61 protein-coding genes and 1 pseudogene (3 of these 62 only partly in view) are annotated in these 53,607 nt (G+C 60.4%); 23 read left to right on the forward strand and 39 right to left on the reverse strand.

Going from position 1 to position 53,607, the window contains the following annotated elements; translation table 11 throughout:
- Positions 1–2 carry a 2-nt sliver of a heavy metal sensor histidine kinase gene (locus OQ248_RS22725; RefSeq protein WP_265814084.1) on the reverse strand. 1,414 nt of this gene lie to the left of the window's left edge, so a 2-nt sliver of its 1,416-nt coding sequence is all that appears in the window; the start codon is cut by the window's left edge — 2 of its three bases fall inside, at positions 1–2; its stop codon lies beyond the left edge, outside the window.
- Positions 1–670, reverse strand: partial view of a heavy metal response regulator transcription factor gene (locus tag OQ248_RS22730; protein WP_265814085.1) — the 5' portion only. The gene continues 2 nt to the left of window position 1, outside the view; the window shows 670 of its 672 coding nt (coding positions 1–670); the start codon lies at positions 668–670; only part of the stop codon is in view: it crosses the left edge, with 1 base visible at position 1. Before OQ248_RS22730 ends, OQ248_RS22725 begins: the two co-directional genes overlap by 4 nt.
- A gap of 19 nt (positions 671–689) precedes the next feature.
- The gene (locus OQ248_RS22735; RefSeq protein ID WP_248740846.1) at positions 690–941 is read right to left on the reverse strand and encodes a DUF2790 domain-containing protein; all 252 of its coding nucleotides are present in this window, start codon (positions 939–941) and stop codon (positions 690–692) included.
- Between the two features lie 167 nt (positions 942–1,108).
- A complete protein-coding gene (locus OQ248_RS22740) occupies positions 1,109–1,822 on the reverse strand; it encodes a murein L,D-transpeptidase catalytic domain family protein (RefSeq protein ID WP_085711462.1) in 714 nt (237 codons plus the stop codon).
- Between the two features lie 152 nt (positions 1,823–1,974).
- Between OQ248_RS22740 and OQ248_RS22745 the strand changes: the two genes are divergently transcribed.
- Entirely contained in the window at positions 1,975–3,579 is a 1,605-nt protein-coding gene (locus OQ248_RS22745) for a L,D-transpeptidase family protein (protein WP_265814086.1), read from the forward strand.
- A 3-nt stretch (positions 3,580–3,582) separates the two neighbouring features.
- On the opposite strand, the gene OQ248_RS22750 is transcribed toward OQ248_RS22745, so the two are convergent.
- Positions 3,583–4,098 carry a DoxX family protein gene (locus OQ248_RS22750; RefSeq protein WP_265814087.1) on the reverse strand — a complete coding sequence of 172 codons (516 nt, stop codon included), beginning with the start codon at positions 4,096–4,098 and terminating at the stop codon, positions 3,583–3,585.
- 58 nt (positions 4,099–4,156) lie between these two features.
- Complete coding sequence (locus tag OQ248_RS22755; RefSeq protein ID WP_114883783.1) at positions 4,157–4,360, reverse strand: hypothetical protein; 204 nt, start codon at positions 4,358–4,360, stop codon at positions 4,157–4,159.
- Positions 4,361–4,601: 241 nt separating this feature from the next.
- Between OQ248_RS22755 and glsB the strand changes: the two genes are divergently transcribed.
- Together glsB and OQ248_RS22765 are read left to right on the forward strand one after the other, a co-directional pair.
- A complete protein-coding gene (gene glsB / locus OQ248_RS22760) occupies positions 4,602–5,510 on the forward strand; it encodes a glutaminase B (protein WP_085711458.1) in 909 nt (302 codons plus the stop codon).
- 69 nt (positions 5,511–5,579) lie between these two features.
- Positions 5,580–7,082, forward strand: a complete 1,503-nt coding sequence (locus OQ248_RS22765) for an aldehyde dehydrogenase family protein (RefSeq protein WP_265814088.1) — start codon at positions 5,580–5,582, stop codon at positions 7,080–7,082.
- 47 nt (positions 7,083–7,129) lie between these two features.
- Here the strand turns inward: OQ248_RS22765 and OQ248_RS22770 are convergent, their stop codons facing one another.
- The 4 genes from OQ248_RS22770 to cynS form a co-directional block, all read right to left on the reverse strand.
- A complete protein-coding gene (locus tag OQ248_RS22770; RefSeq protein WP_265814089.1) occupies positions 7,130–7,903 on the reverse strand; it encodes an alpha/beta hydrolase in 774 nt (257 codons plus the stop codon).
- 171 nt (positions 7,904–8,074) lie between these two features.
- Entirely contained in the window at positions 8,075–8,734 is a 660-nt protein-coding gene (locus tag OQ248_RS22775; protein WP_119427328.1) for a carbonic anhydrase, read from the reverse strand.
- 12 nt (positions 8,735–8,746) lie between these two features.
- Positions 8,747–8,983, reverse strand: coding sequence for a DUF2790 domain-containing protein (locus OQ248_RS22780; protein WP_265814090.1), 237 nt, complete (start codon positions 8,981–8,983; stop codon positions 8,747–8,749).
- An 83-nt stretch (positions 8,984–9,066) separates the two neighbouring features.
- The gene (gene cynS, locus OQ248_RS22785; protein WP_265814091.1) at positions 9,067–9,531 is read right to left on the reverse strand and encodes a cyanase; all 465 of its coding nucleotides are present in this window, start codon (positions 9,529–9,531) and stop codon (positions 9,067–9,069) included.
- Positions 9,532–9,651: 120 nt separating this feature from the next.
- On the opposite strand from cynS, the gene cynR reads away from it, so the two are divergent.
- Positions 9,652–10,539: a transcriptional regulator CynR gene (gene cynR, locus OQ248_RS22790; RefSeq protein WP_265814092.1), complete on the forward strand. Its 888-nt coding sequence runs from the start codon at positions 9,652–9,654 to the stop codon at positions 10,537–10,539.
- Positions 10,540–10,811: 272 nt separating this feature from the next.
- On the opposite strand, the gene OQ248_RS22795 is transcribed toward cynR, so the two are convergent.
- Positions 10,812–11,141 carry a hypothetical protein gene (locus tag OQ248_RS22795; protein WP_047293552.1) on the reverse strand — a complete coding sequence of 110 codons (330 nt, stop codon included), beginning with the start codon at positions 11,139–11,141 and terminating at the stop codon, positions 10,812–10,814.
- 127 nt (positions 11,142–11,268) lie between these two features.
- Here OQ248_RS22795 and OQ248_RS22800 point away from each other — a divergent pair, with 127 nt between their 5' ends.
- The gene (locus OQ248_RS22800) at positions 11,269–11,640 is read left to right on the forward strand and encodes a hypothetical protein (RefSeq protein ID WP_248742013.1); all 372 of its coding nucleotides are present in this window, start codon (positions 11,269–11,271) and stop codon (positions 11,638–11,640) included.
- A gap of 12 nt (positions 11,641–11,652) precedes the next feature.
- Here the strand turns inward: OQ248_RS22800 and OQ248_RS22805 are convergent, their stop codons facing one another.
- On the reverse strand, positions 11,653–12,156 hold the full coding sequence (locus tag OQ248_RS22805) for a GNAT family N-acetyltransferase (RefSeq protein ID WP_265814093.1): 504 nt from the start codon (positions 12,154–12,156) through the stop codon (positions 11,653–11,655).
- Between the two features lie 47 nt (positions 12,157–12,203).
- Entirely contained in the window at positions 12,204–14,147 is a 1,944-nt protein-coding gene (locus OQ248_RS22810; protein WP_265815127.1) for a DNA topoisomerase III, read from the reverse strand.
- 278 nt (positions 14,148–14,425) lie between these two features.
- On the opposite strand from OQ248_RS22810, the gene OQ248_RS22815 reads away from it, so the two are divergent.
- Positions 14,426–15,832 carry a serralysin family metalloprotease gene (locus tag OQ248_RS22815; RefSeq protein ID WP_265814094.1) on the forward strand — a complete coding sequence of 469 codons (1,407 nt, stop codon included), beginning with the start codon at positions 14,426–14,428 and terminating at the stop codon, positions 15,830–15,832.
- Positions 15,833–15,984: 152 nt separating this feature from the next.
- On the forward strand, positions 15,985–16,353 hold the full coding sequence (locus OQ248_RS22820; RefSeq protein WP_248740855.1) for a DUF427 domain-containing protein: 369 nt from the start codon (positions 15,985–15,987) through the stop codon (positions 16,351–16,353).
- Between the two features lie 48 nt (positions 16,354–16,401).
- Here OQ248_RS22820 and OQ248_RS22825 read toward each other — a convergent pair whose 3' ends face one another.
- Together OQ248_RS22825 and OQ248_RS22830 are read right to left on the reverse strand one after the other, a co-directional pair.
- Positions 16,402–18,024: an MFS transporter gene (locus OQ248_RS22825; protein ID WP_085711441.1), complete on the reverse strand. Its 1,623-nt coding sequence runs from the start codon at positions 18,022–18,024 to the stop codon at positions 16,402–16,404.
- A gap of 130 nt (positions 18,025–18,154) precedes the next feature.
- Entirely contained in the window at positions 18,155–19,825 is a 1,671-nt protein-coding gene (locus OQ248_RS22830) for a GMC family oxidoreductase N-terminal domain-containing protein (protein WP_265814095.1), read from the reverse strand.
- Between the two features lie 133 nt (positions 19,826–19,958).
- Between OQ248_RS22830 and OQ248_RS22835 the strand changes: the two genes are divergently transcribed.
- A complete protein-coding gene (locus OQ248_RS22835) occupies positions 19,959–20,846 on the forward strand; it encodes a LysR family transcriptional regulator (RefSeq protein WP_265814096.1) in 888 nt (295 codons plus the stop codon).
- A gap of 18 nt (positions 20,847–20,864) precedes the next feature.
- On the opposite strand, the gene OQ248_RS22840 is transcribed toward OQ248_RS22835, so the two are convergent.
- Entirely contained in the window at positions 20,865–21,269 is a 405-nt protein-coding gene (locus tag OQ248_RS22840) for a carbohydrate-binding module family 20 domain-containing protein (protein ID WP_265814097.1), read from the reverse strand.
- Positions 21,270–21,523: 254 nt separating this feature from the next.
- Here OQ248_RS22840 and OQ248_RS22845 point away from each other — a divergent pair, with 254 nt between their 5' ends.
- Positions 21,524–22,759 (forward strand): MFS transporter, encoded by a 1,236-nt coding sequence (locus tag OQ248_RS22845; protein WP_265814098.1) that lies wholly within the window; start codon positions 21,524–21,526, stop codon positions 22,757–22,759.
- Here the strand turns inward: OQ248_RS22845 and OQ248_RS29045 are convergent.
- The 3 genes and pseudogenes from OQ248_RS29045 to OQ248_RS22855 form a co-directional block, all read right to left on the reverse strand.
- Positions 22,732–22,858: pseudogene (locus OQ248_RS29045) on the reverse strand (organic hydroperoxide resistance protein); the annotation flags it as partial. The gene OQ248_RS22845 and the pseudogene OQ248_RS29045 sit on opposite strands and share 28 nt — an antisense overlap.
- 27 nt (positions 22,859–22,885) lie before the next feature.
- Positions 22,886–23,287 carry an AraC family transcriptional regulator gene (locus OQ248_RS22850; RefSeq protein ID WP_265814099.1) on the reverse strand — a complete coding sequence of 134 codons (402 nt, stop codon included), beginning with the start codon at positions 23,285–23,287 and terminating at the stop codon, positions 22,886–22,888.
- Positions 23,288–23,393: 106 nt separating this feature from the next.
- Complete coding sequence (locus tag OQ248_RS22855; protein ID WP_085711437.1) at positions 23,394–24,080, reverse strand: hydrolase; 687 nt, start codon at positions 24,078–24,080, stop codon at positions 23,394–23,396.
- 217 nt (positions 24,081–24,297) lie between these two features.
- On the opposite strand from OQ248_RS22855, the gene OQ248_RS22860 reads away from it, so the two are divergent.
- Positions 24,298–24,759, forward strand: coding sequence for a Rid family hydrolase (locus tag OQ248_RS22860; RefSeq protein ID WP_114883753.1), 462 nt, complete (start codon positions 24,298–24,300; stop codon positions 24,757–24,759).
- Between the two features lie 20 nt (positions 24,760–24,779).
- Here OQ248_RS22860 and OQ248_RS22865 read toward each other — a convergent pair whose 3' ends face one another.
- Entirely contained in the window at positions 24,780–25,748 is a 969-nt protein-coding gene (locus OQ248_RS22865) for a LysR family transcriptional regulator (RefSeq protein ID WP_265815128.1), read from the reverse strand.
- A 285-nt stretch (positions 25,749–26,033) separates the two neighbouring features.
- Between OQ248_RS22865 and OQ248_RS22870 the strand changes: the two genes are divergently transcribed.
- On the forward strand, positions 26,034–26,303 hold the full coding sequence (locus OQ248_RS22870; RefSeq protein ID WP_265814100.1) for a hypothetical protein: 270 nt from the start codon (positions 26,034–26,036) through the stop codon (positions 26,301–26,303).
- An 81-nt stretch (positions 26,304–26,384) separates the two neighbouring features.
- Here the strand turns inward: OQ248_RS22870 and OQ248_RS22875 are convergent, their stop codons facing one another.
- Positions 26,385–26,963, reverse strand: a complete 579-nt coding sequence (locus OQ248_RS22875) for a DUF4337 domain-containing protein (protein ID WP_265814101.1) — start codon at positions 26,961–26,963, stop codon at positions 26,385–26,387.
- A 514-nt stretch (positions 26,964–27,477) separates the two neighbouring features.
- Between OQ248_RS22875 and OQ248_RS22880 the strand changes: the two genes are divergently transcribed.
- Positions 27,478–27,840, forward strand: coding sequence for a hypothetical protein (locus OQ248_RS22880; protein WP_192551939.1), 363 nt, complete (start codon positions 27,478–27,480; stop codon positions 27,838–27,840).
- Positions 27,841–27,907: 67 nt separating this feature from the next.
- Here OQ248_RS22880 and OQ248_RS22885 read toward each other — a convergent pair whose 3' ends face one another.
- Positions 27,908–28,267 carry a hypothetical protein gene (locus OQ248_RS22885; RefSeq protein WP_134826536.1) on the reverse strand — a complete coding sequence of 120 codons (360 nt, stop codon included), beginning with the start codon at positions 28,265–28,267 and terminating at the stop codon, positions 27,908–27,910.
- 400 nt (positions 28,268–28,667) lie between these two features.
- Between OQ248_RS22885 and OQ248_RS22890 the strand changes: the two genes are divergently transcribed.
- A complete protein-coding gene (locus tag OQ248_RS22890; protein WP_265814102.1) occupies positions 28,668–29,609 on the forward strand; it encodes a DUF4157 domain-containing protein in 942 nt (313 codons plus the stop codon).
- A gap of 242 nt (positions 29,610–29,851) precedes the next feature.
- Here the strand turns inward: OQ248_RS22890 and OQ248_RS22895 are convergent, their stop codons facing one another.
- From OQ248_RS22895 to OQ248_RS22910, 4 genes are all read right to left on the reverse strand, one after another.
- A complete protein-coding gene (locus tag OQ248_RS22895) occupies positions 29,852–30,232 on the reverse strand; it encodes a GFA family protein (protein WP_265814103.1) in 381 nt (126 codons plus the stop codon).
- Between the two features lie 136 nt (positions 30,233–30,368).
- A complete protein-coding gene (locus tag OQ248_RS22900) occupies positions 30,369–30,809 on the reverse strand; it encodes a DUF3916 domain-containing protein (protein ID WP_265814104.1) in 441 nt (146 codons plus the stop codon).
- Between the two features lie 104 nt (positions 30,810–30,913).
- On the reverse strand, positions 30,914–32,020 hold the full coding sequence (locus tag OQ248_RS22905) for a DNA alkylation repair protein (protein WP_265814105.1): 1,107 nt from the start codon (positions 32,018–32,020) through the stop codon (positions 30,914–30,916).
- A gap of 2 nt (positions 32,021–32,022) precedes the next feature.
- Positions 32,023–32,628 carry a glutathione S-transferase gene (locus OQ248_RS22910; protein WP_265814106.1) on the reverse strand — a complete coding sequence of 202 codons (606 nt, stop codon included), beginning with the start codon at positions 32,626–32,628 and terminating at the stop codon, positions 32,023–32,025.
- 411 nt (positions 32,629–33,039) lie between these two features.
- Between OQ248_RS22910 and OQ248_RS22915 the strand changes: the two genes are divergently transcribed.
- The 3 genes from OQ248_RS22915 to OQ248_RS22925 all read left to right on the forward strand — a co-directional run bounded on the left by OQ248_RS22915 (position 33,040) and on the right by OQ248_RS22925 (position 35,596).
- The gene (locus OQ248_RS22915) at positions 33,040–33,444 is read left to right on the forward strand and encodes a TraR/DksA C4-type zinc finger protein (RefSeq protein ID WP_007935965.1); all 405 of its coding nucleotides are present in this window, start codon (positions 33,040–33,042) and stop codon (positions 33,442–33,444) included.
- 228 nt (positions 33,445–33,672) lie between these two features.
- Complete coding sequence (locus OQ248_RS22920; protein WP_265814107.1) at positions 33,673–35,277, forward strand: methyl-accepting chemotaxis protein; 1,605 nt, start codon at positions 33,673–33,675, stop codon at positions 35,275–35,277.
- A gap of 115 nt (positions 35,278–35,392) precedes the next feature.
- Entirely contained in the window at positions 35,393–35,596 is a 204-nt protein-coding gene (locus OQ248_RS22925) for a hypothetical protein (RefSeq protein ID WP_265814108.1), read from the forward strand.
- 6 nt (positions 35,597–35,602) lie between these two features.
- Here OQ248_RS22925 and OQ248_RS22930 read toward each other — a convergent pair whose 3' ends face one another.
- Entirely contained in the window at positions 35,603–35,851 is a 249-nt protein-coding gene (locus OQ248_RS22930; protein WP_265814109.1) for a hypothetical protein, read from the reverse strand.
- A 406-nt stretch (positions 35,852–36,257) separates the two neighbouring features.
- On the opposite strand from OQ248_RS22930, the gene OQ248_RS22935 reads away from it, so the two are divergent.
- The 3 genes from OQ248_RS22935 (at position 36,258) to OQ248_RS22945 (ending at position 38,072) form a co-directional block, all read left to right on the forward strand.
- Positions 36,258–36,728 carry a hypothetical protein gene (locus tag OQ248_RS22935; RefSeq protein ID WP_085711422.1) on the forward strand — a complete coding sequence of 157 codons (471 nt, stop codon included), beginning with the start codon at positions 36,258–36,260 and terminating at the stop codon, positions 36,726–36,728.
- Between the two features lie 5 nt (positions 36,729–36,733).
- Positions 36,734–36,931, forward strand: a complete 198-nt coding sequence (locus OQ248_RS22940; RefSeq protein WP_119427404.1) for a hypothetical protein — start codon at positions 36,734–36,736, stop codon at positions 36,929–36,931.
- Between the two features lie 127 nt (positions 36,932–37,058).
- Entirely contained in the window at positions 37,059–38,072 is a 1,014-nt protein-coding gene (locus OQ248_RS22945) for an ABC transporter substrate-binding protein (protein WP_265814111.1), read from the forward strand.
- 37 nt (positions 38,073–38,109) lie between these two features.
- On the opposite strand, the gene OQ248_RS22950 is transcribed toward OQ248_RS22945, so the two are convergent.
- Both OQ248_RS22950 and OQ248_RS22955 read right to left on the reverse strand, forming a co-directional pair.
- Positions 38,110–40,242: a TonB-dependent receptor gene (locus OQ248_RS22950; protein ID WP_265814112.1), complete on the reverse strand. Its 2,133-nt coding sequence runs from the start codon at positions 40,240–40,242 to the stop codon at positions 38,110–38,112.
- A gap of 93 nt (positions 40,243–40,335) precedes the next feature.
- Complete coding sequence (locus OQ248_RS22955) at positions 40,336–40,722, reverse strand: DUF2946 domain-containing protein (RefSeq protein ID WP_119427354.1); 387 nt, start codon at positions 40,720–40,722, stop codon at positions 40,336–40,338.
- Between the two features lie 94 nt (positions 40,723–40,816).
- On the opposite strand from OQ248_RS22955, the gene OQ248_RS22960 reads away from it, so the two are divergent.
- Positions 40,817–41,257: a DUF3995 domain-containing protein gene (locus OQ248_RS22960; RefSeq protein WP_265814113.1), complete on the forward strand. Its 441-nt coding sequence runs from the start codon at positions 40,817–40,819 to the stop codon at positions 41,255–41,257.
- Here the strand turns inward: OQ248_RS22960 and OQ248_RS22965 are convergent.
- From OQ248_RS22965 to OQ248_RS22995, 7 genes are all read right to left on the reverse strand, one after another.
- Complete coding sequence (locus OQ248_RS22965) at positions 41,254–41,616, reverse strand: Na+/H+ antiporter subunit G (RefSeq protein ID WP_265814114.1); 363 nt, start codon at positions 41,614–41,616, stop codon at positions 41,254–41,256. The genes OQ248_RS22960 and OQ248_RS22965 overlap by 4 nt on opposite strands.
- Positions 41,613–41,891: a K+/H+ antiporter subunit F gene (locus tag OQ248_RS22970; RefSeq protein WP_007910754.1), complete on the reverse strand. Its 279-nt coding sequence runs from the start codon at positions 41,889–41,891 to the stop codon at positions 41,613–41,615. The genes OQ248_RS22965 and OQ248_RS22970 overlap by 4 nt, the downstream gene beginning before the upstream one ends.
- Positions 41,888–42,376, reverse strand: a complete 489-nt coding sequence (locus OQ248_RS22975; protein WP_265814115.1) for a Na+/H+ antiporter subunit E — start codon at positions 42,374–42,376, stop codon at positions 41,888–41,890. Before OQ248_RS22975 ends, OQ248_RS22970 begins: the two co-directional genes overlap by 4 nt.
- Positions 42,373–44,052 (reverse strand): monovalent cation/H+ antiporter subunit D, encoded by a 1,680-nt coding sequence (locus OQ248_RS22980; protein WP_265814116.1) that lies wholly within the window; start codon positions 44,050–44,052, stop codon positions 42,373–42,375. The genes OQ248_RS22975 and OQ248_RS22980 overlap by 4 nt, the downstream gene beginning before the upstream one ends.
- Positions 44,049–44,393, reverse strand: coding sequence for a Na+/H+ antiporter subunit C (locus OQ248_RS22985; protein ID WP_003192163.1), 345 nt, complete (start codon positions 44,391–44,393; stop codon positions 44,049–44,051). Before OQ248_RS22985 ends, OQ248_RS22980 begins: the two co-directional genes overlap by 4 nt.
- Positions 44,393–47,293, reverse strand: a complete 2,901-nt coding sequence (locus OQ248_RS22990; protein WP_114883724.1) for a monovalent cation/H+ antiporter subunit A — start codon at positions 47,291–47,293, stop codon at positions 44,393–44,395. Before OQ248_RS22990 ends, OQ248_RS22985 begins: the two co-directional genes overlap by 1 nt.
- 106 nt (positions 47,294–47,399) lie before the next feature.
- On the reverse strand, positions 47,400–48,338 hold the full coding sequence (locus tag OQ248_RS22995) for a DMT family transporter (protein ID WP_114883722.1): 939 nt from the start codon (positions 48,336–48,338) through the stop codon (positions 47,400–47,402).
- 85 nt (positions 48,339–48,423) lie between these two features.
- Between OQ248_RS22995 and OQ248_RS23000 the strand changes: the two genes are divergently transcribed.
- The 3 genes from OQ248_RS23000 (at position 48,424) to OQ248_RS23010 (ending at position 52,084) form a co-directional block, all read left to right on the forward strand.
- Positions 48,424–48,987: an XRE family transcriptional regulator gene (locus OQ248_RS23000; RefSeq protein ID WP_085711410.1), complete on the forward strand. Its 564-nt coding sequence runs from the start codon at positions 48,424–48,426 to the stop codon at positions 48,985–48,987.
- A gap of 215 nt (positions 48,988–49,202) precedes the next feature.
- Positions 49,203–50,606: an LLM class flavin-dependent oxidoreductase gene (locus OQ248_RS23005; RefSeq protein WP_265814117.1), complete on the forward strand. Its 1,404-nt coding sequence runs from the start codon at positions 49,203–49,205 to the stop codon at positions 50,604–50,606.
- Positions 50,607–50,665: 59 nt separating this feature from the next.
- The gene (locus OQ248_RS23010) at positions 50,666–52,084 is read left to right on the forward strand and encodes an FAD/NAD(P)-binding protein (protein WP_265814118.1); all 1,419 of its coding nucleotides are present in this window, start codon (positions 50,666–50,668) and stop codon (positions 52,082–52,084) included.
- On the opposite strand, the gene OQ248_RS23015 is transcribed toward OQ248_RS23010, so the two are convergent.
- The 3 genes from OQ248_RS23015 to ppnN all read right to left on the reverse strand — a co-directional run.
- Positions 52,078–52,287, reverse strand: a complete 210-nt coding sequence (locus tag OQ248_RS23015) for a hypothetical protein (protein ID WP_265814119.1) — start codon at positions 52,285–52,287, stop codon at positions 52,078–52,080. The genes OQ248_RS23010 and OQ248_RS23015 overlap by 7 nt on opposite strands.
- Before the next feature lie 108 nt (positions 52,288–52,395).
- Positions 52,396–53,130, reverse strand: coding sequence for a transporter substrate-binding domain-containing protein (locus tag OQ248_RS23020; protein ID WP_265814120.1), 735 nt, complete (start codon positions 53,128–53,130; stop codon positions 52,396–52,398).
- Positions 53,131–53,293: 163 nt separating this feature from the next.
- Positions 53,294–53,607: the final stretch of a nucleotide 5'-monophosphate nucleosidase PpnN gene (gene ppnN, locus OQ248_RS23025; RefSeq protein ID WP_085711405.1), read on the reverse strand. It continues 1,060 nt past the right edge of the window; 314 of the gene's 1,374 nt are visible here — the last part of the coding sequence; its start codon lies off the right edge, out of view — the gene reads right to left on this strand; the stop codon is at positions 53,294–53,296.

The raw sequence follows: 53,607 nt of genomic DNA on the forward strand, positions 1-53,607 counted from the left end.
ATGGCTGGGTATCGAAGCGGTAGCCGATGCCGCGCACGCTGTGGATCAGCTTGAGCGGGAACGGATCGTCGATCTTCGCCCGCAGGCGGCGCACGGCGACATCGACCACATTGGTGTCGCTGTCGAAATTCATGTCCCACACCCGGGAGGCGATCAGCGAGCGCGACAGCACTTGCCCTTCGTGGGTGGCGAACAGTTGCAGCAGCGCGAATTCCTTGTTGGTCAGAGTGATCCGGCTGCCGGCGCGGGTGATCCGGCGCTTGAGCACGTCGATCTGCAGATCGGCCACCTGCAATTGCTCTTCTTCATGGATCGGCCCGCGCCGGGTCAGGGTACGCAGGCGCGCCACCAGTTCGGCGAAGGAAAACGGCTTGATCAGGTAGTCGTCGGCGCCCAGCTCCAGGCCCTTGACCCGGTCGGCGATGTCGTCCCGGGCGGTGAGGAACAGCACCGGCGTGTCGGCTTCCTTGCGCAGCCGGCGCAGAACTTCCCAGCCATCCATTTTCGGCATCATCACGTCCAGCACGATCACGTCGAAGCCGTGTTCCAGCGCCAGGTGCAGACCGTCGGCGCCGTCCCGGGCCAGGCTCACGTTGTAACCCAGTTCCTGCAAGCCGTTGAGCAGGTAATTGCCGGCCTTGGGTTCGTCTTCGACGACAAGGATATTCATGGGCACTGCGCCTCACTGGTCAGTTGGTGCAACCGCTGCCTTGCACTTGGTAGTCCAGCACATGTTCGCGGCCCTGGTGGTCGAGGTAGTTCAGTCGTGCGGGAATGACGCCGCAAGCCTGGGAAATATCGGTGCTGGAGAGGACTTTGTCGACATCCAGGTGCACGTAGAAACCGTTGGTATCGTGAATGACCGTGCGTTCGGGCATTTCGGCGGCGAACACGGAGCCGGTGGCGAGGAGGGCAGTGAAGGCCAGGATCAGGGTTTTCATGATGAGTCACTCGTGTCGGTGAAGTGGATCGGCAGGTGTGCCGGAACAACTTCAGGCTACCGGGCGATCCGCTCGGCAAACCGACAACTCCATGACAAAGTTGTAATGAAACCCTGAAAACAAAAATCCCCTGTAAGAACAGGGGATTGTTTGGACAGCAGCTGTTTTCAACTGCCATGGGTACTGAGAATGCTCGCAATCTGCTGTGGCTGGCAGTTGAGGTACGGCGAGGACTTCAGCCAGTGCTGGTCCGGGTACCAGGAAAACATGTACTGGCCGTCCTTCAGGCTGTCGATCACCCGTCTGGCGACTTGCGGACGCACCGCCGGGCAACCCTGACTGCGGCCCAGCCGGCCCGTACGTTTGCTCCAGAACAGATTCACGTAGTCGGCGGCGTGGATCACGATGGCGCGGTCGCGGGCCATGTCGTTGACGCCCGGCTCCAGGCCGTCCATGCGCAGCGAATAGCCGTGGGTGCCTTCGTAACTTTCCTGGGTGCGGAACAGGCCGAGGCTGGACTGGAAGCTGCCTTCACGGTTGGAGAACCGGGTGGCGAAGTTGTCCCCGGATTTCGAGCCGTGGGCGACCAGGTCGCGCAGGATCAGTTTTTTCTGTGTCAGGTCGAAGATCCACAGGCGTCGCTCGGTGGACGGTTGCGAATAATCGATGATCGCCAGGTGACGGGACTGCTTCGCGCCGTTGTTGATCGCGCATTGCATGGCGTTCAGGGCACCTTTCAGCGCCTGGGGATTGAGTTCCGGAGCGGCGTGGGCGAGGCTGTTGTAAAGAACCGGCGAAGCGGTGCCGGCGGCAAAAACCTGACTGGTCCCCAGCCCCAGGGCAGCGGCAGTCAGCAGAAGTCGGCGCAAAAACGTCAACATTTAAAGTGAATCCTCACTGGCTACATGGTTGGCACTTTGGCTCCTGACGTCCAGTCGTCCCGGGCAGGCCCGCGAATCGGACCTGACTGTATCACCGCACCTGATGTAAGGTTGACCGTCAATCAAGACGGCCACGGATTGGAGTAAAGCAGTTGTTCAAAAAGTACGCATGCTACTTGAGCATTTGTCTGCTCGCTGCGCCGTTTGTCGTTTGTGCCGAAGAGCCGTTGCCGGCGCTCCCGACACTGCCGGCGGAGGTGCCCCTGGAGCCGCAAAGTCCGTTGCAGGCCGTGCTGATCGGCCTGCCGCAGGCTTGCCCGGCGATTGCCGCCCGTCTCAGTGGCCCGGCCCTGGAACAGTTGCAGGCGTTCTACCGGCAGCAGGACTGGATGCCGGTGTGGGCAGCGGCCGGGCAATTGCCGGCCTTGCATGCGCAGTTGCAGCTGCTGGCCGACGACGGCCTCAATCCGAAACGCTATCCGGTCGCCGATACGGCTCCGCAGGATGGCGAACTGTGCGCCGACATCGACATCAGCCGCAATTACCTGCAGGCCTTGCAGGACCTGCATTACGGTCGTCTGCTGCAATCGCATTTCGAACCGTTGTGGCATTCCGACGATACGCCCCGCGACCGTCAGGCGGAGCTGCTCGCCATCGCCGTGCCGGGCATGCATGACGTTGCCGCCGCCTTCGATCTGGCCCGCCCGCGCCTTGCGCAGTACCAGAACCTGCGCCATCTCTACGCCGCGCAACGCCTGCAGGCCTTGCCGCACTGGCAATCGGTGGGCAACGGGCCGTTGCTGCGCCCGGACATGGAAGACAAACGCGTGCCGGAGCTGGCGCGGCGACTGTACAGCGAAGGTTATCTGAGCAGTGTGGTCGGCACGCCGGACAACGCTTATCACGGTGTTTTGGTCGAAGCCGTGAAAAGCTTCCAGGCCAACCATTCGTTGCAGGCTGACGGTGTGGTCGGGCCGGGGACGATTGCCGAAATGAACATCAGCCCGCTGACCCGTCGCGAGCAACTGCGGGTCAACCTTGAGCGGTTCCGCTGGCTGGCCCAGGACATGGAGCCCGATGGTTTGCTGGTCAACGTCGCCGCTGCCGAACTGACCCTGTACCAGGGCGGTCTGCCGGTGTGGCAGACCCGCACCCAGGTCGGTCGCGCCGAACGCCAGACACCGCTGCTCAAATCCCGGGTCACGCGCCTGACGCTGAACCCCACCTGGACCGTGCCGCCGACCATCTGGAAAGAAGACAAGCTGCCGGAAATCCGCAAGGACCAGACCTTCCTCAGCCGTCAGAATCTGCAAGTGCTCGACGCCAACGGCCAGCCGCTGGCCGCTGCCGACATCGACTGGGACAACCCCGGCAACATCCTCCTGCGTCAGGATGCCGGGCCGCGCAACCCGCTGGGGCAGATGGTCATCCGCTTCCCCAACCCGTTCTCGGTGTACCTGCACGACACACCGAGCAAGGCACTGTTCGACAAGGGACCACGGGCGTTCAGTTCCGGTTGTGTACGGGTCGAGCACCCGATGAAATTGCGCGACTTCCTGCTCAGCCCGGCGGAACGAGCGCGCACCGACACCTTGCTCGCCACCGGCACCACCCATGAGTTCCGCCTGAGCAATCCGGTGCCGATCCTCATGACGTACTGGACGGCACAGGTCGACGGGCAGGGCCGCGTGCTCTATGCGCCGGATATCTACAGTCGTGACAGCGCGCTGCTCGCGGGACTTGACCGGGCGCATTGATCCTCAATGGCTGGCGCGTTTCCAGAAAAAACGCGCCAGCCATGCATCCACGCTCAACTTGCCAGCCCCGGCGAACACCAGCGGCACCAGCGCAGCCAGGTAAATCGCCGGCAGCTTGAAGTTGCCGAAGCCCTTGTTGGTGATCGCATAACCCTGGGCCAGTTCGCTCAAGGACGACCAGTCTGCCGGCCAGTGCACGGCGGCGGTGGCGACCACCGTCACCACGATCAGCGAAATCGCCGAGATCCGCGTGCCGAGTCCGATCAGGATGGCCAGCGCGCAGATCAGCTCGGCCCACATCGACAGCTCCCAGTTCAGCGTCGCCGGCAAGTGATCGAAGGGAAACGGGAAACGCTCCTGAATGTCTTCGAACCAGTTCTGGCCGTTGAATTTCTCCAGGCCCGATTCGAAGAACTCCCAGGCGATGAACAGGCGCAGGGTCAGCGGTGCCAGCCACAGGCCGGCGCGGTCGAGGTTCAGGTGCAAGCCTTTGACGGCGGTCGAAAGAGCAGTGGTCATGGTGCGACTCCATTCAATTCAGTGGAAAACGGGGCACCGGCGTGCCCCGTGCAGAGGGTTATTCGCCGGCGCCGCACTTGCCTTCGCCGCATTTGCCTTCCGAGGTTTTTTCCGGGGTGTCCGCCTGCGCCTGGGTCTGGCTGTAGCCGTGATCCAGTTGCTTGACACTGAAGGCCTCGGAAGCCGAAGCCGCGTTGGACAGGGCCAGGCCACCAGCCAGCAGCAGGCCGAGGGTCAGGGAGGTTTTCGAGCGCTTGGTCATGGTGAATCTCCGATAAGAAATGTGAGTTCAAAGGCTTGATCGGGGCTGCCGATCGACAGGTTCATTTGAACGTCGGGCTGTATCGGGGATGTGTCGTCAGCGGGGGGATTTGTGCTCGTGGTGTGTCCGGGCCTGCGCCGTATACAGTGCGATACACGAACACGGTGTGATTCGGCCGGCGGGCGCAGCGTCTAGCCACCGTGTCCCCGCAATCCCATGGGGCGAGACTTCGAGACCCGGCATGCAAGCGCTGTTGAACGAGATCCTTGACGCTGTCCGGCCCCTGATCGGGCAGGGCAAGGTGGCTGACTACATTCCCGCCCTCGGCACCGTGCCGCCCGATCAACTGGGCATCGCCGTGTACGGCAACGACGGCGAAATGTATTGCGCCGGCGATGCCGAGACGCTGTTCTCGGTGCAGAGTATTTCCAAGGTGTTCAGCCTGGTGCAGGCCATCGAACACTCCGGCGAGGCAATATGGGAACGCCTGGGCCACGAGCCGTCCGGCCAGCCGTTCAACTCGCTGGTGCAGCTGGAATTCGAACGCGGTCGCCCGCGCAATCCGTTCATCAATGCCGGGGCACTGGTGATCTGCGACATCAACCAGTCGCGCTTCGCGGCGCCGGCCTTGTCGATGCGCGATTTCGTACGACGGCTGTCGGGCAATCCTCAGGTAATGGTCGACGGCAAGGTCGCCGATTCCGAATACCAGCACCGCGCACGCAACGCGGCGATGGCCTACCTGATGCAATCCTTCGGCAATTTCCACAACGACGTCGAAGCAGTGTTGCGCAGCTACTTCAGTCACTGCGCGTTGCGCATGAGCTGCATCGATCTGGCCCGGGCGTTCTGCTTCCTGGCCAACGACGGCTATTGCAAGCACAGCGGCGAACAGATCCTCACCCGCCGCCAGACCCAGCAAGTCAACTCGATCATGGCCACCAGTGGCCTGTACGACGAGGCTGGCAACTTCGCCTACCGCGTCGGTTTGCCGGGCAAGAGTGGCGTCGGTGGCGGCATCGTCGCGGTGGTGCCGGGGCAATTCACGGTGTGCGTGTGGTCGCCGGAACTCAACGCGGCGGGCAACTCGCTGGCGGGCATGGCGGCGCTGGAAATGCTCAGCTCGCGGATCGGCTGGTCGGTGTTCTGAGCCTGTGTTGCTTTGAGGGTGGGCAAGCTATACATTTTCCGGCCGCCCTCAATATGGTGAATCTGCTCCATGTCTCTTGCGCTCGAACGTCTCGTCGCTGGCACGCCCATCCCTTTCGCCGGTAACCGCGTCACCGTGGTCAGCCCCGAACTGGCCGAGCGTTTCCGACCCGGCGACCACCTGTTGGTGGAGCAGGTGAGCGGTGAGCTGTTGCTGATTCCGGTGGTGGATCAGCAGGCCGCTTCGGTGGCGATCGAGCGTGCAGCGGCAGCGTTTACTGCGTTGTCCGCTGTGCCGGATGAGGCCATCAGCCGCTTCTTCGATCTGTTCGCTCAACGGCTGGAAAACCCGGACGCCTGGGCATTGATCGAAACCGCCAACCTCGCCGACATCGAACGGGCCAAGACACGCGGTCGGTCCACCACCCGTTTGCTCGCCGACGAACGCATGCGCCGCGACATGATCGCCGGCCTGCGCGCATGGCGTGATGCGCCGGCCACTCGCGGCAAAGTAATCAGCAGCGTCGAACATGACGGCTGGAAGGTCGAGCAAGTGGTGTCGCCGCTGGGCATCGTCGCGTTTGTGTTCGAAGGCCGGCCGAACGTCTTCGCCGACGCCGCTGGCGTACTGCGGACCGGCAACACCGCCGTGCTGCGCATAGGCAGCGATGCATTGGGCACCGCGCAAGCCATCGTCACCCACGCCCTGAACCCGGCACTGGCCGATGCCGGCCTGCCGGCGGGTGCGGTGTCGCTGGTCGAGAGCGTCAACCACGCCGCCGGTTGGGCGATGTTCGCCGACCGGCGTCTGTCGCTGGCCGTGGCCCGTGGTTCGGGCCGTGCAGTCAGCCAGTTGGGCAGCATCGCCCAGCAGGCCGGCACCGCCGTCAGCCTCCACGGCACCGGTGGCGCGTGGTTGATCGCCGATCGCGATGCCGACGCCAAACGCTTTGCCGCCGTGGTGCGTAACTCGCTGGATCGCAAGGTCTGCAACACCCTCAATGTCTGCCTGATCCAGCGCGAGCGTGCCGCCGAACTGGTGCCGTTGTTCCTCGATGCCTTGCAGCAGGCCGGCACCGCACGCGGTCAGGGCTGCAAGTTGCACATTGTCGAAGGCAGTGAAGGTTATCTGCCGAGCGACTGGCAGAACGCGACGGTCGAGGTCTATCGCGCCGAGGGTTATCAGACCGAAGCCCTGGCCGAGCCGCTGCCCGAAGCCCAGCTGGGCCGCGAGTGGGAGTGGGAAGAGACCCCGGAAACCAGCCTGATGATCGTCGACGATCTGGATCAGGCCATCGCACTGTTCAACCGCTACAGCCCGCAGTTCACCGTGTCGCTGATCAGCGAGGATGCGGTGGTTCAGGAGCGTTTCTACAGCGCGGTCAACGCGCCGTTCGTGGGCAACGGCATTACCCGTTGGGTCGATGGCCAGTACGCGCTGAACAAGCCGGAGCTGGGGCTTTCGAACTGGGAGAGCGGTCGCCTGTTCGCTCGCAGCGCGATTCTTTCGGGTGACGGTGTGTTCACCGTCCGCAGCCGCATGACGCAAATCGATCTGGGCGTAAAACGCTAAAACCAAAACGCCGCGCCTGTCGCAATGACAGGCGCGGCGTTTTCGTATCACTTGGCGGTGGCGGCGGATTCGATCAGGCTGGCCACGGCTTTCGGATTCGACACCATCACTACATGGGATGCGCCCTTGACCACCACGGTCTTTTTCGCGTGCGCCCGTTCGGCCATGAACGCCATGGCTTGCGGCGGGATGTTCTTGTCCTTGTCGCCGTATACGAACCACGACGGAATCGATTTCCATGCCGGCTCGCTGGCGGCCTCGTTCAGCGCCGCTTCGGTGACCGGACGCTGGGTGGCGGCCATCAGTTTCGCGTCGGCGTTCGGTACATCGGCGGCGAACTGGTCGTGGAACTTGTCCTGCTGGATATACAGATCCTTGCCGCCGTCCTTCAGGGCAACGGGCGGCGCGAGGGTCGGGCCGAGGGTGCTGCCGGGGAATTTGCCGGCCAGCCCGGCCACGGTTTCACCTGCTTCGGGCGCCAGTGCCGCGACATACACCAGTGCCTTGACGTTGGCGTTGCCGTACGCGGCTTCACTGATCACCGGCCCGCCATAGGAGTGACCGACCAGCACCACCGGTGACTTGATTCCGGCCAATACATCGGCGACCGATTGCGCATCACCCTTGAGCGTACGCAGCGGGTTGGCCGCCGCGATCACCGGATAACCGTCCTTTTCCAGAATTTTCACCACACCGTTCCAGCTGCTGGAATCGGCGAAGGCACCGTGCACCAGCACCACGGTGGGTTTCTCGGCGGCCATTGCCGAGGTAGCGCCGGCCATGGCGGCGGTAAGGGCCAGTCCTGCAAACAGCTTGTTCATCGGGTGTTCCTTGTGTCGGGAGGAGGGATGCAGCGTTCGGGCTTATTCAAAGCGTCGGCTGTATCGGGGATGTGTCCGCCTCCCGGCGCGGGTGCATGGAACTGTGTCTGGCAGGGCGCTGGCTACACGCTGATACAAAGCAAACGCCCCGGCAGGTGCGGGGCGCTCGGTTCAGGCGGCATTGACCGTTTGGCCATGCACTGCGCAGGTCGACGGTTGCTCGGCCAGCGAGACGAAGGTGCGACGGTCGGCGGTGAGGGCATCGATGGAGCCGGTCTCGATGTCGTAGACCCAGCCGTGCAGGTTCAGCAGGCCTTTCTCCTGGGCCAGGCGCACGCTCGGATGAGTCTGAATGTTCGCCAGTTGCGCGATCACGTTCTCGCGCACCATCGAACTGAGCTTGGCGGCGTCATTGGCGTGTGGCCGTGATTCGTTGACCACTTTCGCCGACTCGGCGTGTTGCAGCCAGCCGCTGACGGCGGGCAGGTGATCCATGCATTTGCACTGGGCGATGGCGGTCATGGCGCCGCAATCGGAGTGGCCGCAGATCACGATGTCGGTGACGCCGAGCACGGCGACCGCGTATTCCACCGTTGCCGAAACCCCGCCCGGATGCGGGCTGTAGGACGGTACGATATTGCCGGCGTTGCGGATCACGAACAGTTCGCCGGGCTCCTGTTGGGTCAGCAGCTCGGGCACGACACGGCTGTCGGAACAGGTGATGAACAAGGTGCCCGGGGTCTGGGTCGTGGCGAGGTATTTGAACAGCTCGGTGCGTTGCGGAAACGCTTCGCTCTGGAACTTCAGGAAGCCTTCGATCAGGTTTTTCATGGTGTAGTCCTCTCAGTTCGAACAGCCAGTACCGAATTCGCTGTATTGAAGAATGTGTTTTGCGCCGTGGCTGTCGAGGTAGGTCATCTCGACCGGCACTACGCCGCAGATGTCGGCCACCGGTGTGATGCTCACGACTTGCGCGATGTCCAGTTGCATGCCGTAGCGATAGGCGACGGCCTCTTCATCAGCCCGGGCCTGGGCGGCGAGGCCGGCGAGCAGGACCAGGGACAGCAGAATTTTTTGCATGGGGCAGCCTCCAGACAGATGTGGTGACGACGTGGCAATTCAGGTTGGGAAGGGCCCGCACGCGGGGTGCGGGCCCGGAGGGATCAGAACGGACGCAGCGGGAGGAACTTGCCGTCGAGGGTGACCACGGCGCGGGAACCGCCTTCAGGGTCTTCGACTTTCTTGATGTCGAGCTTGAAGTTGATGGCGCTGATGATGCCGTCGCCGAACTGCTCGTGAACCAGTGCCTTCAGGGTGGTGCCGTAGATCTGGATCATCTCGTGGAAGCGGTAGATGGTCGGGTCGGTCGGTACACCGTCGAGGCTGCCGCGCAGCGGGATGATTTGCAGGGCGGCGATGTCTTCGGCGCTCAGTTCCAGCTTGTCACCGACCACTTCGGCGGCGGCTTTTGGCAGCGGGTGCTGGCCGAGGAGGGCGGCGGTGACGTAGGCCAGGCTCAGGCCGGTGCCGTCGGCCAGGTCCTGCCACGACAGGTTTTTCTGGGCCTTGGCATCCAGGGCGCGGGTGGTCAGGGCGATGCGGCTGTCGTTGTAGGCTTGGGATTGCATGGTGCTTCTCCTTTCGGGGTTGGCTTGCTGTGTGGGATTCATCTTCTGCCGATTGATCCATAGCGTCCAAGACCGATATACAATGCAAAGCATAAGCACTGCCTATAGATGGAGAGCCCCATGCTGCTGCGACATTTGCGATACCTGCTGGCCGTGGCCGATCACGGCGGCTTTACCCGGGCGGCCGAGGCGCTGCACGTGTCGCAGCCGACCCTGTCGCAACAGATCCGCCAACTGGAGGAAAGCCTCGGTGTGGATCTGTTTGATCGCACCTCGCGTTCGGTCAAACCCACTGATGCCGGGCAGGCTTACATCGAATGTGCGCGGCGGGTGCTGGTGGAACTGGAGGCGGGCAAGCGTGCGTTGCATGACGTGAGGGATCTGTCCCGAGGCTCGCTGCGCCTGGCCATGACCCCGACGTTCATGGCGTATCTGGTGGGGCCGTTGGTACGGGATTTCGTGGCGCGGTATCCGGGGATTCACCTGGAGATTTTCGAGCTGTCGATGGATGACATCGAGGCGGGGCTGGCGGATGACTCGCTGGATATCGCGATTGCCTTTACCCCGGTGCGCAGCCCGGACATTGAATGCATTCCGGCGTTTGTCGAGACGCTGGGGGTGATGGTCGGGCGGGAGCATCCGTTGTATGACAGCTCATTGGTTCTGCGCCCCAATGACATTGCGCAACTTGACTTCGCACTGTTGGCGCCGGGTTACATCACCCGGGTGTCCGTCGATGAGTACTTTCGCCAACACGGCATCACGCCCAAGGTGCAGATCGAGGTGAATTCGGTGAGTACCTTGCTCGAAGTGATCCGGCATGCGCCGTTGGCGACCATGTTGCCGGAGGCGATAGCCACCGAGGATCGGGCGTTGCGCCGGTTGCGTGTGGAGAGTGAGGCGCCGCAGCGAGGGGCGGCGTTGTTGCGGCGCAAGAACAATTATCACAGTGCGGCGGCGGTGGCGTTCATGAATCTCGCGCTAGGCCTGGGAAGCCCCTCACCCTAACCCTCTCCCAGGGGAGAGGGGACTGACCGAGGTGAATGTTAGAGATTCATCGACCTGAAAAATTGAGTCGTACTCAGGATTTGAAGCGACCTCCGATCTGCTCCCTTTCCCCCTCGCCCCCTTGGGGGCGGTCCGACGATTCGGGAGGGCTGGGCGGGCGGCGTTCCGATGAGGGGGTAGGTTCTTGACCACAAAAAATAACTAAAGCCAGACACAAAAAAAGGGCCTGCTCCTTATAGGAAGCAGGCCCTTTTGTTTATTGAAGTTGCAACTTAGCAGAACCGATCAATCACCCGGACTTCGTTCTTGTTCTGCATCGAGTCCCACGCCTGTTTCAGCGTTTGCAGAACATTACCGATGAAGTCCTTGTCGGCCGCGGCTTTTTTGCCGACATAACCGTGGCCGCGGCGGTACATCTTCAGGCGGGCCAGCAGGTTCTGGTTGTTCCGGTCGAACTCTTCTTCACCAGCATGGGGCGACAGGCAGTCGATATGGACCTGACCCGACTTGCTGATCCACAGAATATGGCTGTCGTGGCTGTCTTTTTGCGCAGCGAACATACGAGCCAGTTCTTCGATAGTAGGTTGATTGTTCAGATTCATGATATTGCCCCTTGACCAGTCTGGTGATCTTTCAAAGTTGATTCGCTAATACAGGTAGCCCATCGGTTAGTTGATCCCTGGCACCGAAACCAGGACGTCAGCGGTCGCCCGTGTGAAGTACGGGGTCATGCGTCTGTTGCATGTAGTCGTGTTGAATAACTGCTACGCAATAGCGTCACAACGAGGAGAAGCAGCGAAAACCGGGAGGCTCCTTGACGACGTTTTCAGGGTCGACCACAAGCGTCTTGAGAATTTTCGCCAGCGCTTCTCGTCCTTGTACTGGACGTTCAGGCCAGGTCAGCTTCTTCAATCTGCCTTGTGGGCAGCGTGTATCCGGAAAAAACAGCTCGGCGGTCAGACGAGCTTGCTCAAGCGTGTTGCCAGTGCTCCCGATCGGGGAGACGTCTGCATCATGCAAAAGCCAAACGACGCCGTCAACGGTTTTGTAGTGATTATTTTTGGTCACTACATATTGTCGGACAAAGTCATTCTGGAATGAGAAAAGGATCGTTCAGGCAGCGTGGGAAGGGCTGCGCAGGCAGTAGAGGGTGCAGGGGTAACCGTCCACGGTTTTCTGCTGGCGAGTGAAGTCGCCGCCGCTCACCTCAGGGATGACTCTGGCCCAGAACCGCTGCGCAGGCAGGTTGGCGTCGACATGGAAAATCTGCCATTGACCGGGCAAATGGCTCAAGAGGGCAGAGGCGACAAACTGCGCGACGCCTTGGCCACGCCAGCGTCGGCTGACGAAGAAATAGCCGATGTTGTAGTCGGCGCCTTCGATGAGGAGATGGTCATCGACGGTCACGAACCCTGCCAGTTCGCCGTCGACGTGGATCAGGAACGGCCGGGTTGCCGGTTGGCGCCAGTAGTCGTCCTTCAACTGGATCGGGAAGAAACCATGCCCGCCCAGCTTCAGCGGCAGCCATTCGCTGAAGTCGTAGGTGTAGAACTGCATCAGGTTTTCGATGGTGTCCAGTTCGTCGCGCCGGGCGACGCGCAGTTCGATGACAGACATGCCGCTGCCTCCTGACAATCACTGCAGAAACAGTAGCCCGCAGCGGGCTATTTGGCAGCCGGTTTCGCCGCTCGTTTGCTGGTTCCGGTGGTTTTGCGCCGGGTGGTCTTGCGCTTGTTCTTCCAGGGCGCTGCAGCTTTGCCGGCAGGCGGCGGGCCGCTGATGGTCAGGCTCAGCCCGGCGCAACGGGTCACTTGCTTGCTCATCCACGCGGCCTGCTTGGTGACGAATTCTTCCAGACTCATCTCGCCGCTCTGCACCATGTCCAGCGCCTGTTCCCAGATCGCCGTGGTGCCGGGGTCGGCAATCGCCCGGGGCACCGCATCGATCAGGCTGAACGCGGCAGGTGTGGCGGACAATGCCTTGCCGTTCTTCACCAGATAACCGCGATCCAGTAGACCCTGGATGATCGAGGCACGGGTGGCTTCGGTGCCGATGCCGGTGGTGTCCTTGAGTTTCTGCTTCAGCAGCGGGTCTTCCACCAGTTTGGCGACGTTCTTCATCGCCTTGATCAGATCGCCTTCGGTGTAGGGCTTGGGTGGCTGCGTCCACAGATCCTTGAGCTTTACGTCAGCGATAGCGCACTCGGCACCCTGGGTCAGCGTCGGCAGGGTTTGTGGCGCGGGGGCTTCACGGCCCTTGGCCGGGGCCAGTGCCTCCGGCAGTGCGCGTTTCCAGCCCGGTTCGATGATCTGCTTGCCGACGGCACGCAAGGCTTCACCGGCGCAATCGAAATCGGCCTGGGTGCGGTCGTATTCATGATTGGGCAGGAACTGCGCCAGATACCGCGCGCGAATCAGCGTGTAGACCGCGCGGTGCTTGCCGGTCAGGCGTTCGAGATTCTTCGCGGCGGCGGTGGGAATGATGCCGTGGTGGGCGCTGACCTTGGCGTCGTTCCAGGCGCGGGAGCGGCGCTGCGGCTCCAGATGATCGCGCAACGCTTCGAGGCCCGGGTCGGCCTGACGCAGCGCCGCGAGAATCCCCGGCGCCTCGCTGTGCTGGCTCAGGGGCAGGTAGCCGCAATCGCTGCGCGGGTAGGTGATGACTTTGTAGGTTTCGTAGAGGGCCTGGGCGATGTCGAGGGTTTCCTGGGCGCCGAGGCCGAGCTTCTTCGAACAGACTTCCTGCAAGGTGCCGAGATCGAAGGGCAGGGGCGCCACTTCGCGCATGCGCTCGGTGCGCAGCTTGACCACCTGGGCGCTGGCGGCGCCGCTGATCGCCGCAGCCGCTTGCTGCGCGAGGGCCTGATTGAGGCAGCGATCCTGATCGTCGCAGGCATCGTTCGGCGCACGCCATTGCGCCGTAAACGCCGTGCCGTCATGCAGCAGTTGCACATCGATGGCCCAGTACGCGACGGGCACGAAATCGGCAATGCTGCGGTCGCGATCCACTACCAGCCGCAGGGTCGGCGTCTGCACTCGGCCCACCGGCAACACGCCTTGATAGCCCGATTGCCGGCCGAGCAGGGTGAACAGGCGACTCATGTTCATCCCGATCAGCCAGTCCGCCCGGGAGCGCCCCAGTGCCGAGTGATACAGGCTGAAGGTTTCGGCGCCGGGCTTCAGCGCCGCCAACGCCTTGCGGATCGATGCTTCGTCCAGCGCCGACAGCCACAAGCGGCGGATCGGCCCGCGATAGCGGCAATGTTCCACCAGTTCCCGGGCGATCATCTCGCCTTCACGGTCGGCGTCGGTGGCGATGATCAGTTCGCTGGCCTCGCCGAGCAGGCGCTTGACTGCTTTGTACTGGCTGGCGGTGCGCGGCTTGACGGTCATTTTCCATTTGTCGGGGATGATCGGCAGGTCCGCCAGCACCCAGCGCTTGTATTTGGCGTCGTAGGCGTCCGGGGGAGCGGTTTCCAGCAGGTGGCCGATGCACCAGGTTACCGTGACGTCCGTTCCCAGCCAGCAGCCGTCGCCCCGACGCTTTGCGCCGAGCACGGCCGCAATATCCTTGGCCTGGGAAGGTTTTTCACAGAGGTACAGCCGCATAACCACCGTCATCGATCATTGCCCGAAGAGGCGCACAGGATGGCCTGACTTGGGCGTCGGGGCAACTTTTATCTGTATGGATATACAGATAAAAGATTGCCGGTCATGACAGCCCGCGTCGGGGCAATCGGGGACGCTATCGAGAAATTGAATGGCGTTCACGACCGGCACTGTGTCAGGTTCGAATCGCCTCAACAGGGCGAGTGACAGGACGATCTCGCCAGAAGATCGCCGTTTTACTGTCTGACACTGACTCTTCAGCAACAAGGACGTACACCATGTCTCAACCTTCTTCCCAGGCCAGCAGCGCCTTCACCGCGGTCGACACCTTCAGCCACCTGTATGACCGTGGCACCGGGACCGTCAACGGCAAACCGTCGTTCACCGCCGACCAGGCCGCCGATGAAATCCTGCGCAAGGGCATGTCGTGGCAGGACAAGAATGCCGACGGCAAGATTGATCTGACTTACACCTTCCTGACCGACAAACCGTCGAACTATAACCCGAAACTCGGCAACTTCAGCGAGTTCAGCGCCCAGCAGAAAGCCCAGGCCGTGCTGTCGATGCAATCGTGGTCGGACGTGGCCAAAGTCACTTTCACCGAAGGCAAGGGCGGCGACGGTCACATGACCTTCGGCAACTACGACGTCAGCACCGGCGGCGCGGCGTTTGCCTACCTGCCACAGGGCAGCAGCTATGACGGCCAGTCGTGGTATCTGATCAACGATCAATATCAGGTCAACAAGACCCCCGACACCAACAACTACGGGCGTCAGACCCTGACCCACGAAATCGGCCACACCCTCGGCCTGTCGCACCCGGGCGCCTACAACGCCGGCAACGGCAACCCGACCTACAACGACGCCAAGTACGCCGAAGACACCCGTGGCTACAGCCTGATGAGCTACTGGAGCGAAGCCAACACCGACCAGAACTTCAGCAAGGACGGCAGCGGCGCCTACGCTTCGGCTCCATTGCTGGACGATATCGTCGCGGTGCAGAAACTCTACGGGGCCAACCTCGAAACCCGTGCCGGTGACACTGTGTACGGCTTCAACTCCAACGCCGACCGCGACTACTACAGCGCTACTTCGAACACCTCCAAAGTGGTGTTCTCGGTGTGGGACGGCGGCGGCAACGACACCCTGGACTTCTCCGGCTTCAGCCAGAACCAGAAGATCAACCTCAACGAAGGTTCGTTCTCTGACGTCGGCGGTCTGGTGGGTAACGTGTCCATCGCTTATGGCGTGACCGTGGAAAACGCCATCGGCGGTTCGGGCAATGACCTGTTGATCGGCAACAGCGCGGCCAACGAACTGATCGGCGGTGCCGGCAACGACATCATCTACGGTGGTGGTGGCGGTGACACGCTGTGGGGCGGCGAAGGCGCGGACACCTTCGTGTTCGGCGCTGCCAGCGACTCGACCATGACCGCGCCGGACTGGATCATGGATTTCACCAGCGGCCTGGACAAGATCGACCTGTCGGGCATCGCCGGGTTTGCCACTGGTGCGGCCACGCTGAACTTCGTCAGCGGCTTCACTGGCCACGCGGGTGACGCGATCCTGACTTACTTCGCAGAGACCAACCAGACCAGCCTGATGATCGACCTGACCGGCCAGGGTTCGGTTGATTTCGCAGTAGGAATGGTGGGGCAGGCCGTGGCGACCGATATCGTCGCCTGATCTGATAACGGAAAATCTGAAACGGGAAAACCGCAGCCTTCGCCGGCTGCGGTTTTTTTATGGGCGGAAAACCGTTCGGCTGCGAACCCGACGTGATCCGGCCGCATGGGTTATACCTGAAGCGCTCCCTTCGTCGCAGTCAGGAGAAACTGATGAAAACCTCCGGTCCCAGCCCCGTCATCACCATCGCCGAGCAGCCAGGTTGTGTGTTGGTGAAGTTCCACGGCATCCAGGTCGCCGCCTCGGCCCGAGCACTGGTACTGCTCGAAGCCAATTACCCGCCGGTCTACTACATCCCCCGCGAAGACATCGACGAAAAATACTTCGCCCGCACCGACCACACGAGCTATTGCCCGTACAAGGGCGACGCCAATTATTTCAGTCTGCAAGTGCCCGGTCATGAGGGCGCGAATGCGGTGTGGACGTACGAGCATCCGAAGATTTCGGTCAGCCAGATCAAGGATTACGTTGCGTTCTATCCCGATCAGGTGAAGTTTGAATTGCTGGACGCGGAGGTCTGACAGGCAGGTTGTGGCGAGGGCGTGAAACCCCCGCCACAGGCTTCAGGATCAGTTCTTGTCGAGATCGATATTCTTGGTCTCACGCAGACAGATCATCCCCACCACCAGGCTCACCCCGGTAATCAGCACCGGGTACCACAGCCCATAGAAAATATCCCCGGTGTACACCACCAGCGCAAACGACACGGTCGGCAGGAAACCGCCGAACCAGCCGTTGCCGATGTGGTACGGCAGGGACATCGAGGTGTAACGGATGCGGGTCGGGAACAGCTCGACCATCAGCGCCGCGAGCGGGCCGTAGCACATGGCGGAGATGATGATCAGGGCGACGATCAGGGCCACGATCATCGGCTTGTTGATCTGCTGCATGTCAGCCTGTTGCGGGTAGCCGGCGAGGGTGATTGCGCCGCGCAGGGCAGCTTCGTCGAAGCCGTCGAGTTTCACATCGCCGACGCTCACCTGCACCGCGCTGCCGGCAGGCGCTGCGACGCTGGAGTAGGGCAGGCCCTGCTTGACCAGGAAGGTCTTGACCTTGTCGCACGGGCTGTCGAATTTGGCCTTGCCCACCGGGTCGAACTGGAAGGTGCAGGTGGCCGGGTCGGCCACTACGGTGATCGGCGCCTGTTGGCTGGCATGGTCGATGGCCGGGTTGGCGTAGTGGGCCAGGGATTTGAAGATCGGGAAGTACAGCGCGGTGGCCAGCAGCAGGCCGAGCATCAGCACCGGTTTGCGCCCGACCTTGTCCGACAGCCAGCCGAAAATGATGAAGAACGGCGCGCCGATCACCACGCTGATGATCAACAGACTGTTGGCCACCGCCGGGTCCATTTTCAGGAATTGGGTGAGGAAGAACAGCACATAGAATTGCGCGGCGTAGAAGGTCACCGCTTGCCCGGCGTTGATGCTGAACAGGGCGATCAGCACGACTTTGAGGTTTTCCCATTTGCCGAAGGATTCGCGGATCGGCGCCTTGCTGGCCTTGCCTTCCTCTTTCATCTTCAGATAGGCCGGCGACTCGTGCAGGCTCAGGCGAATCCAGGTGGAAATCCCCAGCAGCACGATCGACAGCAGGAACGGAATGCGCCAGCCCCAGACTTCGAACTGATCGCCGGTGAAGTAACGGCAACCCAGCACCACCAGCAGCGAGAGCAGCAGGCCGAGGGTCGCAGTGGATTGAATCCAGCTCGTATGGAAACCCCGTTTGCCGATCGGCGCGTGCTCCGCCACGTAAGTCGCGGCACCGCCGTACTCGCCGCCGAGGGCCAGGCCCTGAAGCATGCGCAGCACCACCAGAATGATCGGCGCGGCGATGCCGATGCTGGCGTAGGTCGGCAGCAGGCCCACGGCGAACGTCGCTACGCCCATCAGGATAATGGTCGCAAGGAACGTGTATTTGCGCCCGATCATGTCCCCCAACCGACCGAACACCAGCGCCCCGAACGGCCGCACGATGAAGCCCGCGGCAAACGCCATCAGCGCGAAGATGAACGCCGTGGTGTCGTTGACCCCGGCGAAGAACTGCTTGCTGATCACCGCCGCCAGGGCGCCGTAGAGAAAGAAGTCATACCACTCGAACACCGTCCCCAGGGACGAGGCGAAGATGACCTTTCGGGTATCGGAGCCGGCGTCCGTGCTGCGCACGGCGTCCAGCGGCTGAGCGTGTTCTGACATATCGGTATCCCTCACAGTGATTGTTTTTGTTGTTTCCACTGGTGTTGCGTGTCCGGGTGATGCGCGATGTCCGTGAATCTGATGCGGGTCATTTTTAGGAGGGGGCTTGCTCCCGTAAGCGGCGTGCCATTCAACTCACTGTTGAATGATCTGCCGCTTTCGCGGGCAAGCCCGCTCCCACAGGGGTTGTGTTTACAGTTGCAGGGTTGAGCATCAGCTGTGCCGCTTTTTCAGCAATCATCAGCGTAGGCGAACATGTGTTGCCGGAGGTAATGCGCGGCATGATCGAGGCATCGGCAATCCGCAGGCCGGGTACGCCATGCACCCGCAATTGCGCATCGACCACCGCGTCCGCGTCGTTGCCCATGCGGCAGGTGCCGACCGGGTGGAAAATCGTCGTGCCGATCTTCGCCGCTGCTTCGTGCAGTTGTTCTTCGGTTTGCAGGCTGGCACCGGGCAGGTATTCCACCGGGTTGAAGGCTTGCAGGGCCGGGGCGCTGACGATGCGCCGGGTCAGGCGAATCGCGTCGGCGGCCACGCGCAGGTCTTCGGGATGGCTCAGGTAATTGGGTTGGATCAGTGGCGCTTCCTGAGGATCGGCGGAGCGGATTTCGACTCGGCCACGGCTCTGCGGGCGCAAATCGCACACCGACGCGGTGAACGCGGGGAAGCTGTGCAACGGCTCGCCAAAGCGCTCCAGCGACAGTGGCTGCACGTGATATTCAAGATTGGCCGAGGTCTGCTCCGGCCCCGAGCGGGCAAACGCGCCCAGCTGACTCGGCGCCATCGACAACGGCCCGCTGCGGTCGTACAGATAGCGCAGGCCCATGCCCATTTTGCCCCACACGCTGCCGGCAATCTGGTTGAGGGTGCGGGCGTTTTCCAGTTTGTAGATCAGCCGCAGTTGCAGGTGATCCTGCAGGTTGCCGCCGACGCCCGGCAATTCATGCACGACGCCGATACCGAGTTTTTCCAGCAGCGGGCGCGGCCCGATCCCGGAGCGTTGCAGAATGCTCGGTGAGCCCACGGAGCCGGCGCACAACACAATCTCCTTGCGTGCCTTGAAGCTCTTCTCTTGCCCCTGCCAACGTGCGCTGACCTTGGAGGCGCGACCGTCCTCGAACAGCACGCGATCCACCTCGACGTCGGTCAACACCGTGAGATTGGCCCGATCGCGAATCGGCTTCAGAAACGCCTTCGCCGCATTCCAGCGTACCCCGGCCTTCTGGTTCACCTGGAAGTAACCGCAACCCTCGTTGTCGCCCTGGTTGAAGTCATCGATGCTGGCGATGCCGCTCTGTTCGGCGGCGCTGCGGAATGCATCGAGAATCGGCCACGACAGGCGCTGGCGTTCGACCCGCCATTCACCCTTGTCGCCATGGAAATCCGCCGCGCCGGCAAAGTGGTTTTCGCTCTGCTTGAACAGCGGCAGCACGTCGTTCCAGGCCCAGCCCGGATTGCCCTCGGCGGCCCAGCGGTCGTAGTCGCTGGCCTGGCCGCGCATGTAGATCATGCCGTTGATCGACGAACAGCCGCCCAGCACCTTGCCGCGCGGATAACTCAGCGCGCGGCCGTTAAGGCCCGGTTGTTCTTCGGTCTTGAAGCACCAGTCGGTGCGCGGGTTGCCGATGCAGAACAGGTAACCCACGGGGATGTGAATCCACGGATAGTTGTCACGCCCGCCGGCCTCCAGCAACAGCACGCGCCGCTGCGGATCGGCCGACAGTCGATTGGCCAGCAAACACCCGGCCGGCCCGGCGCCGACCACGATGTAATCGAATTCATCGAGGGAAGTCTGCATTCCCTGACCTCGCTTATTGTTTTTGTTGTCAGTCATCCTAGTTGTTAGCTTTCGTCAAAAGAATGTTAGTTTTTGCGCAGCCGCTGTGCGTTTTCAAACAGCGCTTCCTGACGATAGCCGACAAGGACAAGCCATGTTCGACTGGAACGACCTGCGGTTCTTTCTTGAGCTGCAACGCAGCGGTCGCTTGCTCACCGCCGCCCGCCGCCTGAACACCACCCACGCCACCGTCGCCCGACATATCGAGGCCATCGAAAAAAGCCTCGGCACCGCGCTGTTCGTCCAGCACGCCCAAGGCTACGAAATGACCCCGGCGGGGGAGGCGCTGCTCAAACACGCCGAGGCCATGGAAAACGTCGCGCTGCTGGCCCAGGAAGAAATCACCCAGTCCACCGCGCCGCTGGGCAAGATCCGCGTCGGCGTGACCGAAGGGCTGGGCATCATGTTCCTCGCCAGCCGCATGATCGGGTTGTTCGAACGCTATCCGGGGCTGGAAGTGGAACTGGTGGCGGTGCCGCGCTTCGTCAGCATCCTCAACCGCGAGGCGGAAATCAGCATTCACCTGGAGCGGCCGGCGGCAGACATGCTGGTCACCCGAAAACTCACCGATTACCGGCTCGCCCTCTATGCCAGCCGCGCTTACCTCGACAATGCGCCGCCGCTGCGTAGTCGCGAGGATCTTGGCCGGCATGCGTGGATCGGCTATGTGGATGATCTGCTGTTCAGTCAGGAGCTGATGTTTCTCAACAGCTTCTGCCGCAATCCGCGCGTGGTGTTTCACAGTACCAGCGTGATCGCCCAGCAGCAGGCGGCGCGCTCGGGGCTGGGGATTGCGGTGCTGCCTTGTTATATGGCGGCGGCCGATCCGGATCTGGTGGCACTGCTGCCGGACGAGAGCATCGAGCGTAGTTACTGGATCAGCACGCGGCGGGAGTTGCACAAGTCGGTGCGGTTGCGGGTGGTTTGGGATTATGTAGTGGGGTTGTGTGAGGCGGAGCAGGGGTTGCTGCTCAACCTCTGAGATCCCAGTTGCGCAGCCTCAAAGTGTGCCGACGCTGGTGGGCGTGGGTTTGAACGCCAGTGTCACCTGATTATTGGCCCCGGCCTGCCACTTCTGCACGTCGTTGGGGTTGGTCTCATTGCGGATGATGCACTTCCATTCCACGACATCACCGGGATTGGCTCCGGTGAATTTTATTGAACCGGTCCAGGCCGGATAAGCAGACGGTGCCAGTTTCACTGCCTTGGTCACATCCCACGCCCCCAACTCGGGGCGGGCTCCCACCACATAGACGCTATATCCTGGCGTTGTCACACCGTTATTGCACTGAAAGTCCACCGGAAGAAAATAAGTAAACGTGACGGTGCTTTGTGCATTGCTGATCAAACTCAGCATCGCCAACAAAAGAACACCCTTTGGCACTGGATGACGAATCCGGAACATGTTGAACGCCTCGATTGACTCTCGTTGAGGCCAGCGTAAACCCGGCCAAACGGCGAGTAACCTGACAGAACTGACAGTCCTTTAGAGCACTTGGCGATAGTGTCGCTCGACGTTCGTCAATTTCGCCTGAACTCCGCAGTCTTGGGCGGAAAATTCAACCCTCCGGTCCATGCAACTAAAATCCCCCGCAAAAGGTCATTCGATTTGCAGAGGTTGAGTCATCTCGCAGAACCTCGACAACGAAGACGCTTCCCGTGGCCACTCACCTCGATCGTCGCAACAACCTGTCCCTCGACAGCCTGAATTTCTTCCTCGCCGACGTGCGTGACGGGCTCGGTCCTTATCTGGCGATTTATCTGTTGGCGGTTCACCACTGGGAGCCGGCAAGTATCGGGCTGGTCATGACGATTGCCGGGATCGCCGCGCTCATCACACAGACTCCGGCAGGTGCGCTGGTCGACAGCACACGCTTCAAACGGGCGCTGATTGCGATTGTCGCACTGGTGGTCACCGGAAGTTGTCTGCTGCTGCCGTTCGTGACCTCATTCAGCCTCGTGACCCTGACGCAAGCCATCAGTGCCGCTGCCGCTTCGATCTTCGCGCCAGCAATCTGCGCGATTACCCTCGGCATTACCGGCCCTCGCGCGTTTACACGCAGAACCGGACGCAACGAAACCTTCAACCACGCCGGCAACGCCTGCGCCGCACTGCTGGCCGGTTTGTCCGCGTATCTGTTCGGCCCGGTCGCGGTGTTTTATTTGATGGCGGTCATGGCGCTGGCCAGTGTGATTGCCGTCTCGTTCGTATCGGCAGAGGCTATTGACCACGATCTCGCCCGAGGTCTTTCACCCAGCGAAGCGGGGCAGGGCAAGCAGCCTTCAGGACTTTCCGTATTGCTCACCAACCGGCCGCTGCTGATGTTCGCGATTTGCTGTGCGCTGTTCCATCTGGCAAACGCGGCGATGCTGCCGCTGGTGAGTCAGAAACTGGCGCAAGCCAATCTGCAGATGGCCACGCCGCTTACGTCCGCCTGCATCGTCGCGGCGCAAATGGTGATGGTGCCGGTCGCGTTGCTGGTGGGCGCGAAGGCCGATGTGTGGGGGCGCAAGCCGTTGCTGCTGGCGGGGTTCCTGATCCTGCCGTTGCGCGGTGTGTTGTATGTGCTGTCCAACGATCCGTGGTGGCTGGTTTCGGTGCAACTGCTCGATGGCATCGGCGCGGGAATTTTCGGCGCGCTGTTTCCGGTGGTGGTGAAAGACCTGACGCTGGGCACCGGGCACTTCAACGTCAGCCTTGGGGCGATTTCGACGGTGTTCGGTCTGGGGGCGGCATTGAGCAACAGCCTGGCGGGGATTGTGGTTCAGGAGGCGGGCTACAGCGCTGCGTTTCTGACGTTGGCAGGGATAGCGATGGCGGCGCTGGTGCTGCTTTGGGGGGCGGTACCGGAGACAGTGTCGCCGGGTGCGTTGGAGTACGTGCACACTGGGTGAGCCGCCTCCTGTAACGCTTGTGTATCGGCTTGCTTGAGCTCCGGCAAATTGAAGATCGATATCCAGGCCAAAACCGCCCGGGATCTGGCCTGTCCCGATCCCGCGCGCTGGTGATGGCTTGACTGTTCAAGCCGCGACCGGAATCGGGCTGATCGCTTGTTGCTTCCAGGCTTTCGGTGACATGCCTTCAGCTTTGGCGAATGTACGGCTGAAGTGAGCTTGATCGCAGAAGCCGCATTCCAGTGCGATTTCTGTGAGCAGCATCGTGGAGCCTTTCATCAGTTCTCTGCTTTTCATGACTCGCTGCTCACGCAGCCATTGCTGCGGGGACATCCGGGTGCTTTCCTTGAACAGGCGTGAGAAGTGGCTGCGCGACAATGCGCAGGCTTCGGCCAGTTCAGTCACGGTAATGCCGGTATCCAGCCTGTCGAGCATCAGTTGTTGGGCAGTCCTTATCTGCCAGGGTTTGAGCTGTCCCGTCGAAGTCAGGGTGAGCGTCGCCAGCACGGTAGATTTATCCATGTTCATACACATCCGGAAGTTCAGGTAACAGGATGCGCGCGGCTGACTCGACTCAGTCGACAGCGCACCCTTTGCAAGTCTGGACAGCCCCTGGGGCAGGGCCGGCGATGGCTCAGACAGACGCGGCGACAGGCGCCAGGGAGGGGCCATGCTGAACGCGCTCAGGCGCCTTGTGCACCATGGTGTAGGCGTAGTCGACGCCCATGCCGTAGGCACCGGAATGTTCCCTGACCAGTTCCATCACGGCGTCGTAGGTGGCGCGGTTCTTCCAGTCCCGTTGCCATTCCAGCAGCACCTGCTGCCAGGTCACCGGTACGACACCGGCCTGGATCATGCGCTGCATGGCGTAATCGTGGGCCTCTTTGGTGGTGCCGCCGGAGGCGTCTGCGACCATATAGATTTCATAGCCGGCATCGTTCATTGCCGACAGGGCGAAGGTGGCATTGCACACCTCGGTCCACAGGCCGGAGACGATGATCTTGTTGCGACCATTTTTCTTGAGTGCGTCGCGTACCTTCTGATCGTCCCAGGAGTTCATGGAGGTGCGCTCCAGCAGCGGGGCGTCCGGAAACACGGCGAGTAGTTCGGGATAGGTGTGACCCGAGAAGCTTTCTGTCTCAACCGTGGTGAGGGTGGTGGGGACATTGAAAATCTTCGCTGCCTTGGCCAGAGCAACGGTGTTGTTCTTGAGCGTTTGCCGGTCGATGCTCTGCACGCCGAAGGCCATCTGTGGCTGGTGGTCGATGAAGATCAGTTGGCTGTTCAGTGGAGTCAGGACTTCAGTTTTAGGATTGTTCATTCTTGTTTCCTTTCAGCTCGATGTTGTTCAGTCGCACAAGTACATTCCTCAGCGTCATTGCTGAGGGCGAGCAAAAGATAACGAAACAAAATGTTTAATGGTGGCGCACTTTTGCACTCATGAGGGCTCATTATTGCGCCATTGAATGCGTGCTGGCGCTGCTAGCATTCGCCCACCCATACGGATCAGACCGATCCCTCATGAGCTGGAGAATGCAATGGCAGCTACACAACCGTTCAACAAGCAGACCGCCTACTGGGGCGTCCCCTGGGAAGAGGCCTATGGCTATCCGCAGGCGCGGCGCTCAGGAAACGAGATCTACGTATCAGGCCAATTCAACCATGATGAAGAAGGTAATCTGGTCGCCCCGGCGCCGCTGAATGCCGACGGAAAACCCAGTGATTTCTCTTCGATGGGAGAGCAGATGCGGGTCTCTTACGACAACATTTCGAAGCTGCTCGCCTTGTATGGCGCAACGCTGCAAGACGTTGTCGAGGAAACGCTTTACGTGCTGGATATGGATGCTGCGTTCGCGGTCGTCGGCAAAGTGCGCAAGGCTGCCTATGGCACTGAGCGGCCTCAGTGCGCGAGCAATATCATTGGCGTGTCGAGACTTGCCCAGCGCCCGCAACTGATCGAGATCGCATGCAAGGCCGTGATTGGCGCGCGAAACATCTGAGCTGCACTCCCGGTTTCGATTTAGATGACCGGGAGTATCGACTGCCCTTCGACCAAGGGTTTCTGACTGGCCACGGCAGCCGCGCAGAAGGTCATGAATGCCTTGACCCGCCACGATTTTCGAATGTCCTGGTGAGTCAGCAGCCACAATTCATCCTGAAGCTCTTGCACCACTGGCCCGGCACGTACCAGGCCTGGAGTGATGTCGCCCAGCATGCAGGGAAGGAATCCATATCCCAGGCCCGCCGCGATGGCCACGCTTGCCGCTGCAACGGAATCGGTGCGGTACGCGATGCGCTCGGCAGCGACTCTGCTTTCGACATAACGGGTCGCCCTCAGACCGCAGAGCGCTGCGGAGTAGGACACCCATGCCTGGCCCTCTTCGAAAAGGGGCGAGTCAGTCATCTGCCTGGCAGAGCAGTAAGGTGCCCAGGCAATGTTTGCCAGTTTGCGGCCCACCAGGCTTTCCGCGGGTTTTCTCGTCGCTCGAATGGCGATATCCGATTCATCCCGGGCGAGGCTGAGGGTTTCATTGCCCACCAACACCTCGATGGTGATTCCTTCATTCAGAGCCTTGAAGTCCGCGATGATGGGAGTGAAGAAGTACAGCAGCAGCGAGTCGCTGGTGGTAATTCGAAGCTTTCCGAGGGGGCCCTGACCTGAACGTGAAACACGCCGCGTGACACTGACGATATCCAGCTCCACGCGCTCGGCGAGTGCGCGCAGTTCAGCACCCTCGGCGGTGAGCAGATACCCGGATTTGCGATGATCGAACAGTGCGACGCCGAGCGTGCGCTCAACCTGAGTAATCCGGCGCGAAACGGTGGATACATTGATGCCAAGCTTTTTGGCCGTAGCCGAACGATTGCCGCAATCACTGAGCGTCTTGATGATGCGCAAGTCGTCCCACGAGAGCTGGCTGGCAGCCTCGCCTGCGTCCCACTTTTTCCCGTCAGGGGGAGTCAGAGCCTTTTCAGTTGGCGATTTCACACAGTTCGTTCCGGATGCGAGGGCGGTGATGATACGAGAAGAGGTGGGGGTGAAGCAGCCATATTGTTCCGGCGATGCGTACAGCGTTTGATCCTGCAAAACCCACCTCGGCAGCTGATTTTTTCCAGTTGTCAATAGCACGGTTGAGCGACTGTGTGCCGGCGCGCGCGGTGGTACGCTTTCATGGCGTCATTCTGTGCAAGCACCCGGTCTGTTCAGTGCGGTGATATAGGCAGTTCAGGCCAGTGCATAAGCCGCAAGTCAGATAACTGAAAGGATTCGAACATGAATAAGTCCATCACTGCTCTGGCCATATCCGTAACCCTCGTTTTCACCGCCGCTGTCGCGAATGCATCCGTGCATCCGACGACCTTCAATGCTCCCCGGCCTGTCAATCAGCTAACAGCTTCGACTGACACGCCATTCAGTACTCCTCAAGCAGTCGGCAAAATCCAGATGGCCAGCCTGGCCCGAAGTTGCTCCGACGAGCGATATTCATGGTGGGAGTACAGTGGTTGGGAAATCGTCGGTTGTCTCGTAAGCGGCCAGTGGTAACCCCTCACAAAGCCTGATGCGTGACTCGCAGGGTGAGTGCGCACCAGCGTCTGCGATGCTACCTGTTGTGAAGCAGCGCTTTCAGATATGCAACCAGGCCAGCGAGCCCAGCATGACCCCCAAACCCGCCGCCCCAAACGAGACGCGTCTGAGCCATTCCTTGCGCGTCAGCAGGGTGATGGCCGCCAGTGAAATGGCGATTTGAATAGCGGTCATGGCCTGGGCCCAGCGGTGATGCTGATGCAAAACCTGCTCTGACTTCTCGTCCCACTCTCGCGCTCGCTGCTCAAGTGTTTCTGCCTTTTTACGGGCTTCCTCTTTCTGCTCTGCATAGCGCCGTGCCTCGGCAACGTAATGAGCGGAATCCAGCCCCGGAAGATGGCTGGCCAGTTCCGACAGGTTCTGCCGGCTGGACTTGGCCTGGTAGTAGTTCCACTCGTTGGCGGCTTCGGTCTTCTGAATGGCGGCGTTGTTTTTGTCCATGGCCGCTTCACTCTCCGTCGAACCGGCCTGATAACTCATCAGGGCGCCGACCGTCGCCATGATCGCCGTCATGACCGCAATCTTGCTGGCAAAGTGATCGCCTTTTGCGTGGGCATGATGGGTGGTGTGTTCAACGTGTTGCTCGTGAGGACTGGGGACTTCGAACTCTTCAGGCATGACGGTCGGACTTGGGTTGATGGAGGAAATTGCGCGGATTATGCAGGGTGGCCGGGTTTTTAGACACAGGGGACTGGCGGTGTCTGGATGAAAGCGGACGAGCTGATTTATGTATTCCCGTCGGGCTGAGAAACAGTCTCTTTTGTCAGAAATTAAACACGAAACACGTGGCTTGTTTATGAGATGCCTCTCGTCACATCCCGATGCCCACAACGCCTTGCGCAACGCCCTACACCTAAGACAGAATCCGCCGGCTTGTGCGTCTGGCGCTCCCTCCGTAACTTGATTCCCGTCACTGCTTATCAGTGATCGGGTCTGCAAGCCCGCCGGAAAAACCAGTCGCATAGCCCTGCCAAAAGGACGCTCGTTTGTGTCCGCTCAATGGCGGCTTTGTGCGGGAGACCCTCGGGTCTGCCGGGTGCCTGGTTTCCCGGTCTTGCAGACCCGCACTTGGCTGCCACCCATCATCTGCAAGTGATGCTGGTAGCTCCGAATCTAAATCAGGAGTTTCACCATGATCAAACCAACACCGAATCCGCCAGAAACCGATCCCGTCTCACCCTACCAATTCCCCGATTCCAGAACCCTCAACGAAGCCGCCGAACGCGCCCTCGACCATTACCTGACCCCGCAACAACGCATCATGGGCAGCCACACCACACACGACCCCATGTTCCTGGCGAACCCCGCCTACAACAGCGAGTCCCTGTTGGCCAACGCCAGCGAATCCCTCGATTCCGCCAGCGAAATGCTCAGCAACTTCGCCGCCATCCTTGAGCCTGCGCATCGCAAGACTGCTCTGGGCATCGCCCAAGTGGTCATGGTCGCGGGGCTGGCCGTGAATCAGGCGCTGGATAAGGTAGAACTGAAAGCGTAGAGGCCGCCCTCAAGGAAAAGGGAGCAGATCCATTACCTGAATCTGCTCCCTTTTTTGCTCGATGAGCTCAGCCGTTTGCGTCTGCTCGCTTTTGCGCCGTCACGATGCAAGCCTTGTAGAAATTGGAATGGAAATCGCTGATTGCTTTCTGCTGCAAGCTTTCGCTTGAGTACTGCGGAATCGCGTACGCCTCGCGAATCAGCGTCTTGAACAACTCACCCACATACTCGCTCTGCTTGCCTGCCGCTTCGGCCAGTTCCCACACCGAATCCATGGGCGCGCCTTGCTGCCTGCTTTTCATGACCTGTTTGGCCGAGTTTTCTATTCGCTGGCACTCTTCGAGTTCTTCCTGCGGAACAGGAGAGGCAAGAGCGGAAAGACTGATAGTGAAGGTTATTGCTGCTGCAGCAAGAGATTGTTTGTGCACGTGGTGTCGTCCGTGATTTTGAGGTTGAACCTTATCATTTGAGGTTCGACGCCACCATTGCAGGCAAGGGGGAGGGAGCCGAAGTTAAAAAACCGGAGCTTTGCCTGGCTCTGAAAGCTTCAGAAATCGAAAAAATAAATCTGTCCCGTTATCCGTCCGTTATCCGATGCTCAGCACTATCAGCCTAAGTAATATCGTCAAAAAATAAACCTATCCCATTTTCTGTTCCATTATTTTGCATTGGCGCGTTGTCAGGGCTGTGGGGGGCAGAGCAATTTTTCATTGCGCATCTACACTCACTTTGCCCGTCAAGTGTGTTTCTGTCGAAATAATAAGTTAGATATATAACAAAGGTGTAGTCCGGCAAAAAACGTCCGCACAGTCACAAGGGAGTGGAGTGATGAAAACTATGCTTCGGATGTACGTTGGGTTAATCGTTGCCCTAGCGCTAAGCGACGCGCAGGCCAGTTGGCTTAGCGAGATAACCGGAATTGATATTGATGTTAATCGAGGAAGCGTTTCAATAAAACCACCGAATATAAATGCAATTCCGCCGATGATTCAGAACTTGCCAAAAGATGTTGGGCAGGCAATGTTAAATCCAGTCGCGCCAGTTCTGGCTGAGGCAATAAGGCTTTCCAGAAGCCAAGCCTTAAATAGGGGGACCCAACCGATCCCCGATGATGTAAAAAATAAGCTTTCGCCATACTTCCCTCCGGGAATCCTTAATAAGGTATCTTGGACGACAGCTGGAGGCATTAGCCTTGATGGCGCGCTAAAAAACTGGTTTGATCAAGAGGGCGCTATTACGTACGATGATGTAATTGTGTTTGCAAATGTAGAACTGACGAGAAATGTCGAGCTGTGGGCGCATGAGCTCACACACACCCTTCAATATAATCAGATGGGGATTGATACTTTTGCATTTCAATACTCCTATGACTGGAATGGTCTTGAATCTCAGGCCAGAAGCAATGCTGGCCGCATTTATGCCAGTATCCAATCGACAGATCAGGGGAACCAGCAGACATGGAGTTATAACGGGGCCGCTTCACAAACGTCACAGCAAATTAACTGGACAGAGATAAACCAGGCTGCACGTCAAGCGATCCAACCGCAACAATGCATCTGGATTGATAATAATTCCAATACAACGGGTAATTTATGTCCCGTACCTATTGTGGTATCTGGCGTCATACTGCGTAGACTGATGGACGGGTACACATTCCAGTTTCCATGCAATGCGCCAACGTGCATTTTTGGGCCTGGTCAATCGGGCCCGTTACTTTCTCCACCTGGACATTTAGTAGTTGGAGTTGCTGCAGCTTATCAGTGGCAGTAGAACAGCACACGCGATGGGGTGTTTGTCGAGTAACTGCATCGAGGTGGCTTTGAAGTCATGGTCAACGTGTGTTTTCAGATGAATGGGGGCTGGTGAGTTTTCAGAAAATAAATCAGTCCCCATTTTCTGCCATTTTCTGTCCCATTTTCTTTGCTATATCGATAAATTCGGTATTCCGTACGGAAGTTGGTAATTCTTGAAGGTCAGGAGTAGGGAAAAAATCTATCTCCACTTTTTGATGACTAGACAGACATATACCAAGGAGCTGCAGAGTCGGTATGAACGTGCTTCTGCTTTTCAGGCAGGAACGGCGTATCGAGCGTGCCCAGTGCTATCGAAACCCAGTCGGCAAACTCACCTTGAGACCGTGACCAGAACAAAGTAGAACCGCATTCCGAGCAGAACTCGCGTAATACGGACTCCGAAGAAACATAGGATTTAATGCTGGCGGAGCCACGGAGTATGCGAAGTGTGCTTTGCGGAACACTGCCGTACGAAGCGAATGCGGCCCCGTGACCTTTACGGCATTGACTGCAATGGCAATGGCTCACTGCTTTTGGTGAGGTGGTTAATTCGTAACCAACGACTCCACACAAACAGCTTCCCTGGTACACCTCTGACATACGCTTTCCGTTCAGGTGAAAAACGTCAGCGTAACCGTCTCAGTCTGATCAGTCGACCAATCGCTTGATTCCTGAAGTTGGGATTCGGGAAATTAAACTTTCGCCAGGAGCATCCCGGACAACAGGCTGTTACTGATCAGGCGTGCTCCCCGATACACCACCACTGAACGTCGACTTCATCATCGTCCTGGGTTACATCATGCCCATGCTCGATGAAGTTCTCGGGCACATCCAACGCAAGCCTTTCGCTCAAGTGTATCGGGGCAAGCGAGTTATGCTGCCCCAGAAAACTCAAGTAGTACTCACGGTCATAGAACACTGTCACTTCGCTCTGGTGTAACCAGGGCCATACCCCCAGGCAGGCAATGCGGTAGTAACCTTGGCTGCGATCCGCTGCGCGGGAAAGATGAGCCGCTGCTTCGAGCAATTGCTGAACACAGAAGGCCTGCACTTCGATACGTGCTTGCGGACCTTGAACGAGGTTGTTGAGTACCGGGATTTTCCAGTGTTTGTAACGCTCTTGCTCATCGCTGCGAGGATGGAACTCGCCGCTAAAACTCGCGGCCCAGTGCTCCAAGGAGCGGAGGTGACGGGGGATGTTTCGGACTCTTTTGTTACTGAGGAACAATCTTCACAAGGGGATATCCTTATGTGGCTTGATGACCAAACTATTTTTTATATTTATGAAACGAGGATGTTAACGGCAGCAGTCCCCAACCGCTCCCCATTAATCGTTACATGCACCGCATGCTCCCCCGCATAGTGCTTGCGCGTGGTGAAATCCTTGATCACCTGCCTCCGAATCACAACCGCACTCCCAAACCCCGTCAACACCAAGGTCTTCAACTTGAAGACCTTGGCCGAAGTCCCACCATTCGCCTTCACGTAGTCAATCGCATAATCAATCACCAACCGCTGTTCCACCGGCGCCAACGACCGCACGGTGAATGACAAAGTGATCGTGTCCCCAAGCCGCACAACCGCCGGTTCGACCTTCACATCCAGCAACTCAACCTCAGCCTTGGCCCCAGCACCAATAACAGTGAGTGCCCGCAAATCCCCCTGTTTGATCAGACTCCGCAACGCATGCTTCGCAATCCACGCCGTGTGCTTGTTCTCCAGCGCCCATCCCTCAACCGTATCCAGCACCCACTCCGGGTGCTCTTTGGTCACGTCATTCAAATGATTCGCCACTGACTTGCGCACGTACAAACTTTCATCGGCCTTCAACCGGTCAAGAATCCCGGCCGCCAATTGTGGATTTGCCTGCACCAGTTCCAGGCGAAACGACCACGGCAGGCGAGGGCGGCTGCCTTCGCTGGCGAGGCGGCGGACGTGGTGGTTTTCGTCTCGGGTCCAGTCGTGCATCCGCTCCAGCGAGCGTTCCAGGTCGCTGCGCAGGAAGTGGCGGATGGCGAATTCGGAGGAGCCGAAGGTGGTGAAGTACTTCAGGGCTTCCATCGAGGTGTCGAACGCGTGCGCGCCGTAGCTCGCGACGTAGTGCGGCAGGCTCATGCTGACGAAGCCGCTGTTCAGACGTGGGGCGAGTTCGCGTAGTACGGCGAGGGAATCTGTGTAGTCCAGTGGCAGCACGGCGTGCAGGCTTTCGCTGACGCGGGCCATGCGCTGCATGACCGAAAGGTCGGCGAGGCCGTGGTTGGCGTGCTTGAGAAAGGCCTTGGCTTTGAACGCCGGGTACACGGCGCTCATTTCGCTGGCGATGTGTTGCAGGCGTTCGGCGTTGAAGATTTCTTTCAGGGCCGGGGCGGCGGTTTCGGTTGTGCTCATGGTCAGGTCATCGGGGTGCTGATGAACGCCTGGAGGCCTTCGGCGTACGCGGTGTATTGGGCGATGCGCGGGAAGCGTCCGGCGTCGATCTGGTCGGGGACGACGAGGCCGGTGAAGCTCCAGGCGACGGCGAGGGTGATGCCGTCCTGCTGGAGGGTGCCATCGGTGGGTAGTGGGTGTTTTTGCAGTTCGTGTTCGAGGGCGGTGAAGGCGGCAGCGAGTTGGCCTTCGACGCGCTCGACCCACGGCTGGTATTGAATGTCGGCCGGGCGCAGGTTGCGTTCATAGTAGAGCTGCACGGCTTTTTCACAGGCGGCGAGGCCCAGGCCGATCAGGCGCAGGGCTTTGACCCGTTGCGGCAAGTCGGTGGGCAGCAGGGTCTTGCCGGACAGGGCCTCGAGATAGTCGAGGATCAGCGTCGAGTCGATCAGCACTTCACCGTCGTCGAGGACCAAGGTCGGCGCCTTGACCACCGGGTTGATCTGCTGGAAGCGCTCGAAGTGGCGAAACACCGACACCGGGTCATGTTCCAGTTCGATCTCCAGGCACTTGGCGGAGATCGCCACGCGGCGCACATAAGGGGAGTCCAGCATGCCGATCAGTTTCATGACGCGTTCCTTCAAGTCAAACCGGGGGGAGGGCATAACGTAGCTGAGGTTGGGGAGATTGTCAGTCCCGAGAACGGGCTGGTTTTGCCGTCGGTGATTGTAAAGAAATGCGACAAAGCGCCGCTCATCCGCCGTTTGTCTTCTATATACAGCCGCTCGACTGAATTTCTTGCTATAAACGCACTCCGATGAGCGCCGTGGGGCCTGTGTCAGAGCACTTTCCGGGCTTTGTCGGACAAATTCCCTGTATTTACAGTTGCTGAGGCCTCAAACGGGCCTTAGACTGCCGCCCCTTCGTAAATTGAGTGCCGGGTGGCGTTTGCAATAAACGATGCCTTTCCGATGACCGCAGGCGGTTCGCCGGAACGCTCCCTAATTCGCCTTAATGCACGTTTTTTTATAGAGATATCAATGACAAAGGACAAGTTGCTGGCCATGCCGGCAGATGACTACATGAATGCCGAGCAACACGCTTTCTTCAGCGAGCTGTTGCAGAACATGAAAGTCGAAACCCACGAGCGCATTGAGCAAAACCGTATTGCCATCGAGAGCCTGGACACTCCGGCTGACCCGGCGGACGCCGCCTCGGTGGAAGAAGAGCGCACCTGGCTGGTAAACGCGATCGATCGCGACCAGCGCATGCTGCCTCAACTGGAACAAGCCCTTGAGCGTATCAAGGAAGACAGCTTTGGCTGGTGCGACGACAGCGGCGAGCCTATCGGCCTGAAACGCCTGCTGATCAGCCCGACCACCAAGTACTGCATCGAAGCTCAAGAGCGTCACGAGCAGATCGACAAGCACCAGCGTCAGGCCTGATTCCTGAGGCGACCCCTTCAATGCGGGTCGTCGCGAAAAGATCGCAGCCTTCTGCAGCTTTTGTTTAAAGCGGCAGAAGGCTGCGATCTTTGCTTTTTCTCGTCTGCCGCAAATCCCCGCACCGTTCCATTGACCTGCCACAGACCCACGACTAACGGACCATGGATAATGGCCTTGTAGTGGCGTTTAATGCAGTCACAACAATGAGAACAAGCGTGGGGTAACAAAATGACGAGAGATGGATCTCTGGTTGCGGCTCTGCCTGCACCAGTTGTTTTGCCGAAGAATCGCTGGCTGTCGCCGACCCTGCAAAGCGTCGCCCTGATGCTGTTGCTGGCCGGGATGACTTTCGGCGAATGGCCGTTATACGTGGGCATGCCGCTGGCGGTGCTGATTGTCTGGCTGCCGCGCCTGCGCTCCCGTGCTGTCCCCGATGCGCAGCCGGTCGATAGCAGCAACGCGATGTCCGAGCTGACTCGCGATCTTTCTTACACCACCAGTCATAACGCGCTGTCAGCCGCCGGCGTGGCGTTTTCCGTCAAGGAACTGGCCGGCAAGCTGCAATCGCAACTCGATGCTGCCGCGCAGATCGTCAACAACGCCGAAGTGATGATCGCCACCGAGCAAGCCACATCCCAGCTCAGCCGCGAAGCGCTGGGCGCCGCGAGCGAAGCCCATCACAGCAGTGCAGCGGGACGAACCGAACTGGTCGATTCCATTTCGCGCATGCATCAACTCAGTCAACGCGCCAATGCCAGCCGCGAACTGATCGAAGCCTTGAGCGAGCGCAGCGACGACATTCAGCGCGTGACCCTGGTGATTCAGTCCATCGCCAGCCAGACCAATCTTCTGGCTCTGAACGCTGCCATCGAAGCGGCCCGGGCCGGAGAGCATGGTCGCGGTTTTGCGGTGGTGGCAGATGAGGTGCGTGGTCTGGCGGCTCGTACCGCGACGGCCACCGGTGAAGTGGGCGAAATGGTCGCCGACATTCAGCAGCGTACCGCGCAAGTGGTGGAGCAGATCCGCCAGCTCTCCGACGATTTGCACACCGGTGTCGAGCAAGTCGAACACACCGGTCAGCACCTGGAAAACATCGCGCGACTGGCGGCCGGAGTTGAAAACCAGGTCGGTGAAATCGCCCGTGGCGCCGAAACCAATCGCGAACAGCTTGACAGCCTGTTCACCGCCATCGAGCAAATGCGCAGCGATCTGGCGATCAGCGACCAACAGACCCGGCGCCTGGCCGAAGCCGCGGTGCAGATGGAAGGGCAGGCGGAAACCATCAGCGAGCGCCTGGCCGAAGTCGGTCTGGATGACTATCACCAGCGCATCTACGACCTGGCCCGTGAGGGTGCGAGCCAGATTGCTGCGCGTTTCGAGGCTGATGTCGAGCAGGGCCGAATCAGCCTCGAAGATTTGTTCGACCGCCAGTATCAGCCGATTCCGAACACTCAGCCTGCCAAGTTCCAGACCCGTTTCGACCGCTACACCGATCAGGTACTGCCGGCGATTCAGGAGCCCTTGCTGCCGCGCCACGAAGGTCTGGTGTTCGCCATCGCCTGTACGCAGCAGGGTTATGTGCCGACCCACAATCAGGCATTCAGCCAGCCGCTGACCGGCGATGTGCAGGCCGATACCGTGCACAACCGCACCAAGCGCAAGTTCGCCGACCGCACAGGCATTCGCTGTGGCAGCCATCAGCAACCGGTGCTGTTGCAGACCTACACCCGCGATACCGGCGAGCTGATGCACGACTTGTCGGTGCCGATCATGGTCAAGGGGCGGCACTGGGGCGGGCTGCGCCTGGGGTACAAACCCGAGAACCCGCGCTGAAGCATTGTTGCCGGAATTGCAATGAAGCTGTGCACGCGCATTGCTGTTTCCGCTTGATCCAAATCATTAACATGCCTACATAGTTAGGTAGCTAATGAAAGGATCGGAGGTCAGCATGCAATGCAGAGTCGATGTCGCGGTGATGATCGGCAGCGGTGTTCCGGCCGGGCTGCGTGCGCTGGGGCAAAGCGTCTGCTGGGTGGTGTTGCTCAACGGTGAGCGGCGGGGCACGGCGTTCGCCAGTCGCGACGAGGCCGAAGAGTGCAGGGCTGCATGGCTCGCGCAGTTGAAAGACGAGCCCGGTAGCAGCCTGCACTGATTGCGTTTAATGATCGTGGGCCACCCGTGATTCCAGCGAGCGGGCGAGGGCACAGGCAGCGTTGTGATCCTCACGGAAACCTCTTACACGGCCGGTCGACTTTTCCCTGATATGGAAAAAGGCGTTACCGGCCGGAATCACTTGAAACCGTGGTTCCCGACCACATGGCTCTGCTGCGGCGTCAGTGCCAAGGTCTGGGGCATTCAGGACAAAGGGTTGTTCGTAAGCCACGGCAAAATGCGTCAAAGTGCACATATGAAGTCCTTTTCATGGATTGACCCGCATTTACAGACGGTTGCGGGTAGTCGCGAGCAGCGTCGCTGCTCTAGAATCGCCAACACCTGTTGACGGCATGGCGTTATCTAAAGCAATTTTTTGCGTGCGATATGTCGGAAAAGTGCTTTTCTTGGTGAGTATTTTCCCTAAAGTTTGTAGTCAGTTTTCTCTGGCAAACCGTGAAGCTTTTTCCTTCAACATTTGGAGAACGTCTTTGCAGGTTTCGCGAGCGCCATTCCAGTAGTCTTGTGAACCTCGCGCTGAACAAGCACTTTGCCCGTTCAGGCTTTTATTCGAGTCATTGCGCAACACCATCGGCCTGGCCGTTTTCAACGTCGTGCGCGTTTTTCGCGTGTGGCACTCTTTCAAGTGTGGGGATGTTTCTTTGGCAGTCAGTAACCTCGATATGCATGCTTTGTTCGTGCTGGGTGATTTGCGGGCAAAGCTGGTCAAACAGTTTCAATCGCGTTTTGTTTACATCACCGAGCAAAACGCCGAAGGCATTTACGTTGCCGAAATCGACACCGAAAGCGCATTGGTGGTCGATGACAAGCCCGGCCTCAAGCTCAAGGTCGGCGATCATTTCAGCGCCTCGGTACTGCCCAGCCGTGAAGGCGGCAAGATGGACATCCGTTTTCGCGAGATCAAGATGACCGTGTACGGACTGGGCGACTATGCCTTCGTCAGCACCGCCGACGGTCATGCCATCGTGTTCAAGGAAGGCCACAGCGCGGTCACTGTGTTCGCCGCCAATGAACAATTGCAGGAAGGCCTGACCAAGACCCTGAAAGCCGTCACCGCCAAAGCCGCCAAATGGCGCAAGGGCGAGCTGGTGACCTTCAAGGCCAGCGAGTGAAAGGTGTGAGTCGCGCCGATTTCCATTTGCAGAACCTCGACAGCGCCCGCGACGAAGCCCGGCGTCTGTTTGATGCGAAAGCCGAATTGAAAGGCGCCTGGCTCGGCTGGGTCGCCTCGCAGATCTACGCTTTGCAGCCTGCGGAGTACGCCAGCATGGTCAGACGCGAGCTTCAACGCTTGCAGGAAATGTCTGAAAAGTAGCCTCGTCCGTTTCATGCCCCTGAAAAAGCAGGAACCTCGTCTACAGTCAGTTGACTGAGTATTCAGAGGCTTGTGGTCTTCTGTCAGGCCATCCTGCTATTGCTGTGAACAGCACGAGGTGCAAAGCATGAACGGATTTCGACGGTGGCTGGCCGCTGGGCTGGCCACAATGGGCTTGATGGCTGCGGTGCCGGCGGTCAATGCGGCACAGACCCCTATCCACTTCGCCGACCTGAACTGGGAAAGCGGCAGCCTGATCACTGATGTCCTGCGGATCATCGTCGAGAAGGGTTATGGCCTGCCGACCGACACGTTGCCGGGCACCACCATTACCCTGGAAACCGCGCTGGCCAACAATGACATCCAGGTGATCGGCGAGGAATGGGCCGGGCGCAGTCCTGTGTGGGTCAAGGCCGAGGCCGAAGGCAAGGTCGCCAGCCTGGGCGATACGGTCAAGGGTGCCACCGAGGGCTGGTGGGTGCCGGAATACGTGATCAAGGGCGATGCCGCAAAAGGCATCAAGCCGCTGGCGCCAGACCTGCGCAGTGTCAGTGACCTGAAGAAGTACAAGGACGTGTTCAAGGACCCGGAAGCCCCGAGCAAGGGGCGGTTCCTCAACAGCCCGATCGGCTGGACCTCGGAAGTGGTGAACAAGCAGAAGCTCACGGCGTACGGGCTGCAGGATGACTTCACCAATTTTCGCAGCGGTTCCGGTGCGGCGCTGGATGCCGAAATCAGTTCGTCGATCCGCCGGGGCAAACCGGTGCTGTTCTATTACTGGTCGCCGACGCCGTTGCTCGGCAAGTTCAAACTGGTGCAGCTGGAAGAGCCTCCGTTCGACGCCGAGGCCTGGAAGACCTTGACCGACGCCGATAACCCCAACCCGAAACCGACCCGTTCGCTGGCCTCGAAGCTGTCGATCGGGGTGTCTGCGCCATTCCAGAAGCAATACCCACAGATCGCGGCGTTCTTCAGCAAAGTCGATTTTCCGATCAAGGATCTGAACAAGGCGCTGGCTGATATGAGCGAGAAACACACTCCGCCACGGGAAGCGGCAGAGGCGTTCATGAAGGCCCATCCGGATGTGTGGCAGGCATGGCTGCCGAAGGATGTGGCGGACAAGGTTCAGGCAGGTTTATAGCAGCGCGGCGAGGGAGTTTCTCCCTCGCCGCTGTGTTTCAGAAGCGGGTTTGTACCGCCAGTTCAAAGGTGCGCGGTGTGCCCAGGTAATACGCCGGCGACACATGGGCGAATTCGGCATACACCTCGTTGGTCAGGTTGCGCACCCGGCCGGTGACAGTGGTGTGCGAATCGACCTTGTAGCTGAGGAAACTCCCGAACAACGTGTACGACGGCACGGTCATGGTGTTGGCATTGTCCGCATACACCGAGGCCACATACCGCGCATCGACCCCGCCTTGCCACTGTGGAGCGAAGTCATAGGTCAGCCACAGATTGCCGACCCGGTCCGGCACATTGGTCGGCGTGTTGCCCTTGCGTGAAACCACTACGCCGGCGGCGTTCTTCTCGTTGAACTCATCGTACTGAGCATCGACCCAGGCGAAGTTGCCCTCAGCCAGCAGCTTGTCGGTGATCCGCAGGGAACTGGCAATCTCGATGCCTTTGGACGTCTGCTGGCCGACTGGAATGCTGTTGGTCGGATCCAGTGGATCCGTCACCGCAAAGTCCTTGCGCTCGATGGTGTAGGCGGCCACCGTCGCCGAACCGCGCCCGTTCAGGTAGTCGAACTTGCTGCCGATTTCCCATTGCTTGCCCGTTGAAACGTCGAAGTTCTGAGTGCCATTGGGTTGTTCGGCGGCCGTGCTGTACTGCACATAGACATTGGCTGACGGAATGAACTGATACGTCAGGCCAACGCGCCCGGTGACAGGCTCCCAACTGCGCGTGAGATGGCGCGGGTTGCTCGCCGTCACCGTGCGATGGTTGGTCACGTCCAGGTCGATGTCGTCGTAGCGCAGGCCGGTGAGCAACGAAAGCTTGTCGGTCAGCGCCAGGCGGCTCTCTGCGAACAGGGCCTTGGTGGTGACCTCGTTGGTCTTGTCGCTGACAAAACCGGGCTTCGTGCCCGGTATGTCATAGAAATGCCCCGGACGATAATTGTTCGGGTCTACGGTGCTGGCGCCTTTGACGTTGAGCGGTGAGTTGGTGGTCTGGTTGACCTTGTATTCGAAGCCGCCGGACCAGGTGGTGGCGAGGCCGAACAGGGTGTTGTCATGGCGCAGTTCGAACTGGTTGCCGTCCTGCTCACCCTGATGCCGGACCTGATACGCAGTGGAGCGGTTCACGGCGCTGTTGTCGGCGTTGTATTGATAGGTTTCGAGGTTGCGGTAATCACGCTGGCTGTCGAGGTGATAGAGCGTGTTGCGCAGGGTGGTGCTGTCGTTGATCCGGTAGTCGATGATCGAGCGCACCCAGATCGTCCGCTGCTCGTAGCGGCCGTCCTCGACGTTGTAGTTGTTGAAGCGGTTGTGCCGGTCGATTTTCAACTCGCCAGCCTTGGGGTTGAGCACCGGGGTGCCCCAGTACGGGCTGTCTTCGTGTTCGTCCTGATATTCCAGGGCCAGGGTGTGCGACAGGTTCGGCGTCAGGTCGCTGAGCAGCGAGAACGCCATGCTCCAGGCATCGCGTTCCTGACGGTCGATGTAGCCGTTGCTGGTGTTGTGGCTGACGTCGAGGCGCGCGTAATGCTGCACGTCTGCGCCGGGCTGGCTCAGGGCGTGGTTGAGGCCGAACGCGGTTTCGGTGGTGTCGTAGGTGCCGTAGCTGACCCGGCCTTCGGCGGCTTGCTCGTCGCGAGTGGCCAGTTTGGTCACGTAGTTCAGCGAACCACCGACCGAGCCTGCACCGTTGATCAGCGACGACGGGCCGCCGACCAGTTCCACCCGGTCATAGATCCACGAATCCACCGGTCGCGCCAGCCCGCCGGAGACATTGATGCCGTTGAACATCTGGGTGATCTGGCTGCTGGTAAAACCGCGATAGGAGACGAATCCGCCAAAGCCTGGCGGTGCACTGGCGTTCACGCCGGGCAGGGTGTTGGCAGCGTCCTGGAAATTCTGCGAGCCATGACGCTCGATGTCATTGCGATTGGCGATGGCCACCGAGGCTGGAGTGTCGCGCACACTGAGGCCGAGGCGCGAGGCCATGCCGCTGGACTGGTCGAGGCTCAGGCCCGGTTCGGCGGCGGACTCGCCGTCAATGGTGATCGGCGCCAGATCCACGGTGGATTGGGCCCAGGCGTTGACGGACAGGCAGCCGCACAGGCTCGCCAGCAAGGTAAGTTGTTTCATCGTTTGAATCCTGAATGCTTGTCTAGGAGTCAGCGCACAGGCGAACGCCGCGCGTTGGCGCAATGAGCTGACAAATCAAAAAGGCAAAGACACTCAGGCGAGCGGCGGGGCGCGGGGATTGGCCGAAGGCCAGGTGAAGCGGGCAGGGAGGTCGGCGCTGACGATGACTGGCAGCGGCGGACTGTGTTGTTCCGGCAGGATCGCCAGGGTCAGGCTGGAGTTGAACGCCGGGCCCATGCCGCCGGTGGAGCACAGCGGACAACCGAAAGCCTTGGCCAGGGTTGGCAGTTTTTCTTCCGCGGGATTGGACGCGAGTGGCGCCTGGGTGCTCGGGTCGACAGCGCAGAACTGGCCACCGATTCCGTTGAGCTGCATCCCGACCATTTGCCCGTGACCGATACTGCAGGCGAACACGTTGAACAGGACGCAGCAATAGAGCATCCAGGCCAGCAGTGAGCGATCGGAACGGGTGAATTTCATGGGGCGGCACTTTACCGCACCGCCGACCGGTCGTGCACATGGAAAAATGCCGGCTAGGATGTTTTGTTCAAGCCTCTTGAAAGGATTCTCGACCATGACCTTTGTGTTGGCTCAATGGCTGGTGACGATATTTGCGGCGATCAGCCTGATGCATGTGTATTGGGCGATGGGTGGGCAGTGGGCGGCCGTAGCGGTGATACCGCAGGTTCCGGCGGATAACGGCGGGCAGACCCTCAGGCCGGCGTTCAAGGCGTCAGGCTGGATCACATTGGTAGTAGCGGTGGCCCTGCTACTGATTGCCGCACTGGTGTGCATGAGGGTGGGCTGGTGGTTTTCGCCGGTGCATCACTGGGCGTTGCAATGGGTGATCAGCGCGATTGCGCTGCTGATGTTCGCGAGGGCGATCGGCGATTCGGAGCTGGTGGGTTTCTTCAAGGAAGTGAAGGGGTCGCGTTTTGCCCGGCTCGACACTTGGGTTTATTCGCCACTGTGTCTGATATTGGGAGCCGGGCTGTTGGCCGTCGCCTGGATTTAACTGCTGCTCTCGGTGCGTCGGCTGCTCACTTCGGCTGGCACATCATCCCCGGCCATGCGCTTGCGGAACAACGCCGCACGCGCCAGCAGCAGGGTGGTCACCGGCACGGTGATCGCCAGCAGGATCGGGATCAGCCACGCGTGCAGCACCGGCCCGGACTTGAGCGCGGAAAAACAGATGATCGACGCCAGCGCCACGCACCACGCGCCGAGGGTCGAGGCTAGCGCCGGTGGGTGCATGCGCTGGAAGTAGTCCTTCATCCGCAGCAGGCCGGTCGCGCCGATCAGGGCAAACACACCGCTGAGCACCAGCAGGATCGCCACCGGGATTTCCACCCACAGAGACAATTCAGCATTCATTCGATCACCTCGCCACGCAGCAGGAACTTCGCCAGGGCAAACGAGCCGACGAAACCGAACAGCGCGATCAGCAGCGCCGCTTCGAAATAGGTGTCGCTGGAGTAGCGAATCCCCAGGGTCAGCATCATCAGCATGGCGACGATGTACAGGTAGTCCAGCGCCAGTACCCGATCCTGTGCCGATGGCCCTTTGAACAGGCGGACCAGCGTCAGCACCATCGCCAGCGAGAACAGGAACAGCGTCAGCAGAATCGCATTCGACAGCAGCGGGCTCATTCGAAAATCTCCATCAATGGCTGCTCGTAAGTGACCTTGAAGTGCTCGATGAATTGCGCTTCGTTATCCAGATCCCAGACGTGCAGCAACAGAATGCTGCGATCCAGTGCCAGCTCCGACCACACGGTGCCGGGCACGACCGTACAGATCATCGACAGCGCCGCCAGACCGTTGGCATCGCGCAGGTCCAGCGGCACCTTGACGAATCGTGAGCGAGGCGGCCGGCGACCGGCGTTGAGAACACCCCATGCCACCTGCAGGTTGGAGACGATCACGTCACGCCCGACCAGCAGGAACAGGCGCAGGATTGTGCCGGGGCGGCGGATATGGATCTGTTGCGGGCGCAACTTGCGCATCATCAGCGGCGCGCAGAAACCCAGCGCCGCCCCCAGCAGCAGGTTGCCAGGGCTGATCGACAGATTCAGCACCAGCCACAGCAACCACAATGCAAGTGACAGCCACGGAGCTGGAAACAGGCGCTTCATGGTTGCACCTCCAGCAGCGCTGCCTTGGCTTCCGGGCTCGGTACGGCGCGAGTGCCAAGCACCGCCATCACGTATTGCTGCGGGTTGTTCAACGCGTCTGCGGCGGCCTGGGTGTAACGCAGCAGCGGTTCAGCCTTGAAGGTCAGGGCGATGCTCAGACCGAGCAGCAGGAAAATCGGCGTGCATTCCAGTTTGCGCAACACGGGCGACGGGCGTTCCTCCGGCGACCAGAAGCGCTGGATGCCCAGGCGCGAGAACGCCATCAGCGAGCCGAGGCCAGTGAGGATCAGCAATGCCAGCAACGCCCAGGCAGCAGTCGAGATCGGCTCGCCAGCGCCGAGCCCCAACGGATTGAGCAGGGCGCCGATCAGGCTCAGCTTGCCGATGAACCCCGACAGCGGCGGCATGCCAATGATCAACAGCGCACAGGCAATGAAGCTCAGGCCGAGGAAGGCCATGGTCCACGGGATCACCTGGCCGACCACGGCTTTCTGGTCATCGTCGAGGTTGATGCCCTTGACCGGCGGCTGCCATTGCTGCGGACGCGGCAGCAGCTCGTTTTCGTCTTCCAGCGGCACTTCCACGGCGGTGCGTGAACGTTCGATCAGTTCTGCCAGCAGGAACAGCGCGCTAAGCGCCAGGGTCGAGCTGACCAGATAGAACAGCGCCGCGCCGATCAGGTTCGGCTGGGCGAAACCCACGGCCGACAGCAGAATCCCCGCCGACACCAGAATGCTCAGGCTGGCCATGCGTTCCAGGCGTTGTGCGGCGATGATCGCCACGCCGGCGCAGAGCATGGTCGCCATGCCGCCGTAGATCAGCCAGTCACCGCCGAAGTAGGCCGAAGCGCCGGCCTGCCCGGAGAACAACAGCGTCCACAGGCGCAGCAAGGTGTAGACGCCGACCTTGGTCATGATCGCGAACATCGCCGCCACCGGCGCGCTGGCCGAGGAATAGGCCGGCACCAGCCAGAAATTCAGCGGCCACATCCCGGCCTTGGCCAGGAACGCCACCGCCAGAATCGCCGCGCCGGCATGCAGCAAGCCACGGTCGGCCTCCGGCACCAGCGGAATCTTCATCGCGAGGTCGGCCATGTTCAATGTGCCGGTTACGCCGTAGATCAGCGCCGCGCCAATCAGGAACAGTGACGAGGCCAGCAGGTTGATCGAAATGTAATGCAGCCCCGACGACACCCGCGCCCGGCCCGAGCCATGAAGCAGCAAGCCATAGGACGCCGCGAGCAGCACTTCGAAGAACACGAACAGGTTGAACAGGTCCGCCGTCAGGAACGCGCCGTACAGGCCCATCAACTGAATCTGGAACAACGCGTGGAAGCTCGAACCTGCGCCATCCCAGCGCGCCATGGCGAACAGCAATGCGCTGACACCGATGATCCCGGTCAGCACCAGCATCAAGGCCGACAGCCGATCGACCACCAGCACGATGCCGAACGGCACCTGCCAGTTACCCGGCAGGTAGACGCCGATGGAACCGGGCACGCCGGTGGTCTGGGTCCATTGCAGCAACAGCAGGGAAACCACAAGGCCCAGCATGGTGGAGAACAGGTTGATCTTCGCCTTCAGCGGCCGGTGCTTTTCGCCAAGCATCAGCATGATGGCAGCCGTCAGCAGCGGCAGCAGGATCGGTGCGGCGATCAGGTGGGTCATCGCCGTCATTCCTTGGGCTCCCTTCCGTCAACGTGGTCGGTGCCGGTCAAGCCCCGCGACGCGAGCAGCACCACGAGGAACAGCGCGGTCATGGCGAAGCTGATGACAATGGCCGTCAGTACCAATGCCTGGGGCAACGGGTCGGTGTAATTGAGCAGGTCCTGAGGCACTCCATCCTTGATGATCGGCTCCTTGCCGATGAACAGGCTGCCCATGCTGAAGATGAACAGGTTAACGCCGTAGGACAGCAGGCACAGGCCCATGACCACCTGGAACGTCCGCGGACGCAAGATCAGCCAGACCCCGGACGCGGCGAGCACGCCGATGGCGATTGCGATGACTTCTTCCATCAGACGGCTCCTTTGATGGCAGCGGTTTTGTGTCCCCGGACCGACTGGTGGGCGAGGGCGGTGAGGATCAACAGTGTCGAACCGACCACCACCGCGTACACGCCGATGTCGAAGAACAGTGCACTGGCGATATGGATATCGCCCAGCACCGGCAGGCTGAAGTGCCAGGTGTGCGTGGTGAGGAACGGATAACCCACCAGCATTGCGCCGAGTCCGGTGACCGTGGCGAACAGCAGCCCGGTGCCCATCCAGCGCAGCGGCCGCAGACTCATTTGAGCCTCGACCCACTGGGTGCCGGCGACCATGTATTGCAGGATGAACGCCACCGACATCACCAGACCGGCAACGAAACCGCCACCTGGCTGGTTATGTCCACGCATGAACAGATAGAAAGACACCACCAGTGCAATCGGCAGCAGCAGGCGCACCAGCACCGCCGGCACCATCATGAAACCGAGCGCGGTGTCGCTGGCCGAACGCGGGTTGACCAGATCGGTGACCACGTCCGGCGCCAGCAGGCGTTGCTGGGCTGGCAGTTGCAGGCTTTCCTTTGGAGGACGGAAGCGGCGCAGCAGGGCGAACACCGTCAGCGCCACGGCCACCAGCACGGTGATTTCGCCGAGGGTGTCGAAACCACGGAAGTCCACCAGCATCACGTTGACCACGTTACTGCCGCCACCTTCAGGCAAGGCGCGGCTCAGGTAGAACGAGGAAATGTCGTTCGGGGTCTGCCGGGTCAGCATCGCGTAGGACAGCAAAGCCATGCCACCGCCGACGGCAATCGACAACAGCAAGTCGCGCAGACGCCGCACACGGGCCTTGCGCAGGCTGCTCGGCAACGGCGAAACCTCTTCGATCCGCCGTGGCAGCCAGCGCAGGCCGAGCAGGATCAGCACCGTGGTCACCACTTCGACCACCAGTTGCGTCAGGGCCAGATCCGGCGCCGAGAACCAGACGAAGGTCACGCAGGTCATCAGGCCGCAGACGCTGACCATGGTCAGGGCGGCGAGACGGTGATACTTGGCCTGCCACGCGGCGCCGAGGGCACAGGCGATTGCCAGCAGCCACAGGGTCACGAATACGATGGAACCGGGGATCTTCGGCCGGTCGCCCCAGCTCAGGCTGCTGTGCAGCATCGGGATCAGCCCGGCGAGCACCGCCGCCAGCACCATCAGGAACAGCTGGGTTTGCAGGCGTTTGGTGCCGATCCGCCGCTCCAGTCGCCGAGCCAGGCGCATCATCGCGACGAGGCTGCGCTCGAACAGGCGCTTGCCGTTGAAGCGGCCCACCAGCGGCGGGAACTTGAAGCGGCCGCGCTTGAGCTGATTGCGCAGCAGCAGATAGACCACGATGCCGCCGGACATGGCAATCAGGCTCATGATCATCGGCGCATTGAGACCGTGCCAGATCGCCAGGCTGTATTCCGGCAGCACGCCGCCGACTACCGGCAGTGCAGCCGCCGCCAGCAACGGGCCGACGATCTGGGCCGGGAAGATCCCTACCAGCAGGCAGGTGAATACCAGCAGTTCAACCGGAGCGCGCATCCAGCGTGGTGGCTCGTGCGGGGTGTGGGGCAGGTCGGTGGCGGTCGGGCCGAAGAACACGTCGACAGTAAAACGCAACGAGTAGGCAACGCTGAACGTACCGGCGATGGTCGCCACGATTGGCAGCGTCGCTTCCACCCACGCGGTGGCATTGATGAACACGGTTTCGGCGAAGAACATTTCTTTCGACAGGAAACCGTTGAGCAACGGCACGCCGGCCATGGACGCACTGGCCACCATCGCCAGGGTGGCGGTGAACGGAATCAGTTTGAACAGACCGTTGAGCTTGCGGATGTCGCGGGTGCCACTTTCGTGGTCGATGATCCCGGCGGCCATGAACAGCGAAGCCTTGAAGGTCGCGTGGTTGAGAATGTGGAACACTGCGGCGACCGCCGCCAGCGGACTGTTCAGGCCCAGCAGCAACGTGATCAGGCCGAGGTGGCTGATGGTCGAATAGGCCAGCAGACCCTTGAGGTCGTTCTGGAACATCGCGCAGTACGCGCCGAGCAACAGCGTGGCGGCGCCAGCGCCGCTGACGATGTAGAACCATTCTTCGCTGCCGGACAGCGACGGCCACAACCGCGCGAGCAGGAAAACCCCTGCCTTGACCATGGTCGCCGAGTGCAGATAGGCCGAAACCGGTGTCGGCGCCGCCATCGCGTGGGGGAGCCAGAAGTGGAAGGGGAACTGGGCGCTTTTGCTGAGGGCGCCGATAAGAATGAGGGGAAGCAGGATGGGGTAGAGGGCATGTGCACGAATCAGATCGCCGGCGGCCAGGACCTTGTCCAGGTCATAGCTGCCGACCACATGGCCGAGGATCATGACCCCCGCCAGCAGGCATAGTCCTCCCGCACCGGTGACCATCAACGCCATGTAGGCGCCGCGCCGGGCGTCGTGACGGTGGTGCCAGTAGCCGATCAACAGGAACGAGAAGAGGCTGGTCAGTTCCCAGAAGAACACGATCTGGATCAGGTTTCCGGAGATCACCAGCCCGAGCATGGCGCCCATGAACGCCAGGAAGAATGCGAAGAAACGCGGCACCGGGTCATCCGGCGACATGTAATAACGGGCATATAAGGAAACGAGCGTGCCGATGCCCAGCACCAGCATCGAAAACAGCCAGGCAAAGCCGTCCATGCGCAGGACAAAGTTCAGCCCCAGGCTGGGCAGCCACGTGAACTCTTCGCGGATCACGCCGCCGTGGGCGATTTGCGGGTACAGCATGGCGACCGAGACAGTCCCGATCAAAGCGACCAGGCCTGCCAGCAGGGATTCGGCGTTACGTGCGTTGTGCGGCAGCACGGCTGCCAGACAGCTGCCCACAAAAGGCAGAAGCAGTAGAACTATCAGGGACATAGGCTTCTAATCTGCGGAAGTTTGTGAAGCATCATACGTGCCAGCTCCCGGATCGCCAAACGCGAGGATGTCTCTGAATCCTACAAGGTAGTCGTAAAAACCCCGCTTAGCCTTCTGTCTTGCGCTCGAACTCTTCTGTGACCGCTTGTGTCGCTTTGCCCTTGGTCTTCAGCTCACTGACAATCACCGCCGCCACAATCAGTCCCGCACCCACCAATGCAATCGCAGGCAGACGCTCGCCGGCAATCCGCCCGGCGATCCCGGCCCACACCGGCTCACCGGCGTAGATCAAGGTCGCGCGGGTTGGCGAAACACTTTTCTGCGCCCAATTCATCGCCACCTGAATCGCCGCACTCATCGCGCCCAACCCAAGGGCTGTGCTCAGCAGCAGCCAGGAAAAGTCGGGAATCGCCTCGCCGGTCGGCACCACCATCAGAAACGACAGTGCCGAAGTCGTCGCCAGTTGCACCACTGTCACCCGGCGCACATCGACCTGACCCGCATAGGTGCTGATCAGGATGATCTCGGCCGCTATGGCGATGGCACTGATCAGCGTGGCGATTTCGCCGGGACTGAAATTCAATGAAGCGCCGGACGGCCCCGACAGCAGCATCAATCCGGTAAACGCCAGCATGATGCCGATACTTGGCATCAAACCCGGACGCCGGCCCAGCACCAGCCATTGCAGCAAAGGCACAAACGGCACGTACAGCGCAGTGATGAACGCCGATTGGCTGCTCGGGATGCTCTGCAAGCCAACGGTCTGCAAACCATAACCGAGCAGGATCGCCACGCCGATGAAGGCGCCGGCCTTGAGTTCGAACAGGGTCAGCTCACGCAAGTGCTTCCACGAAAACAGCGCCACGATGCTCGCCGCGGCGGCAAAGCGCAGGCCGACGAAAAACATCGGGCCGCTGACGGTCATCGCGTGCTGCACCAGCAGAAAGGTGCCGCCCCACAGCATGGTGATCAGCACCAGCACACACTCGGCTTTGCTGAACCGGGAAAACCGCAGGGGAGTTTGAGGGGAGTTGGCTGACGTCATGATCTTGCGCACTTTTAAGGAGGGGACGCACAATGCGCCAAATGTTGCGCAGTATACTGCCCAACCCCAGCCAGTGAGCAATATAGTGCACAAAGATTCTGTTCAGCGGGCTTCGGTCCTGCAACACGTCAGCCAGAACGTCCGACGCCTGCGTCACGCTGCGGACATGAGCCAGACGACTCTCGCGGAAAAATCCGGGGTCAGTCGGCGCATGTTGGTGGCGATCGAAGCTGGCGAGAAAAATGTCAGCCTGACCACTCTGGACCGCGTTGCCGAAGCCCTCGAAGTGGCCTTCAGCGATCTGATCCAGGCCCCGGACAATCGCGATCCGAGCCGGATCAACGAACTGGCCTGGGCCGGCAGCATTCCCGGTAGCAAAGCGGTGCTGTTGTCCAAGGCAGCGGCCACCCGGGAAGTGGAACAGTGGGAATGGTGTTTGCAACCGGGGGAGGTCTATCCCTCGCAAGCGGATGCCGAAGGCTGGAGCGAGCAGATTTTCGTGTTCGAGGGCTGCCTGACCCTGATGCTTGGCGACCAGCCGCAGCACATCGCCGCCGGGGAGTTTTTTATGTTTGCCAGCAACCAGCCGCACACCTATCGCAACGATGGGGAGGTTGCGGCGCGTTTCGTGCGCAATGTGGTGATCTGACTGTTGCAGGGCCGACAGCGGATAAACAGTTTGCTCTATCTTGCGTGCAGATTGCTTTAGGTTGTTATCTCAATCTATTGATAAATAACGAAAATATATTCAGGCATGACTCCTGCTATGGGTTCTGGATCCTCATCCGGAACCACGGAGTCGCCTCACATGACCGCTTCAATTCAAATCTCCAAACGCCTCCTGAAAATCGGGAGTGCCGTCTGATGGCTCGTGAAATCCGTCTCAACGCCTTCGACATGAACTGCGTTGGTCACCAGTCGCCAGGCCTGTGGGCTCACCCTCGGGATCGCTCGTGGCAGTACAAGGATCTGGAGTACTGGACCGATCTGGCGAAAATACTCGAGCGCGGCAAGTTTGACGGGCTGTTCATCGCCGACGTGCTGGGCATCTACGACGTGTACAACGGCAATGGCGAAGCCGCCATCCGGCAGGCGGCTCAGGTGCCGGTCAACGATCCGTTGCAACTGATCCCGCCAATGGCGCTAGTCACCGAGCACTTGGGGTTCGGTCTGACCGCTTCGTTGTCCTTCGAACATCCGTATCCGTTCGCCCGACGCCTGTCGACCCTCGATCACCTGACCAAGGGTCGTGCCGGCTGGAACATTGTCACTTCGTATCTGGAGAGCGGCGCGAAAAACATCGGCCAGCAAGCCCAGACCGAGCACGATGCGCGCTACGACTTCGCCGAGGAATATCTGGAGGTCTGCTACAAGCTCTGGGAAGGCAGTTGGGAAGAGGGTGCGATTTTGCGGGATCGCGAGCGGCGAATTTTCAGTGACCCGAGCAAGATCCACGAAATCCGCCACCACGGTAAACACTTCCAGGTGCCGGGCATTCACCTTTGTGAACCGTCGCCGCAGCGCACGCCGGTTCTCTATCAGGCCGGGGCGTCCAGTCGGGGCAAGCAGTTTGCCGCCGAGCATGCCGAATGCGTGTTTGTCGCGGCACCGTCCAAGGTTCTGCTGAAGAAAACCGTGGCCGACATTCGCCGCCGCGCTGCCGAGGCCGGGCGCGATCCGTCGAAGATTCTGATCTTCAACCTGCAAACCGTGATCCTCGGCGAGACCGATGCCAAGGCCAAAGCCAAGTTTGAAGAGTACAAATCCTGGGTCAGTTACGAAGGTGCAATGGCACTGATTTCCGGCTGGACCGGCATCGACTTCAGCCGCTTCAAACCCGACGAACCGCTCAAGCACGTGCACACCAACGCGATTCAATCGGCGGTCGAGGCGTTTTCGACAGCGGACCCGAACAAGGTCTGGACTCCGAATGAATTGGCCGACTGGGTCGGCATCGGCGGTTTCGGCCCGTTGTTCGTCGGTAGCCCGGAAACGGTGGCGGACCTGCTGCAGGAATGGGTCGACGAAACCGACGTCGACGGCTTCAACCTGGCTTACGCGCTGACCCACGAAACCTTCATCGACGCCGTGGAATTGCTGGTGCCGGAGTTGCAGAAGCGTGGCGTCTACAAGACCGATTACGCGCCGGGAACGTTGCGCGAGAAACTGTTTGGCGAAGGGCCCAGGTTGCCGGAGATCCATCCGGGCAGCGGATATCGAAATCTGGGTGAGCTGCATAGGCGGGAGAAAAAGGTCGCGACTGTCTAGACTCGCTCGCCGCGTCTGCACGACACTGACTGGAGCAAACCCTCTGCAGCGAGAACGGCATGACTCAAACCGATACGACCGCGATCCGTCACGCTGACATCCTGATAGTCGGCGGCGGTCTCAGCGGCGCAATGCTGGCGGTGCAGCTGCTGCGCCTGCCGGGCCGGCGGCAGATTCTGGTGATCGAGCCCCGGGCCGAGCTGGGCCGGGGTGAAGCGTACAGCGCGGTTGAATTGGGCCACACGCTCAACGGTAACGCGGAGCGGATGAGCGTCGACCCGGATGATGCCGACGACCTGACCCAATGGCTGACCGAGCACATTGCCGGCGGCGGCTGGCCGGAGTCGGATGAGCAACATGTGCCGGTCAGTGAACTGTTTCCGCCACGGGGGCTGTTCGGTGTCTACGTGCAGCAGCGACTGGCCGAGGCGCAGCAGGTGGGCGCGCAGCATGGTTCGACGGTCGAGCACGTGCGCGCAGAGGTGATTGATGTACAGACTTCGGCCGATTCGGTGCAGCTCACCTTGAGCGACGGCCAGCGACTGCAAGGCGCTTTTGCGGTATTGGCGACCGGGATGTTCCCGGCTGCCCGTACGCCGCAAAAGCAATCCAGCGGCCTCAACGCCGCCGGGCTCGATCCGTGGGATGTGAGCGCCATGCGCCAGCTCGATCCGCAATCCACGGTATTGATCATCGGCTCCGGCCTGACCATGGTCGACGCCGTGGTCTCGCTGGAACAGGCTGGGCATCGCGGGCCGATCGAGGTGTTTTCCCGGCACGGGCTGCTGCCCCATGTCCGTCGTCAGCCGCCTGCGTGGGCGGACTTCCTCGCCGAGGATCACAGCATCCGCACGCCACGCCAGTTACTGCGTGAATTGCGTCGGCATTGCCGGGAAGCAATCGAGCAAGGTATCGACTGGCAGGCACCGCTGGATACGGTGCGCGCGCACATCGGCCGGTTGTGGAGCCAGGCGAGCGACGTGCAGCGACGGCAGTTCGTGCGGCATGTGCGACCGTGGTGGGAAAGTCATCACCATCGCTCGCCGCCGCTGAGTGCAGAGCTGGTCGAACGTCTGCATCGCGAAGGGCGCCTGCGGATTCACGCCGCGTCCTATAAAGGCCTTGAGCCGGTCTCGGGCGGTGGTGTCGGCATTCGCGTCCGCCGTCGGGGCGAGAGTGAAACGCACGTGGAGCAAGGCGCGGCGCTGATCAATTCCAGCGGTATCGAATACGATTGGCGCCGGGTCGACCGGCCTTTGCCGCAGCAGTTGCTGGCCCGTGGGCTGGTGCGACCGGGGCCGTTGGCGTTGGGCATTGCGGCGGCAGTGGACGGGGCGGTGCTGGATGCGCAGGGAAGGGTGTCACTACGACTGTTCGCGATGGGCCCGCCACTGAGAGGGATGTGGTGGGAGAGTACGGCGGTGACCGATGTTGCGTCGCAGGCCAAGGCGTTGGCCGCACGGCTGGTGGCTCAATAGTCGTAGGCGAATCCGGAGTCGTTTTGCGCGACGTAAAGATTCTGCTCCACACTGCCCCTGGCCTCACGGTCAATGCCAACGATATCGACATTCAGGGTGCCGGTCATGGCGACCGCAGGCCCGTGGCCATGTGCGCTGGCGATTGCGGCGGAAGTGGCACCGATCAGGGCGACGATAAACCCAAGGGCAATGAAGTCTTTCATGGGTCTGTACCTGAAAGTGGGAGGAAGATGACTGCCACTTTAGGGCCGCCGGCGCCAGAAGAAAAAACACCTTTTCAGATAGTTGTTATCAAAGACGTTGATGCGTGATCAGCGCGGCAGGGTATTGCTCAGCCAGCGCTGGCGCATTTTCTCCAGACGACCGTCGGCGCGCAGCGTGTCCAGCGCCTGTTGCCAGCGTGCGACCTGCCTGGGATCGGTCTGGCGGGAGAACGCGATATAAGTGTCGCGCTTCATCAGTGGTATCTGATACTGCAAACGCCCCGGCTCCATGCCTTGTTCTCGGGCGAGGGCCGCACTGGACAGTGTGTCGGATACCACGAAGTCGGTTCGCCCGAGACTGAACAGACGCATCATCTGTTCCGGGGTTTCCACACCGTAGAGGTTGCTCAGGTCCTGTTCCTGCAGATAGCTGTAGACCAGCCATTTGCGCGGCACGGTGATCCGCCCCAGATGATCGGCCTCGCGCAGGCTGCGGACCGGCGGCTGGAAGTTGTCGTGGGCATACAGCGCCGTTTCCACATCGATCAGTGGCCCGACCCATTGGTAGCGGTCGTCACGGGCGTCGGTGCGCAGCACGGTAAATACGCCGGTGTCCGGCGTCTCGCTGGCCATGCGCAGGGCACGCAGCAGTGGCACTTGCTGCAGGTGAATGCGATCGCCGGTCTGCGCCGCCAGGGCCTGCACCACATCCACGCCGAAGCCCACCAGTTGCTCGCCCTGAAGGAAATGCAGCGGAGGATGGTTGTCGGTGAGCAGTTGCAGATCTGCCGCATTGGCTGTCAGGGCCAGAAGAGACAACAGGCAGGCGGCAAAACGTTTCATGGATCGTCCCTGAAAATTCAATCGCCCAGCTTAGTACGCGCGCGCGGTGGCTGTCGTGGGGAATCAGCGGGGCTTTTGTGTCAGAGAACAGGGCGGTTTGGTAGTGGCGATGCGCCTTGTGGGAACACGTTTGCTCCCACAAGGCTGCATCCATCACGAAGGGTCAGGACACCACGCGATAGCACGGCACATACGCCGCGCCGCCCGGCAGTTTCATCCGGTGCTGGGCGACGAAGGCTTTGAGCAGCAGATCGAGCGGTTGCATGATCGCGGCGTCGCCACGGATCTGGTACGGGCCGTGCTCTTCGATCAGGCGGATGCCCTTGTCCTTGACGTTGCCGGCAACGATCCCGGAGAAGGCGCGGCGCAGGTTGGCCGCCAGTTCATGGGCCGGCTGATCGCGGTGCAGCTTCAGGTTGGCCATGTTTTCGTGGGTCGGGTCGAACGGGCGCTGGAAGCCTTCGTCGATCTTCAGCA

The organism is Pseudomonas sp. COW5 (assembly GCF_026240005.1).
GTDB classification, from domain to species: domain Bacteria; phylum Pseudomonadota; class Gammaproteobacteria; order Pseudomonadales; family Pseudomonadaceae; genus Aquipseudomonas; species Aquipseudomonas kribbensis.

Excerpts from the sequence above, each read along its gene's own strand:
- OQ248_RS22735 (WP_248740846.1), bottom strand. The coding sequence starts at position 941 with ATGAAAACCCTGATCCTGGCCTTCACTGCCCTCCTCGCCACCGGCTCC.
- OQ248_RS22740 (WP_085711462.1), bottom strand. The coding sequence starts at position 1,822 with ATGTTGACGTTTTTGCGCCGACTTCTGCTGACTGCCGCTGCCCTGGGG.
- OQ248_RS22750 (WP_265814087.1), bottom strand. The coding sequence starts at position 4,098 with ATGACCACTGCTCTTTCGACCGCCGTCAAAGGCTTGCACCTGAACCTC.
- OQ248_RS22755 (WP_114883783.1), bottom strand. The coding sequence starts at position 4,360 with ATGACCAAGCGCTCGAAAACCTCCCTGACCCTCGGCCTGCTGCTGGCT.
- glsB (WP_085711458.1), top strand. The coding sequence starts at position 4,602 with ATGCAAGCGCTGTTGAACGAGATCCTTGACGCTGTCCGGCCCCTGATC.
- OQ248_RS22765 (WP_265814088.1), top strand. The coding sequence starts at position 5,580 with ATGTCTCTTGCGCTCGAACGTCTCGTCGCTGGCACGCCCATCCCTTTC.
- OQ248_RS22770 (WP_265814089.1), bottom strand. The coding sequence starts at position 7,903 with ATGAACAAGCTGTTTGCAGGACTGGCCCTTACCGCCGCCATGGCCGGC.
- OQ248_RS22775 (WP_119427328.1), bottom strand. The coding sequence starts at position 8,734 with ATGAAAAACCTGATCGAAGGCTTCCTGAAGTTCCAGAGCGAAGCGTTT.
- OQ248_RS22780 (WP_265814090.1), bottom strand. The coding sequence starts at position 8,983 with ATGCAAAAAATTCTGCTGTCCCTGGTCCTGCTCGCCGGCCTCGCCGCC.
- cynS (WP_265814091.1), bottom strand. The coding sequence starts at position 9,531 with ATGCAATCCCAAGCCTACAACGACAGCCGCATCGCCCTGACCACCCGC.
- cynR (WP_265814092.1), top strand. The coding sequence starts at position 9,652 with ATGCTGCTGCGACATTTGCGATACCTGCTGGCCGTGGCCGATCACGGC.
- OQ248_RS22795 (WP_047293552.1), bottom strand. The coding sequence starts at position 11,141 with ATGAATCTGAACAATCAACCTACTATCGAAGAACTGGCTCGTATGTTC.
- OQ248_RS22800 (WP_248742013.1), top strand. The coding sequence starts at position 11,269 with ATGCGTCTGTTGCATGTAGTCGTGTTGAATAACTGCTACGCAATAGCG.
- OQ248_RS22805 (WP_265814093.1), bottom strand. The coding sequence starts at position 12,156 with ATGTCTGTCATCGAACTGCGCGTCGCCCGGCGCGACGAACTGGACACC.
- OQ248_RS22810 (WP_265815127.1), bottom strand. The coding sequence starts at position 14,147 with ATGCGGCTGTACCTCTGTGAAAAACCTTCCCAGGCCAAGGATATTGCG.
- OQ248_RS22815 (WP_265814094.1), top strand. The coding sequence starts at position 14,426 with ATGTCTCAACCTTCTTCCCAGGCCAGCAGCGCCTTCACCGCGGTCGAC.
- OQ248_RS22820 (WP_248740855.1), top strand. The coding sequence starts at position 15,985 with ATGAAAACCTCCGGTCCCAGCCCCGTCATCACCATCGCCGAGCAGCCA.
- OQ248_RS22825 (WP_085711441.1), bottom strand. The coding sequence starts at position 18,024 with ATGTCAGAACACGCTCAGCCGCTGGACGCCGTGCGCAGCACGGACGCC.
- OQ248_RS22830 (WP_265814095.1), bottom strand. The coding sequence starts at position 19,825 with ATGCAGACTTCCCTCGATGAATTCGATTACATCGTGGTCGGCGCCGGG.
- OQ248_RS22835 (WP_265814096.1), top strand. The coding sequence starts at position 19,959 with ATGTTCGACTGGAACGACCTGCGGTTCTTTCTTGAGCTGCAACGCAGC.
- OQ248_RS22840 (WP_265814097.1), bottom strand. The coding sequence starts at position 21,269 with ATGTTCCGGATTCGTCATCCAGTGCCAAAGGGTGTTCTTTTGTTGGCG.
- OQ248_RS22850 (WP_265814099.1), bottom strand. The coding sequence starts at position 23,287 with ATGAACATGGATAAATCTACCGTGCTGGCGACGCTCACCCTGACTTCG.
- OQ248_RS22855 (WP_085711437.1), bottom strand. The coding sequence starts at position 24,080 with ATGAACAATCCTAAAACTGAAGTCCTGACTCCACTGAACAGCCAACTG.
- OQ248_RS22860 (WP_114883753.1), top strand. The coding sequence starts at position 24,298 with ATGGCAGCTACACAACCGTTCAACAAGCAGACCGCCTACTGGGGCGTC.
- OQ248_RS22870 (WP_265814100.1), top strand. The coding sequence starts at position 26,034 with ATGAATAAGTCCATCACTGCTCTGGCCATATCCGTAACCCTCGTTTTC.
- OQ248_RS22875 (WP_265814101.1), bottom strand. The coding sequence starts at position 26,963 with ATGCCTGAAGAGTTCGAAGTCCCCAGTCCTCACGAGCAACACGTTGAA.
- OQ248_RS22880 (WP_192551939.1), top strand. The coding sequence starts at position 27,478 with ATGATCAAACCAACACCGAATCCGCCAGAAACCGATCCCGTCTCACCC.
- OQ248_RS22890 (WP_265814102.1), top strand. The coding sequence starts at position 28,668 with ATGAAAACTATGCTTCGGATGTACGTTGGGTTAATCGTTGCCCTAGCG.
- OQ248_RS22895 (WP_265814103.1), bottom strand. The coding sequence starts at position 30,232 with ATGTCAGAGGTGTACCAGGGAAGCTGTTTGTGTGGAGTCGTTGGTTAC.
- OQ248_RS22905 (WP_265814105.1), bottom strand. The coding sequence starts at position 32,020 with ATGAGCACAACCGAAACCGCCGCCCCGGCCCTGAAAGAAATCTTCAAC.
- OQ248_RS22910 (WP_265814106.1), bottom strand. The coding sequence starts at position 32,628 with ATGAAACTGATCGGCATGCTGGACTCCCCTTATGTGCGCCGCGTGGCG.
- OQ248_RS22915 (WP_007935965.1), top strand. The coding sequence starts at position 33,040 with ATGACAAAGGACAAGTTGCTGGCCATGCCGGCAGATGACTACATGAAT.
- OQ248_RS22920 (WP_265814107.1), top strand. The coding sequence starts at position 33,673 with ATGACGAGAGATGGATCTCTGGTTGCGGCTCTGCCTGCACCAGTTGTT.
- OQ248_RS22925 (WP_265814108.1), top strand. The coding sequence starts at position 35,393 with ATGCAATGCAGAGTCGATGTCGCGGTGATGATCGGCAGCGGTGTTCCG.
- OQ248_RS22930 (WP_265814109.1), bottom strand. The coding sequence starts at position 35,851 with ATGTGCACTTTGACGCATTTTGCCGTGGCTTACGAACAACCCTTTGTC.
- OQ248_RS22945 (WP_265814111.1), top strand. The coding sequence starts at position 37,059 with ATGAACGGATTTCGACGGTGGCTGGCCGCTGGGCTGGCCACAATGGGC.
- OQ248_RS22950 (WP_265814112.1), bottom strand. The coding sequence starts at position 40,242 with ATGAAACAACTTACCTTGCTGGCGAGCCTGTGCGGCTGCCTGTCCGTC.
- OQ248_RS22955 (WP_119427354.1), bottom strand. The coding sequence starts at position 40,722 with ATGAAATTCACCCGTTCCGATCGCTCACTGCTGGCCTGGATGCTCTAT.
- OQ248_RS22960 (WP_265814113.1), top strand. The coding sequence starts at position 40,817 with ATGACCTTTGTGTTGGCTCAATGGCTGGTGACGATATTTGCGGCGATC.
- OQ248_RS22965 (WP_265814114.1), bottom strand. The coding sequence starts at position 41,616 with ATGAATGCTGAATTGTCTCTGTGGGTGGAAATCCCGGTGGCGATCCTG.
- OQ248_RS22970 (WP_007910754.1), bottom strand. The coding sequence starts at position 41,891 with ATGAGCCCGCTGCTGTCGAATGCGATTCTGCTGACGCTGTTCCTGTTC.
- OQ248_RS22975 (WP_265814115.1), bottom strand. The coding sequence starts at position 42,376 with ATGAAGCGCCTGTTTCCAGCTCCGTGGCTGTCACTTGCATTGTGGTTG.
- OQ248_RS22980 (WP_265814116.1), bottom strand. The coding sequence starts at position 44,052 with ATGACGGCGATGACCCACCTGATCGCCGCACCGATCCTGCTGCCGCTG.
- OQ248_RS22985 (WP_003192163.1), bottom strand. The coding sequence starts at position 44,393 with ATGGAAGAAGTCATCGCAATCGCCATCGGCGTGCTCGCCGCGTCCGGG.
- OQ248_RS22990 (WP_114883724.1), bottom strand. The coding sequence starts at position 47,293 with ATGTCCCTGATAGTTCTACTGCTTCTGCCTTTTGTGGGCAGCTGTCTG.
- OQ248_RS22995 (WP_114883722.1), bottom strand. The coding sequence starts at position 48,338 with ATGACGTCAGCCAACTCCCCTCAAACTCCCCTGCGGTTTTCCCGGTTC.
- OQ248_RS23005 (WP_265814117.1), top strand. The coding sequence starts at position 49,203 with ATGGCTCGTGAAATCCGTCTCAACGCCTTCGACATGAACTGCGTTGGT.
- OQ248_RS23010 (WP_265814118.1), top strand. The coding sequence starts at position 50,666 with ATGACTCAAACCGATACGACCGCGATCCGTCACGCTGACATCCTGATA.
- OQ248_RS23015 (WP_265814119.1), bottom strand. The coding sequence starts at position 52,287 with ATGAAAGACTTCATTGCCCTTGGGTTTATCGTCGCCCTGATCGGTGCC.
- OQ248_RS23020 (WP_265814120.1), bottom strand. The coding sequence starts at position 53,130 with ATGAAACGTTTTGCCGCCTGCCTGTTGTCTCTTCTGGCCCTGACAGCC.